The following is a 57671-nucleotide window of genomic DNA, read 5'->3' as shown; positions in this document are numbered from 1 at the left end:
AGGGAACATGGAACGAAGCGAGAACGTCGTTCGAGCGACGGTTTCGCACAAAGCCGCCGAAAGGACAAGATCATGGTTCAGGTCGCCGCCGCTCTCCTCTTCGCTCTCGCCGCCGGGCTTGGCCTGATGGTGATTGTCGCCATGGTCCGCAGCAATGGCGATGCGATCCTGTCGGCGCTCGCCGGCGACGGCGCTTTCCCGGTCGCGGCCGGGCCGAGCCCCTCGCCCGCGCCGCAAGTCGTCGTCAGCGTGCGGCGGTTGGCACCGCGTCCGGCCCGTGCCGTCAGCGCTCCGCGCCCGCCGCTAAGCCGCGCCGCCTGACCTTCGCATAGCTCGCGATGCCGAAGGGCAAGAGCGCGACATAGACGGCGCAAACGGCGAGCAAGCTATGCCACGGAGCGGTCACCAGCGCGGCGCCGAGCAGGCCCACTCCGGCGAGCGCGAACAGCCGCCACGAACGCCGCAAGCGGATCGACGACCAGCTGTAGGTCGGGATCGCCGAAATCATCAGCATGGCGATCGCCAGCGCCCATGGCATGACGACATACCATTCGCGGAACAGCGCATTGCCCGTCGTCAGCCACAGATAGACGGGAACGAAAGCGAGTCCCGCCCCGGCGGGTGCGGGGATGCCCGTCATGAAGCCCGCCGACTTGTGCGGCTGGACATCGGCATCGAGGCGCGAATTGAAGCGCGCGAGGCGCAGCGCGCAGCAGACGGCGAGCGCGAGCGCCGCGGTCCAGCCGAATTTGGGCGCATCGGCGAGCGACCAGAGGAAAAGGATCATCGCCGGCGCGACGCCGAAGGCGATGACGTCGGAAAGCGAATCGAGCTCGGCGCCGAACTTGCTCTGCGCGCGCAGCAGCCGCGCGATGCGCCCGTCCATCCCGTCGAGCACGCCCGCGAAGATGATCGCCGCGAGCGCCTTTTCCCACTCCGCCCCGATCGCGAAGCGCACCCCGGTCAGCCCGAAGCACAGCGCGAGCGCGGTGATCGCATTGGGAACGAAGGCGCGCAGCGGGATGCTGCCGAGGCGGCGCCCGGACTCGGGCGACGAAGGCTGGGCCGGCTCCGTCACCCTATTGCCCGACGCCGTCGAGCGCGCCGCCCTCGCCGATGCGCGCGACGATCGTCTCGCCGGCGAGCGTGCGCTGGCCGAGCAGCACCTGCGGCGTCGTGCCCGCAGGCAGATAGACGTCGACCCGGCTGCCGAAACGGATCAGCCCGACGCGCTGGCCGGTCTCGAGCGTGGTGCCCATGCTGACGAAAGGCAGGATGCGTCGCGCGACGAGCCCCGCGATCTGGGTGAAGCCGATGCGCAGCCCGTCGGCGCGCTCGACGACGAAATGCTGGCGCTCATTGTCCTCGCTCGCCTTGTCGAGATCGGCGTTGAGGAATTTGCCCGGAATATAGGCGAGCTTGCGCAGCGTCCCCGCCATCGGGGTGCGGTTGATGTGAACGTCGAACACGCTCATGAAGATCGACACGCGCAGCAGCGGCGCATCGCCGAGCCCGTCGGGTCCGGCGATCTCGGGCGGCGGCGGGACCTCGGCGATCTGCGTCACCAGCCCGTCGGCGGGCGCGACGATCAGGTCGGCGCCGACCGGCGTGATCCGCACCGGATCGCGAAAGAAGGCGCCGACCCAGATCGTCAGGCCGAGCATCAGCCACCCGGCGATTTCCCATCCGAGCAGCCAGAAGCACAAGGTGACCACCGCGGCGATGAGCAGGAATTTCCGGCCTTCGGGATGGACCGCGGGCCAGCGCCACTTGATGCCGCCGCCCGGACGGTTCGAAGAGATGGTTGTCGACATGCGGTTCTTCTACGGTGCGCCTCCGAGACTGACAATGGATAAGCGCGGTCGCGGTTCCGTCAGGGCAGTTGATCAATTCGGCCGCATTGCCTAAGGCGCGCTCAACTCAACTCCCCGCAGGAAAAGGCACGCACATGGGCAAGATCAAGGTAGCGAACCCCGTCGTCGAACTCGACGGCGACGAAATGACCCGGATCATCTGGCAATGGATCCGCGAGCGCCTGATCCTCCCCTATCTCGATATCGACCTGCATTATTACGACCTCGGCATCGAGGAACGCGACCGCACCGACGACAAGATCACCGTCGAAGCCGCCAATGCGATCAAGAAATATGGCGTCGGCGTCAAGTGCGCGACGATCACCCCCGACGAAGCGCGCGTCGAGGAATTCGGCCTGAAAAAGATGTGGAAATCGCCGAACGGCACGATCCGCAACATCCTGGGCGGCGTCGTCTTCCGCGAACCGATCGTGATCAAGAATGTTCCGCGCCTCGTCCCCGGCTGGACCGACCCGATCGTCGTCGGCCGCCACGCCTTCGGCGACCAGTATCGCGCGACCGACTATCGCGTTCCCGGCCCCGGCAAGCTGCGCCTGGTGTTCGAGGGCGAGGACGGCACGATCATCGACGAGGAGGTCTTCCAGTTCCCCTCGTCGGGCGTCGCGATGGCGATGTACAACCTCGACGATTCGATCCGCGACTTCGCGCGCGCCAGCATGAACTATGGCCTCGCGCGCGGCTGGCCGGTTTACCTGTCGACCAAGAATACGATCATGAAAGCCTATGACGGCCGCTTCAAGGATCTGTTCGAGGAAATCTATCTCGACGAGTTCAAGGCGAAGTTCGACGAAGCGGGTATCACCTATGAGCACCGCCTGATCGACGACATGGTCGCCTCGGCGCTCAAATGGTCGGGCAAATTCGTCTGGGCCTGCAAGAATTACGACGGCGACGTGCAGTCGGACACCGTCGCGCAGGGCTTCGGCTCGCTCGGCCTGATGACGAGCGTGCTGATGACCCCCGACGGCCAGACCGTCGAGTCCGAGGCGGCGCACGGCACCGTCACGCGCCACTATCGCATGCACCAGCAGGGCAAGGCGACCTCGACCAATCCGATCGCGTCGATCTTTGCCTGGACCGGCGGCCTCAAGCATCGCGGCAAGCTCGACGGCACGCCCGAGGTGACGAAGTTCGCCGAGGACCTCGAGCGCGTCTGCATCGAGACCGTCGAAAGCGGCAAGATGACCAAGGATCTCGCGCTGCTGATCGGCCCCGACCAGAACTGGCTGACCACCGAAGGCTTTTTCGAGGCGATCGTCGAGAATCTCGAAAAGAAGATGGGCGCCTGAGGGCGGGCGGCTTTAGGGTGGATAGGAGACGACCGCCTGAACCCCTCCTCTTCAGAGGAGGGGCAGCGAGACTTACGCGCTTTGCGCGTTAGTCGCAGCGGGGTGGTGGCCTCGGCCGAACGCCAAGCCGCTGCACCACCCCAAACCCCTCCTCTGAAGAGGAGGGGCTTACCATGGTCCCCGGCCCCACCCCCCTTCTCACCCAAACAAGTGATTTAGTTGACAAAGGTGGCTAGCCAAGCGCGGGCCGCCTTCGTAAGACCGTTTCATGGCGATTGAAGCGGAAACCTCGAGCCTCGGTAACGCCCTCGTCGTGTTGGGCGCGGCGGGGATCGTCATTCCGGCCTTCGCGCGCTTTCGCATCACCCCCGTGATCGGCTTCATCCTCGTCGGCCTGCTCGTCGGGCCGTCGGGGCTCGGCGCGCTCGCCGGCGATTATCCATGGCTGCGGCACGTCACGATCCGGTCGCCCGAGGATATCGCACTCTTCGGCGAATTCGGCATCATCCTGCTGCTCTTTTCGATCGGGCTCGAACTGTCGTTCCGGCGGCTGTGGCAGCTGCGCAAGCTCGTCTTCGGCGTCGGCGCGGCGGAGTTGCTCGTCAGCGGCGTGATCCTCGGCGGCGTGCTACTGATGATCGGGACGCTGACGCCGCCCGCGGCGTTCGGGCTCGGCATCGCGCTCGCGCTCTCCTCGACCGCGCTGGTGCTGCCGATCGCGGGCACGCGCTCGGCGGTCGGCCGCGCCTCCTTTTCGATGCTGTTGTTCGAGGATCTGGCGATCGTCCCGATCATCTTCATCCTCGGCGCCTTTGCGCCCAACGCCGCCGGCGACAACGCCCAGCTGCTGCTTACGACTTTGTGGCAGGGCGCGCTGGTCGTCGCGGTCCTCGCGGTCGCGGGCTGGTTCCTGCTGCCGCGCATCTTCGCGCAGGCCGCGCGCGCGAAGGACCCCGAACTGTTCCTCGCGGCGAGCCTGCTCGTCGTCATCGTCGCCGCGCTCGCGACCGCGACGGTGGGCCTTTCACCGATCGTCGGCGCGCTGCTCGCCGGGCTGATGATCGCCGAAACCGAATATCATGGCGAGGTCGAGGCGATCACCGCGCCATTCAAGGGGCTCGCGCTCGGCGTGTTCCTGATCAGCGTCGGCATGGGGCTCAACCTCGCGACCATCGCGCGAAACTGGTCGACACTCCTCCTCGCGGTGGTCGCGGTGGTGGTCGTAAAAGCGGTCGTCACCGCGCTGCTGCTGCGCTTTTCGGGCGCGCGGCGCGGGACGGCGGCAGAGGTCGGATTGCTGATGTCGAGCCCGTCCGAAACGACGCTGATCGTGCTCGCGACGGCCTATCAGGCGCAGTTGATCAGCCGCGCGACCGCCGAATTCTGGCAGCTGGTGACCGCGATCGGGCTCACCATCACCCCGCTGCTCGCGCGCGTCGGACACGATGTCGCGCGGCGCATCGAGATGAAGAGCGCCGACGGCGAGAGCGACGACGAAGCGCCGGTCGCGCGCACCGTCATCGTCGGCTTCGGACGCGTCGGGCACACCGTCGCCGAGCTGCTGCGCGAACATGGGCAGCCCTATGTCGCCGTCGACGCCGACATCGACACGGTGGCGGCGGCGCGGCGCGACGGCTTTGCCGTGCGCTTCGCCGATGTCGTGCGGCCGAACAGCCTCGACAAGCTGGGGCTCGAACATGCCAATGCGATCGTGCTGACGATGGACGATCCGGTGCAGCAGCTGCGCATGACGCGCAAGCTGCGCGAAAAATATCCCGACCTGCCGATCATCAGCCGCGCGCGCGACGCCGATCATGCGGGCGCACTCTACAGGGCCGGGGCGAGCGACGCGGTGCCCGAAACGCTCGAAAGCTCGCTGCAACTGGCCGAGGCGGTGCTGATCGACCTCGGCATGGCGATGGGCCCGGTGATCGCGTCGATCCACGACGTGCGCGCGAAGATGCGCCACGACATCATGACCAAGGGCGCGCTCGATCGCGAACCGCGCATCGAGCGGCTGCGCCCCAACCCCGCCGGCGAAGACGCCTGATAACATATCCCGAAGGCCGATCGTCTTTGGATGGAGCGCTCATGCAAGTTCGTGTGTCCCCGCGAAGGCGGGGACCCATCTCGGTACGGCTCAAGATAGGGCGGCCGGGAGATGGGCTCCCGCCTTCGCGGGAGCACACGGGCTTACTCAGTCAAACTCAGTCAAAGACGATCCGACGCTAACGCCCGCCCGCCACCGGGGCGGGAGCATTCAGCGCCGCCGCCCCGGCAAGCGTCATGCCCTGGGGCAGGATCGCCAGCGACCATTGCTTGTCGGGGGTCAGATACTCGCGCGCGAGCCGCTGGATATCGGCGGCAGTCACCGCCGAAATATCGTCCTCGATCGACAGCGCCGCGGCGGCGACGCGGGGGTCACGTGTCGCGCCTTCGAGCAGGAACATCCAATAGACGTTGCCGGTCGATGCGCGCGCAACCTGTTCGCGGATCGGCCCCGCGCTGCGCGCCAGCTCGTCGGCGCCGACCGGCCGCGCGACGAGATCGGCCGCGATTTCCTTTGCGATGGCATAGAAGCGATCGACATCCTTGGGCGCGAGCAGGCTGCCCGCGAGCAGATAGCCGCCGCTCCCCTCGAAGCCCGTCGGCCAGTGGCTGTCGACCGACGGGCCATAGCTCGCGCCATCCTCGGCGCGCAACCGGTCGAACAGGCGGTCGTTGAAGATCGCCGCGAGCACCTCGAGCGCGCGGGCATCGCGCGGCGCGGCGAGCCCGCCGCTCGTCGGCCAGGCGATCATCGCCGCCGCCTGTCCCTTCTCGCCCTTGTGATAGGCGAGCTGCGGGCTGGCATTATGTTCGGCGAAATGGACGCGCTGCCCGTCCGGCGGCGCAATCGCGCGGCGCGGCGGCAGCGCGCCGAGCGTTTCGGCCAGGATCTTGCGATAATCGACGCTCGCAAGATCGCCGAAGATCTGCACTTCGATCGGCCCGCTCGCGAGCCGGGGCGCCCAGAAGGCCTTGAAGGCGACCGGCGTCAGCGCCTCGATCGCAGCGCGGTCGGGCGGCGCCCAGCGCGAATCGCCATCGGCGAGCCAGCCCTGCAAATTGCGTTCGATGACGGCGTTGGGCGTGGCATCGTTGAGGTCATAGCCGGTCAGATAGCCGACGCGCAGCCGCTCGACCGGCGCCGTATCCCAGCGCGGAAAGGCGAGCTTGCCGGCGATCAGCTTCATCTGGTCGGCGAGGTCGGCGGGCCGGCTTTCGGCCGAAATTTCGAAGGCGTCGTCGTCGATGTCGAAATTCAGCTCGATCTGGCGGCCGTTGGTGAGCTGGTCGATCGCATTCTGGCCCCATGGTCCGATCCCGCTCGCCATCAGCGCATAGTCGCCGGTCCACAGCAGATTCGGCGCATCGGCGGCAACGCTGCGATTGCCGCTGCCGAAGCGGACGTTGACGCGGACCTTGCCGGGTTCGACCTGGTTGTTCGAGATGAGCGCCGTCACCCCATTGGCAAATTCGATGCGTTCGGCGCGCAGGCCCGGGATCGCGGTTTGCGACACGATGGTGCCCGGATCGCCGATCTTCGGAAGCTGATCGAAGTCGGCCTTGACCGCCGCGAGCCGGTCGTCCTTGATCGTCGCCGGGCGCGCGAGCGCGGCGAGCAAGGCCTTATCGCCGCCGGGCACCGGCTCGGGCGTGGTCAGCACGAGCCGCGTGACCGGTCCGGTGAAGATCGCGCGGCTGATGTCGAGCATCACCTGCGGCGTCGCCGACGCGCGGATCGCCTTGAACATGTCGACCTGCCCCTGTGGGCTGGTGACGGTTTCGCCGATATCGACCGCGCGCACGAGGTCGTCGGCGAGCCGCGCGCCGGGTTCGTTGCGCGCATTCTGCAGCTCCTTCTGCAAAAAGGCCTCGATCTCGTTCGCCTCGCGGTCGATGTCGGCCTGCGACGGCGGGGTTTCGAGCGCATCGGCGATCACCCCGCGGACGTCGGCGAGCGCCGCCTGCCAGTCGCCCAAAGGCACGATCTGCGCCATGGTGATGTCGGCGCTGCGGCTCAGATATTCCTGGTCGATCGTCGCGACCAGATAGCTGCCACCGCTGCGCGCACGATTTTCGAGCCGGCGGTTGACCAGCGAGATCGCGAGGAATTCGAGATAGAGCCGCCGCGTATTTTCGACCGTGTCGATGCGCTTTTTCCACGGGCGGATCGTCGCGAGGGTCAGCGAGAGCGGCTGGTTCGCCTCGACGATCTCTTTGGCAACCGGCGCGCTGGGGTCGGGTTTGCCGAAATCGGGTTGCTCGGGGTTCGATCCGTCGGCCTGCCAGTCGCCATAATATTTCTCGATCAGCCGCACGAATTCCGAAGGATCGCCGTCGCCGACCATCACGACCACCGCGCGATCCGGGCGATACCAGCGGTCGTGAAACGCCTGTACCGCGCCGGCGCGCGCTGCGGCGAGCGATTCGGGCGTGCCGATCGGCGAGCGCTCGCCGAGCAGCTGGCCCGCGAACAGATGCGCAGTCGTCGCGTCGGCGATGCGCTTTTGCGGCCCGTCATTCTCGCGCAGTTCGGACAGCACCACGCCGCGCTCGGCATCGACCGCGGCAGCGGAAATGCGCGGTTCGCGGACCATGCCGGCGAGCAATTTCATGCTCTCGTCGAGGCTCGTCGGCGTCACGCTCGGCAGGTCGAGCTGATAGACGGTCTGCGTCGGCGTCGTCTGGGCGTTGGAATCGCTGCCGAAGGTCACCCCGAAGCGCTGCCAGATGCGCTTCGCCTCGCCGTCGGGAATATGTTCCGACCCGCGAAAGGTCAGATGTTCGAGGAGATGCGCAAAGCCGCGCTCCTCGTCGGTCTCGAACATCGAGCCGACGTCCATCCGCACGCGGATCGACACCTGCCCCGGCGGCACCTGATTATTGCGCACCGCATAGCGCAGCCCGTTGGGCAGTTCGCCGAACCGCCATGCCGTGTCGCGTGGAATATCGCTGCCGGCATAGAGCCAGCTGTCGTTCTTCGCGCGCGCGGTGACCGACGCGTCCTGCGCCGGCGCAGGCGCCGACGGAACGAGCAGCAGTGCAGCGGCGGCACAGGCAGAGAGAATCGAACGGCCGAGGCGCAGGGGGCGCGGCAGGGGGGAATAGCGCATCGCGCGATCTTATCCTGTTCGAACCTTGCTGGCCACTGAACTATCCAGGGTCAGGCCCCAAAGCGCTTGCCCCGATCGCGGGACCGCCCTAGCCCGGGATCATGGCTGCACCCGCCCCGATCGCCGCACTCGTCCAGATGACGAGCAGCATCGACCCCGACGCCAATCTGGCGGCGATGGACGCCGCGCTTGCCGAGGCGGCGGCGGCGGGCGCCGCGATGGCCTTCTTTCCCGAAATGTCGGTGCTGCTCGACCGCGACCGCGCGCGCTCGGCACCGCATATCGTGCGCGAGGCCGACAGTGTCTGGCCGGGCCGTCTGCAAACAATGGCACAGCGCCACGGCCTGTGGCTGCACACGGGATCCATGCCGCTGTTGTCCGACGACGGCGAACGCCGCGTCAACCGCAGCCACGTCATCGCCGCCGACGGCAGCATCCGCGCGCGCTACGACAAGATTCACATGTTCGACGTGACGCTGCCCTCGGGCGAGAGCTGGCGCGAATCGGCCGCCTTTGCGGGCGGCGATGCGGTCGTCGTCACCGACACGCCGCTGGGCCGGCTGGGGCTCAGCATCTGCTATGACCTGCGCTTTCCCGAACTCTATCGGGCATTGGTCGACGCGGGAGCGACGCTGCTCGCCGTGCCCGCCGCCTTCACCGTCCCGACGGGGCGTGCGCACTGGCACATCCTGCTCCGCGCCCGCGCGATCGAAACCGGCTGCTTCCTGTTTGCCGCGGCGCAGGCCGGCGCACACGCCGACGGCCGGACGACCTATGGCCACAGCCTTGCGGTCGATCCGTGGGGCGACATCCTGTCCGACGGCGGCCCCGGAGTTGATGCGCCTGCGATGGAGGGGGATGCCGCGCCGTCCCGGGTGGCGCTGGTCTCGGTCGACGCATCGGCGGTCGAAACGGCCCGTCAGGCCATCCCGCTCGCCGAATCGCGCGCACTGCGCCGCCTCAAGATCTGATCGGCGTCGCGGGGAGGCCTGTTGCCGCAGATTGGGGATTCGCCAGGCGAACGCCCAAGCGGAGCCGCCGCGCGCAGGTCGGACGCAAAGAGAGCAGGTTGCTTGCACGAGAGAGGCAATCCGCTTTGGGGCGGCCAGTGGCCATCGCCCGTCTTTGGTAATCGCGCGCCGGGTCCCCCTCGTCGCTTCAAAGTTCAGCAAAGTTCAGCCTTGTGCAGCCGCCGATGGATCGCGTTCCGCGAACATGCCGCGCAGGCTCCCGTCCGCATCTGCAAACCGGTGTGCGGCCGCTTTTATCCACTTATCGAAAGAGCAGGGGCGAAGGCTGGCACAACCGAATGATGTAGGACAGCGGTTTTTTCGCGGCGGGTGTCCGACTTGGGGTGGGAAGCGGACGTTCGCCTGCTCTCTTTCGTCATCCCGGACTTGATCCGGGATCCACAGCAGCGCCGAAGTCGTGGACCCCGGATCAAGTCCGGGGTGACGATGATCAACAGGGCAGCAACCGGTCGCTTCCGGTCATTCGGCGCAGGATCGCCCGAATAGCCACGCCCGCCCTAAAAGCCGTCATCCTTGCCTGCCGGGCACGCAAAACAAAGGGCCCCGGATATAATCCGGAGCCCTTTGCTCTAACTCGGATCCGAGCGCGGCTTAGGCCGGGCTGGTCGGCGTGTCGCTGTCGTTGTCGGCAGCGATGATGATGCCGCCGATGATCGCGGCAGCAGCGAGAACGGCGATGATCCAGCTCGAACCTTCGAGGCTGTTCTGGCCCGAGGCGGTCGAGGTCGCACGCGCGCCATCAACGGCGGGAGCAGCGGAAGCCGCAACCGGCGCCGCAATCATCGAGGTCGCGGCGAGAGAGACCGCAGCTTTGGTGAGCAGATTCATCATTTTCTCCATCCACTGGAACTTTAGATATTCTCGAATCGCGCCGAAGGCTTTTGCCCCCCGACCCGCTTCAGCAATGCCGTTCTATGCATAGCAGCCAGTAATTGCAATGCCTTTTCGTCCGATAGCGACCAATTGCGACCAACGTCTTAACGTAAAAAGCGACCATATTGAAAGCATCCTACCCCCGCCGCACACGCTCGAAGGGTTCGCTCGTCACCGGATAGCCGAGGTGCGAGGGGATGCAGAGGTGCGTTTCGCCGCCCCGCGTTTCGATCCAGGGGGTAACCAGTTCGACCGGGTGTGCGGCAGCATGTACCGAAAAGGAAAGGAAATTATCCGCCTGCGCGAGCCGCTCCAGATTGCGCCGCGTCGGAAAGATGATCGACACCTCGCCGCGATCGGCCATCGCCAGCGTCTCGCGTGCGCTTGCCCAGAAAATATGGCTGTGCTCGGCGACTTCGACGGTCAGTTCGTGCCGGTGCGGCGGCGCCTCGACCGCGAAGAAGCGCGTGTCGAACGTCCGCGCTTCCTTGAAATTGGGGCACCAGCGCGCGAACGGAACGAGCGAATCGAGCGCCAGCCGGTCGCCGCGCCGCGCCAGAATGTCGGACAGCAGCGTTTCCGACAGCAGCGCGCGGCGCACCCTGTCGACCTCTTCCTCGGCCAGCGTCGGCCAGCCGACCGCGAGCCCTGTTTCCTCGAGCGTTTCGCGCAGCGCCGCGACGCGCGCCGCAGCCTCGGCATCGTCGGGCGCAAAGCCATGCTCGGCCGCGACCCGATAGTCGTCAGGGTCGATCCGGCCGCCCGGAAAGACAACCGCCCCCGCCGCAAAGGCCATCGTCCTGGAACGCTTCACCATCAGGATTTCGTCGGCGCCGCCGCTTTCGCAAGGTCGCATGATGACCAGCGTGGCGGCGGGAATGGCGCCGTCGGGCAAGGCCTGCGAACTGCCTGGCTGCACGTTGTTATCCGTCATGAGAAACAGCGATAGCCAGCGCCGCGGCGCTTGTCATCCACCATTGCGGGCGGAGCGATCGCGGTGCAGGGTGGCGCCGCGGCGCAATGGGCAGGAGCGGATCTTGTGGGCATCGTCGAGATATTGGGCGTGGCCGGCAGCCTGAGCCTGCTCGCCGGATGGCGGCTCTATCTGACGCTGCTCGCCGCCGGGGTCGCGATGCACTTTGGCTGGCTTCCGCTTCCCGAACATCTGAAAGCGCTGCAGGTGCTCGCCAATCCGTGGATCCTCGGTATCACGGCGATCGGCACCATCGCCGAATTTCTGGCCGACAAGGTCGCGTGGATCGACACCGCCTGGGATACCGTACACAGCGTGATCCGGCCGCTCGGCGGCGCGCTGCTCGCGCTCGCGCTGGTCGATTCCTCCGATCCGGTCTGGCAGGCCGGCGCATTTCTGCTCGGCGGCGGCGGCGCGCTGCTCAGCCATGGTGCGAAGGCGGCGACGCGCGCGGTCGTGAACATCAGTCCCGAACCCTATAGCAACGCCGCGGTATCGACCGGCGAGGATGTCGCAACAAGCAGCCTCCTTGCGCTGGCGATCGCCTTCCCGCCGCTCGCGATCGCCATCGCGATCCTGCTCGCGGTCGCGGCGGTCGTCGTCATCGTCGCGCTGCGCCGGCTGCTCCGCAACATAAAGGCGGGCCTGAAGCGCGCGCTCGGCGATGCGCCGCCCCCCGGTTCCAGCGGCTCGCCGTGACGGCGGCGCCCTTCAGATTTCGGCGAACGATCGCGAGGGTTCCGGCCGGGGCCGTATCGCCGCGCGCGCCGAATAGATGGTGTAGCCGCACAGCAGGCCGTAAAGCGCCAGCCCCTCGACCTGCCAAAAGGGCATCGTCGCCATGTTGAGCACAAAGAAGGAGACATGCGCGGCGAGCAGCAGCAGGCGTTCGCCCCGTGCCGATGCCGCGGCGGCGGCCATGACCGTCCACAGCATGACCATCGCCGCGACGCCGAACCAGCCGAGTTCGTAGAGCGTTCCGACCAGCGTGTTGTGCGGATAGACTTTGAACACCCCTTCCCAGCTTTCGGGGCCGAGGCCGAACAGATGCTGGAGCGGGGTCGCGTCGGCCCAGGCGTAGAGATAGCTGCTCCAGATCAGCGGACGCGCCGACATGATCTGCCGCTCGATCAGGTCGAACTCGCGCGGCGGCTTGATGAGGCTGCCCGGATGGGCGAGGAAGGCGGCAAGATCGGCGAAGCGGTCGCCGTACGACAGGACGGCGACCGACGCGAGCATCAGCCCCGCCACCGCCGCGACCGCCGCCATCGCGGCGCGCTGATCGCGCCGCACGGCCATCGTCAGTCCAATGAGGAAAATGGCGAGCGCCAGCGGCGCCAGCGCGAGGATCGTCGTGCGATAGCCCGCAAGGAAAATGCCGAGGGTCGCGGCCAGCAGAAAGGCGACGCGCGGCGCGCGCGGCGCCGAGCGCGCAAGGCACCCGACCAGAAAGCCGGTCAGCAACGCGACCGAAAAGGCCGCTTCGTGATTATAGCCGCCGATCCACACCAGCCCGCCGCCGTCCTCCGACCCCTTGGGCAGGTTGAGCGCCAGCGACAGCGCTTGAAAGACGAGAAGCGGAAGGAAGGACACCATCGCCCAGCTGAGGAAATGCGCATCCGGGTCGCAGCGCAGCGCCTGGAACACCGCGATCAGCATCACGATCATATAGGCATATTTGACCGCGGCATTGAGGCCGCCCGCCGCGTCGCCGTTCAGACCGGCGCTCAAGAGCGCCAACAGCACCAGCGCATAGACCGGCAGCAGCCATTTCAGCGCCAGATTGGGTGGGCGCACGACGAAAAGCAGCCCGAATCCGGTTACCGCGATCGAAAGCAGCGCATTGCCCGACAGGCCCGCCGCGAGCGGCTTGAACAGATAGAGATGATAGGCCCCGGCGATGCAGCGCAGCCAAAGCGCCACGATCACGAAGGCGCCGGCAAGGCTGCCCGCCCGCCGCGCGGCGATGACGAGCGGGACGACGAGCAGCGCCGTCACCGGCAGCAATATGGCCGGCCCGAAGGCCGGACCATAGGACAGCGCCTGCGCGGTCACCGCGCCGCCCCGTCAATCGGCATAATAGGGGCGATAGGCGCGCAGCGAGGTGCCGCCATGCGCATAGCCGCCGCGCTCCTCTTCGCGGACGTCGACGAGGGTCAGCACCGCGCCGAGCACCTCGGCGTGAACGTCGTACAGCCGCCGCAGCGCGACCGACGCCGCCTTGGCAGGTGTTCGGCGCCACCGGACGAGGAACACCACGCCGTCGGCCATGCTGGCGATCACGCGCGCGTCGTCGACGGGCAGCACCGGCGGCATGTCGAGAAGGACCAGGTCGTAGCGTTCGCGCACCTGCTCGATCAGCTCGGCGAAGCGGGGGTTTTCGGCAAGGCCGAGCCCCTTCGAATCGAGGCGCTGCGGCAACAGCCAGGCATCCGACAGGCCGTCCTTCACGATCGCCTGCTCCAGCGTCGCCGTGCCGCTCAGCACGTCGTCGAGGCCGAGGGCAGCGCCTTCGGCGAACTGCCGGCTCGACGCACGCCGGCGCGCATCGGCGTCGATCAGCAGCACCTTGCCGCCCGCCGCCGCGGCGGCGCGCGCCAGGCCCATCGCGGTCGTGGTCTTGCCTTCGCCGGGCACGGCCGAGGTGATCGCCACGACCCGCACCGGGCGCGCCGCCTCGGCGAACTGGATCGACGTGCGCAAGGTGCGGAACGCCTCGGCATAGGCGGATTGCGGCCGCTTGACCGGAAGTTCGGCCGGCGGTGCGGGCAGGCCCGCCTTGCGATAGCCCGGCATGGTCGCCGCGTCGGGGATCGCGGCGAGCGTGGGCAAACCCAGCGTCGCCTCGATCGCGTCGCTCGTCTCGAGCCCATGTTCGAGCAGCTGGAGCAGCACCACGAGCAGCACGCCCACGCCCAGCCCGCCGACCACGGCCATCGCCGCATAGATCAGCGCATTGGGTGAACTCGGCGCACCGGGCACGCGCGCGCGGCTGACGATATAGGAATCGCTCTGCTCGAGCCCCGACTGCGCGACAGTCTGGCGATAGCGGTCGAGAAAAGCCTGATAGAGCGTCCTTGCCGATTCGGCGTTGCGCTCCAATTCGCCCAGCCGCACCGACGCCTCATTGTCGCTGGCGAGCTTGCCTTGCGACTGCGCAACCGATCCTGCGAGCGAGGCAGCGCGTTGATTGGCGATGCGCGCCTGGATCGAGGCATTGGCGACGATGCGCTTCACCTCGGCGGCGATCTGCTCGTCGGCCGTGCGAAGCTGGTTCTGCGCGCGGATCAGCTCGGGATGGCGGGGGCCATAGCGTTTCTCGAGCGCCGCGACTTCGCGCGCCGCTTCGGCACGCTGGGCACGGAGCTGGCTGACCACCGGTGAATCGAGCGAATCGCCAAGCTCTTCGCCGCTGCGCCCGCGGCGGAGTTGCTCGCGGGCGGCCGACAGGCGCGCCTGTGCCGCGGCATTTTCCGCCCTGGCTTCGGCGAGCTGGGTCGAAAGGCCCGACAGTTCCTGCTGCGTGGCCGTGCTCGCGTCGGAGACGGCGAAAAGATTGTGCGCCGCGCGATAGTCGGCGACCTCGCGTTCGGCACTCAGCACCTGCGCGCGCAGCTGCGTCAGCCGCTTCTCGAGGAAATCGCGCGCGCGCCCGGTCGCCTGAGCCTTCGAACCCGCCTGGCCCGCGACATAATCCTCGACCAGCGTGTTCGCGACCTCGGCCGCCTGCACGGGCGTGCGGCCTTCGAACGACACGCTGATCGCATAGGAGAGGCCGTCGCGCTTGACCGTCAGGCCGCTCAACAGCGTGCTGATCGCGCGCTGGCGCCCGATCGGGTCGGGCTGTCGCGGCGCGGGGCCGTCCGCCGCCGCTTCGTTGAAAGCCGGATCGCGGTCGAGGTGCAGCCGGTCGACCACCCGCCCGATCAGTTCGGGCGAGCGTAAGGCCTCTACCTCGGTATCGACCGCCGCCGAATCCGGATCGACGGTCGGCACCACCGAATCGACGTTGATGACCTTTTCCGCGGTTCGTTCGAGCGCGACCTGCGCGGTGGCGAGATAGCGCGGCTCGGCGGCGAGATAGGCGGCCGCGGCGATCACCACCGCCGCGACCATCGCCGCGCACAGCACCATCCATCGCCGCCGCAAAATCGCGCCGACATGCCGCAGGTCGATCAGCGCGCCGCGATCGACCTGCGGGTCCGGATTCCGCCGGGGCGGCGGGCGCCGTGCCATCCTGTCCATGTTACGCGGCGGCCAGAAAGGCGCGCACCGCCGGCGCGATGTCCGGCCGCGCGAGCGCGAGCGCCAGCGTCGCGGTCACGAAGCCGCTCTTGTCGCCGCAATCATAGCGCTTGCCGGCGAAGGTGACGCCGTGGAACGGTTGCTGGCCGATCATCCGCGCCAGTGCGTCGGTGAGCTGAATCTCGCCGCCCGCGCCTTCCTCCTGACTGCTGAGCACGTCCATCACCTCGGGCTGAAGGATGTAGCGGCCGATGACCGCCAGCCGCGACGGCGCGGCGTCGGGCGCGGGTTTTTCGACCAGCCCCTTCACCTCGGTGATCGTTCCGGCGCGCGCGCCGGGCGTGACGATGCCATATTTGCGGGTGTCCTCCGCCGGCACTTCCTCGGTGCAGATCAGATTGCCGCCGAGTTCGGCATAGGCATCGACCATCTGCTTGAGGCAGCCGGGTTCGCCGACCATCAGATCGTCGGGGAGCAGCACCGCGAACGGTTCGTCGCCGACGATCCGCCGCGCGCACCACACCGCATGGCCAAGGCCGAGCGGTTCCTGCTGGCGCACGATGCTGATGTCGCCCGGCGACGTCCGCGTGCCGTCGAGCGTCGCGAGCGACTTGCCGCGCCGCGCCATCGTCTCCTCGAGCTCGAACGCATGATCGAAATGATCGTCGATCAGCGATTTGCCGCGGCTCGTCACAAAGATGAACTGGTCGATCCCCGCCTCGCGCGCCTCGTCGACGGCGTACTGGATCAGCGGCTTGTCGACGACGGGAAGCATCTCCTTGGGCATCGACTTGGTCGCCGGAAGAAACCGGGTTCCAAGACCGCCGATGGGGAATACGGCCTTGCGTATTTTTCGCATTTTCCACCCTTTCCTGGTTTGCTGGGTCCCCCCCAAAAAAACCAGCATCGGCAGCAGACGGATTGTTCACAGAGAGAGAGCCAACCGCCGACCAACGGTTCGTGCGCCTCTACGCTGCATCGCAGCAAGAGCCCGGCGTCGAAGCGTGTCCAAAGTGAGGCCGGGCTGGGTCCAGTCCTGTTCAGGCGGAATCGATTCTCACCGTAGCCCTGAGCTTGTCGAAGAGCCTTCTCGTCGATAGGCGGCCTTCGACAGGCTCGGGGCCACGGTTCAATCCAATCGGGACAGACTTGAAAGGCTGTAGATCAGAGCTTTGGCGGCTCGCCCGCGAAGGAGACGCCGCCGGGAACCGAACCGCCATTGCGCGAGCGAACGAGCGGCGTTCCCGGCGGCACCTGAATGTCGTGCGAGCCGATGATGATCTTTGCCGGCCCGTCGTGAACGTCGAAGATCGGCCAGCCCCGGTCGCTCTTCACGGTCAGATGTTCGATATAGATGACCAGCGGCTCGCCCCCCGCCTGTCTCGACATGATCGAGAAATGGTTGGTATCGCCGGTGCCGCCGATCTTGACCGGATCGAGGCTGATGAGCCGCGTCGCGCGGATGCTCGACCAGAGGCGGAAATTGCGCGCGTTGCGGCCGCTGATGCAGTCGTCGAGCAGCGATTCGGTCGATTTGAGGTCGAAGCCGCCGTCGCTATTGTCCCAGGCGGCGCATTGGCGGAACATGATCCGCGCATTGCCGCGCTCGGTCGAAAAGCCGTCGCCGTTCCAATATTTACCCTCGCCGCGGTCCCAGCGAAAGCCGCGCATCGAACAGCGCTCGACCCGGAAGTCGTGCGCGGTGTCGGCGAAGCCGATCCCGACGGGCAGATTGCCCGACCCCGTGGTGAGCATGCCGCTCGCGCTGACGTCCTCGATCACCCCGTCGTGGCTGTCGTAGCGGATGCGCGCGAAGCCGCGTTCGAGGCCGCTCGCCCTCGCCTGGCGCACGCGCAGCCCAACGCAATCGGCCCCCACCAGATCGGGCCCTGCCGTATTCTCTATGACGCGATAGCCGCCCGCAACCCGGACGTCGATAATCTGAACATCGTGGACCGGCTCGCGGAACACGAACAGACCGTTGCCGACGTTGCGCGCGCGCACCCCGCGATAGACGGCGCCCGAGCGGACGAAATAGACGGATTCGCCTTCCGCGTCGATCAAAACCGCGCCCCGGGCGAAGCTGGAAGACATGTCGGCCATGCCCGTGCGCTAGTGGAAGACGCCCGGCCGTGCGAGCTTGCTGCGGTGCAGCGTGGCCCCCGCGCGATCAGCGAAGCGCGGGCGCGGCCTCTCCCACTCCGTCGCCGGCTCGGCGCCCGGCCCGGCCCAAAAAGCCGAACAGCCGCGGCCGGCAGACGCGCCGGATTCGGCTGAACCGGCGGAAATCCGCTTCGCCGCGGCCGATGTCGCGCCCCGCGTCGAGCCCGGCCTTGGCCAGCGATGGAACCGCCCCGTCGATCGCGATCGCCGAGGACAGGCTCTGCTCCAGCACATGACGGCGCTCGGCCGCGTCGCGCCCGAAATAATAGATGGAAAGCGGCGGCGGACGGCGGCGGATCGCCGCGATCGCGTCCTCGATCCGCGCATAGTTGCGGATCGGCAGGATGGGGCCGCGAATATCTTCCTGCATCAGCAGCATGTCGTCGCTCGCATGGCGGACGATATGGAACGGCATCCCGCCGCGACGCGGCTCGGCGGTCCTCACCTCGCCCCCGCGCGCGCGCGCGTCGTCGAGCAGGCGGGTCAGGCGTCGCTGTTCGGTCCCGGACAGCAATGCCCTGTCCCCTCCTGCGCGCACTGCCGCGCGCCACAACCAGTCGGCGATCGCCTCTTCCTGATCGTCGGGGGCGAGCAGAAAGTCGGGGGCGAGCGGCGCTCGCCCGCCGTTCGCGCGCTTGTGCGCCACGATCGTGCCGGCGATCTTCGCAAAGTCGGCCGAGCGGCCGACGATCACCGGCGACTTGCCCGAGCGCGCGGCCATTGCTGCATGATCCTCCTGCGGCTCGTGCGTCAGCAACAGGTCGAAAGCAAGCTCCGCAAAGCCGCCGTCGGTCACGACCGCCAGTTCGAGCGGGTCGAAGAAATGCGGCGCCAACTCGCCAACCAGCTCCGCAAGCCGCGGCGAGGCGGCATCGAATTGCAGCATGACCCGATTGCCCGCCGCGAATATGCCCGCGAGAAGGCCCGCGATGCGGAACAGAGGGAGCGACGCAGGCAGGGCGACGCCGATCACCCCGATCGGCTGATATTCGACATGATCGCCGCGCGCGCGAGCGAGCAGCCCGCGCGCCTTTTCGGGCTGCATCCAGCGCTCGACGCCGTCCAGCGCCGCCTGCAGCGCCGCGAGCGCTGGTTCCACTTCGGCGGCCCGCGCCGACTCGGCATCCGGAGCCGTCCCGTCGGCGACGAGCGCGCGGCAAAGCGCCTCGGCATTCTGCCCGATCATCTGCATGGCGCGCTGCAACCGGTCGCGCCGGCTGGCCGGCGAGACCGGCAAGCCGGCGTAAAAAGCCGCGCGTTGCGCTTCCAGCATCCTTGCCCTCCCCACAGCTTATCGCTCCCAGCTTCTAGTCCGCCGTCGATCCGTGGCAAGTTCAAGTCGAATCGTTTCATCGCACGGGAGCCAATGGGCGTTTCCGCCGTTTAGGCGAAGGCGCGAGCCATCTTCAAATAAAAAACGAATTATTTCATCTTGTTAGCCAAATATCGGCTCGATCGGAAACCCATATCGCTTCGCCTTCGAATTGGCTCTGTTCAAAGCGGGCAAGTTGACGCCCCCGCTCCCGCAAGGCGATTGTTCGCAGGCGCACAATAAATCGCCTTCATAAAAGGGAGCAACGCGTCATGCGTATCGTTATGATCGGGTCCGGCTATGTCGGGCTGGTTTCGGGCGCCTGTTTTGCCGACTTCGGCCATCATGTGACCTGCGTCGACAAGGACGCGAACAAGATTGCACGCCTGCACGCCGGCGGCATCCCCATCTATGAGCCGGGTCTCGACGATCTGGTCGCGCGCAACGTCGCGGCGGGCAATCTGGCCTTCACCACCGAGCTTTCGGAGGCCGTCGCCGCCGCCGATGTCGTGTTCATCGCGGTCGGAACCCCCAGCCGCCGCGGCGACGGGCACGCCGACCTCTCCTACGTCCACGGCGCCGCGCGCGAGATCGCAGGGGCGCTGAGCGGCTTCACCGTGATCGTCACCAAATCGACCGTGCCCGTCGGCACCGGCGACGAGGTCGAGCGGATCATCCGCGAATGCAATCCCGCCGCCGACATCGCCGTGGCATCGAACCCCGAGTTCCTGCGTGAAGGCGCCGCGATCGAGGATTTCAAGCGCCCCGACCGCGTCGTGATCGGCATCGAGGACGAGCGTGCGCGCGCGCCGATGGAGGAAGTCTATCGTCCGCTCTCGCTGAACAAGGCGCCGATCGTCTTCACTCGCCGCCGCACGAGCGAACTGATCAAATATGCCGCGAACGCCTTCCTTGCGATGAAGATCACCTACATCAACGAGATGGCGGACCTGTGCGAGCATGTCGGCGCCGACGTTCAGGAAGTCGCGCGCGGTATCGGGCTCGACAACCGGATCGGCGCCAAATTTCTCCACGCCGGTCCCGGCTATGCCGGCCCCCCGCAACTTGCGACCGACGCAGGCAATGCGTTCGTACGGGCTGGCCCCGAAATCGATCCGTTGGCGCCGATTGCCGGCGACTGGTGGACGCTGCTCGGCGATCCGGTTCTCAATGAACTTGAGGCGCGTGCGCTGGCCGGCAATCCGGGCGTGGCCGCAGCGCGCGCTCGCATCGAACAGGCAAGGGCTGCCGTCCGCCAGGAGCGCGCCAACCGGCTACCCGCCGTGGCTGCGCAGGCGACTGCGGTCCAGGCGAATATCCCAGGGCTGGATATCGGCAGCGGCCCGCCCCCGGGATCGCCCGGCGCTCCTGCTGACGACGAAGAGCAGGACAGCGTCAGCGTCTACAACCTCGGGCTCAACGCAAACTGGGAGATCGATTTCGCTGGGGGGCAGGCACGGCGTGTCGAGGCCATTAACGCTCAGGCTGCGGCCTCGGTGGCGAACGCCGAGGATGCGAAAGTCCAGCTCGCCGCCGAGGTCGCGCGGGCGTATGTGGGCCTGCGAGAAGCGCAGGGGCGACTCGAGCTTGTCCAGCGAGAGCGCGACTTGCAGCAGCAAATTCTCGAACTGACCTATCAGCGCTATACACAGGGCGCTCTCGCACTGTTTCCGGTCGGTGACGCGAACGCCGAGCTCGAACTGCTCAAGTCGCAGATCGCCGAAGCTCAAGCGGACATCGATGTGTTCAAGGACACACTCGCGGTGCTGACGGGCGAAGCGCCCGGCGCACTCGACGGGCTCCTGGCGGCTCAGGCCGAAATTCCGCTTCCCCCCGAACGGGTCGCGGTGGGCGATCCCGCAGCGCTAATAGCGCGGCGGCCGGATGTTCGAGCCGCCGAACGCATGCTGGCCGCGGCGAATGCGCGCATTGGCGTGGCAGAGGCTGCTCGCTTCCCAAAGATTTCCTTCATGGGGATTCTCGGTTTGGGCGGATCGGAGCCCGACGACATCCTGGACCCGGGCAACTTATCGGCAATCGCTTTGCCGCGGCTGCAGTGGAACCTGCTTGATTTCGGCCGCACGGCAGCATCGATCGATCAGGCCGAGAGTGCGCGCGACGCGGCCGAAGCGCGCTATCTTGAAGTGGTCCTGGGCGCACTACGCGACGCCGAACAATCGCTTGCTCGGTTCGGGCAACAAAGAGCCAACGTAGCCGCGCTGGCGCAGATCAGTCGGCAGGCCGACACGGCTGCGGAGCTTAACGAGCAACGCCGCGCCGCGGGGGTAATCTCGCAAGGCGAACTCAACACTTCGATCCGCAAGCGCGCACAGGCCAGAGCAAATCTCGATCGGGCGATCGCCGCCATGACAAATGGCTGGATCGCGATCCAGAAGTCGCTTGGGTTGGGATGGGTCGAATTGTCTCGCGACAATCGCACGTCGGTTGAGCCAGCTCCGGTCGATCGAAAATCAGTTATGAAACCTGAACAGAGTTAGGATAAGTTTTCTCAGAAGTCTGCCCCGCAGCCCCTTCCAACTTTTCCTAACGCGTCAGCACCTCGTGCACTGTGACCCAATCTTGGATCATAGGGGTCAGCATGTTTCCGCCTTTCGCAGAGTGCGTTTGCCAGTATCACCATCGGATATCCCGATTGCAATATTCGGTGACTCTTCATTGTCGTATCTATGTAAGGCCTTAAGCTTTCCGCGAGCATCTCGTAGCGACATCAACGAGCGATCGTACAGGCAGTTCGAGTGCAGCTCGCATTTGGCCGGTTCGATGACCGCCTTGTCGGTAGGCTTACGAGGCGGTCATCGAGCATTACGCCGCTCTGGAAAAGCTATAAAGTCATGGGTCGAAATACGAACTAGCTGGCACTGTCCGTTCGGATCGTTGGGAGGACCACCGATCTCCCCGCCAACACGATCTGGACCTGTTAGAAACTGAACCCCAAAGCAACACCATATCTACGAGGATCCAAAGTGTAGATATTGGTAAAATTCCCCGAGGATGCGTCGGTCAAGTACAATCCTGTCACCGAGCTGCTGTCGAAAATGTTCTGAACAAATCCGCGCACGAACCAACGCTCATCCGCACTGTTCAACTGCACGATCGCGTTGGCTTGCACGAATGGCTCGATCCGGTTGACCCTGCCGTTAAAGATATTGCCGTATTGCTCACCAGTCAGCGCTACGTCCACGCGAGGAACCAGAGTCATGCCATTGTCGAAAGTGGCGGTGTACTGCACACCCATCGAAACCTTCATTTCGGGGGCCTGCGGCAACTTGTTCCCTTTTAAGTTGACCTCTACGCCAGGGCTTAATACCGCAAGGCCGCTGCCCGCCGGAACGGCTCCGGCCAAGACATCGCAAATGCTGAATGCGCCGCTTGACGCAAGATTGCCGTCATTAGGAAATTCTTCGGGACCACGAAGACCCAGAGCTGCGTTCACTCCGGCCACGAATGCGTCGGCCGCGCCGGGGGCTGGCCCGGTTACGGCACAATTAGCACCGTTGCTGATATCCTTGATGATGACGGCATCAGGATCGCCGCCACCCGGGTCGCGCGGATTGGAGAAGAACTGGTCGCCGGCAACTTCCGCGTTGAGATAACTGAACGTCAAGTTGACAAGCCAATCGGGATCGGGCCGGATAACGGACTCTAGTTCCACACCCCAGATATCGGCATCGATAGTATCATTAACTGAGGTACGGGCGACGATGCGGCTAAGCTGCAACCCGCTATACTTATAGTAGAATGCAGTAGCGTTTAATTGCAGTGCGCCATTCGCAAAGGTATTTTTCGATCCGATTTCAAATGCGTCGATGGTTTCTGATCCGAAGCTTTCAGCCACATCGAAAACGGGCGAAAGGGGCGGGTTGATACCCCCGGATTTATAGCCCCTGGCATAAGATGCGTAAATCGAATTGTCAGGCGTAACTTCGTAGTCGAGCACCGCACGCCCGGTTATTTCATCGAAACCTACTTCTCTAAATTGCGTCAGCTGCTCACCTGGCGTACCAGGATCGGCATCAAAAAGACCAGAGGGACCGGTTAAGGGAGTGATCGGGCTGTCGAACGGCTCCCCGTCATTCGCGTAAGGATTGAGGAAGCTAATCAAGGTCGTGCGCGCAGTCACGTCTTTCTTGTCGTCGTTATACCGCAAACCTCCGGTGAAGGTCAGACGCTCGGTCAGGTCGACGTAGATCTCTCCGAACACACCGAAGCTCTCAAGATTAGCCTCGAGAGAATTGTTGCGGTACATGGATGTTGCGAAGTAGGATGGCGGTGCACCGCCTGCCAAAGTACCAAACGATCCCAGAATGGCACTGGCGTAGTCAAGCGCGAATGAGTTTACATAGTAACTGTTGTCGGTAGTCTTGGACTTTGCATAGATCCCTCCGAGCAGGAAATTGAATGCTCCGTCGAAATCACTGGAAAGGAGGATTTCGCCGCTCCAGGATTCGCGTTGCTCTGAAGACCTGTCGAAGGATAGCGGCGTTTCGCCGCACAATACATTACCTTCGAACGCGCCCCTGTTCCCATCATCGTTATCGGAGGTGCACAATACGCCCCCTGGGCCATTGGGGATGAGAGCCTCCACAATCGGGGTAAAATACGCCGACGAACCTGGCACGAACGCCGGTGCAGGTGCGGGGAGGCCGGTAGGCAAACCGTTGGCCGCGAAGCCGGACAACACGTTCAAGGCCGTAGCAAAGCCGGTACGATCCTGAATGCCCAAAAAGTAGTCCTGCCGGGAATCGACTTCGGTGTCCTGATAAAGACCGGTTGCAGTCAGTGTCATAGCTCCGATGCGCTGCTCGAGACGGGCCTGTAGCTGCACTTCATCGGCAAAATAGAATGGAGTATACGCCGTGTTTACCGTGCGCACATCGTCGGGCTTATCGAATCCTGCAAATGCATCGGGGCCGTACAGGCTTCCCAATCCCAGTACTGAGGGAATTCCCTGAATAGCGAAGAACTCTTGCGAACTGAGCGTTGCGCCGACTGTGGAATTGGCATTGGTGATGTCAAAGTCGCGGCGATTGTTCAGACAACCCAGCACGCCGAGCGGGTCACGCTGGCAGGCCTGCTTTTGATTACGTAAACGGGTGTCATCTTCCCTGAAATAATATGCCATGAAGTCGAGAGTGGTATCGGCACCGGGTTCAAAACGAAGAGAACCACGAACAGCGTACATGTCTCGGTCGTCGACATCCGAATTGTCGAAAAGGTTTGTGGTGTAACCGTCGCGATTCAGAAAGAAACCGGCTACCCGAACGCCGATAGAATCGCCGATCGGGACATTGACCATCCCCTCGGCCTTGATGCTGTTGTAATTCCCATACTCGAACTCTCCGGCCGCGCCGAAAGAACCGAGGTCAGGCTTGGCTGTCACAAGGTTGACAACACCCGAGGTAGCGTTGCGGCCGAAGAGGGTGCCCTGCGGCCCCCGTAGGACCTCAATTCGCTCAAGGTCAAAATATTCTGTTTCGAACAGCCGGGTACCAAAAAGAGGGGAACCATTGATATGGATAGCCGTCGCTGCGTCACACGTCACACCAACACAAAGATCGCCGATACCACGGATGGTGAAGGACGACCCGGTGAAGTTGCCCTTCGAAAATGAGACGTTCGGGAGCGTCAATTGAAGGTCAGCAGCGTTTTCGATCTGCTGGCTTTCGAGAGCCGTAGCATCGAAGGCACTGACCGCGATCGGCACCTCTTGCAGACTTTGAGATTGGCGTTGGGCCGTCACGATGATTACGGATCCTTGGGGTTCCGCCTCATCAGTTGTGGAATCCTGCGCTAAAGCCATCTGCGGCCAAGCCAAGATGGCCGAAGTGGCGAGCACCATCGCTCTCAGTGTCATATAGCATCCCTTCCCATCTCTTCAGTGCGACGATAATTGGCTCCGCCGCTTACTGCAAAATGGGGCGACCTCGAGGGTCGCCCCTTAGTCTGTGGAGAGGAGAGGGAGAGAATTAGCCCAATCCCCGTCCATGGGCATATACATCCGCGTGATATTAGTAAAGCGCCTTATCTTTTGACCCCATGGGCCACGATCCAGATCGCACGCGGAGTGAACGTTTGCTAAAGATCAGCAATGGTTGGCGCGCTAAGCGAGTTGCTCCCGATAAAGCTTTTGCCCCAGCTGGCATCGAGACCAACGAAGCGTTCGCCGTGCCGACGGCGACAATGGTTCGGATATAGTACAAGATGAATATGGACGCCCTTTACCCCCATCTCGCTGGCCTCTGACCAGGAACCAGCCTCTTAGTATGGGGGATCTCAGAGGCTCCAAAAGGCCAGTACCGCCCGAAGCGCAGCGACGAACGCGAGCGGCTGATCCAGCATGAGATGATGGCGTGCATCGGGCACTGCAACAATTGGTATCTTTCCCCCTCCCAGTTCCCGGATATAGCGGGCGGAATCGCGATCAAAGAGCTGACTTTTCTCGCCGTACACAATCGCTTTGCGCCCGGGCGCATCGACCAGCCTCTGGCCTACTGTCAGCCATTCGTCGGGCTTGTTGCTGCGCCGGAACACTTCGGGAGAAAACTTCCATGTCCACTCCTCGCCATCGCGGCGGAGAGAGTGATAGGCCATGTAATCCATCAGGAACGGCTCACCAACTGCCTGCGGCGGCGACAGGATATACCTCTCGCGCGCCGCTTCGTAGGTGGGGTAGCGTCGCACCGGTTTGTCAGGATTACCCGACCCGGGGCTCGATCTGCCCATGGTCCAGTATTTCTCCAGCTTTTCGGGCCGCATCACCATGAGATCGCAGACAATAACGCCGGCGAAGGCATCCGGCGATTGGGAAACGGCGGTCAGCGCTGCACCCGAGCCGAAGCTATGGGCGATGATCGTCGGTCTGCTTCCATCCGCAAACAAATCGAGCGCTTCGCTGATCTCGACGAATTCCTTTCCCCGCGCAGCTATATCGGCCACGCCGCGCATCTCGCTATCGCCCATACCGGCCAGATCGAACGCCACCACGTCGTAGTCTTCGGCAAGGTACGGTGCGATGAAGGCAAAGCAGCGGGCATGGGCGAGAAAACCGTGAGTCATGAGCAATTTGGGCCGGTCACGCTTGCCCCAGCGAAGATAATGCACCCGCGCGCCACCAACCTCTACGAAGCCTTCCTCACGGGGCACGCTCAGCGCCCAGGCGAACCATTCGGGTATATCCGCCCCGTCGCCGGCCCATACGGGATCGATATCTGCTGACCCGTCGTGGATTGGTTTCATTTCATTCATTTCGGCGCAGTCTCCATACCGGATAGTGTATTCCTGATAAAACCACGATAATCGTGCCGTGCGACATCGTGGCATAGATCGGCGTAACCAGATACGCTGGGGAAATTGATCAGTTGTCGGGGTTTGCCGGGAATATTGGCGCCCATGTACCACGATTCAGCCTTGGGGAAGAGCGTCATCGACCCTACTTGGGCGACCATATCGGTCCAGCTTCGCTCGGCCAGCGCATCGGCTTCGAAAAGGCCGATCCTGTTATCGCGCAGCCAGATCAGGAAATCGCAGATCCAGTCACCCTGGATTTCGGCGCTTGTCGGACCGTTGGAAAAGCCTGAAGGGCTGAGCGGGCCGTAGGCGAACAGCATGTTCGGAAATTGGGCGACGGCCATGCCTAGATAGGCTTTGATCTCGCTCTTCCATGCTTCTGCCAGCCCCAGCCCACCGCGGCCGGTGATGTTCATGTCGATGAGCCCGCCACGACCGGCATCGAAGCCGGTCGCGAAGACAATGAGATCGCACGGGATCATGCCAGTGGCTGTTTCTATCCCGGCCTCGGTGACGCGAGTGATCGCGGTGTCGTTCAGATCGACCAGCGTCACATTGTCTTGTGCGAAGATCTCGTAATAATTCTGTTCGAGCGATGGTCGCTTGGTCCCGAAGGGATGTGGCGGCTCATCGGGAGCGAGCTTCTCGGCAATGGTCGGGTCGCAGATCCGCTCGCGCACCTTGTCACGCCAGAACTCGTAGGCGTGGCGATTGGCGTCCTCGTTCGTCAGTATGTCAGCGAAATTATGATACCAGAAGCGCAACCCTCCTCGCTGCCACAAATCCTCGAAATGCGTAGTCCGCTCTTCCTCGGTCACAGCCAGGGCCGAGATGTCCAGCGATTGGCATTCGAAACCGCCACTTGTCGTAAGCCTTTTCTGGAAGACAGCGGGATATTCGGATTTTTCGCGAAGCTGACGATCAGCGTCCAGTTTTTCCTGCCGCATGGGAAGGGCGAGAATCGGGGTTCGCTGAAAAAGCGTCAGCTGCTCCGCGCAGCTTGCCGCCTCCTGCGCCACCTGTACGCCGCTGGCACCCGTGCCGATCAGGGCGATCCGGCGGCCAGAAAGGTCGATGCCTTCCTGCGGCCAGCGGGCGGTATGGCACCAGTCGCCTTCGAAATCGCTAAGACCCGGGATATCGGGAATGTAGGGTTTCGAGGCGAACCCCAGGGCCGGCAAAAGGAAACGCGCGCTTACTTTCCCGCCTTCGTCGAGCTTCAATCGCCAGTAGGCGGTGTCTTCATCGAACTGCGCGCTTTCGACCCGTGTTTTCATTCGCATTGCCGGCCAGAGGTCGAGCGTATCGCAGACGTGGAGGAAATAGGCGCGCAGTTCCTCCCAGCCTGGAAATCGTTCGCTCCACGTCCAGCTTTTCCATACTTCCGCAATGGAAAATTCGTAAAGTGGAACCTGGGAATCGACCCGTGCTCCCGGGTAGCGGTTCCAGTACCAGATTCCCCCCGGCTGCTCCGCTGCGTCTACCAGCAGAACGTCGAACCCCGCCTGACGCAGCTTGTAAAGCAGGTATATTCCGCTGAACCCGGCCCCGACGATTACGACATCATAGTCAGGAGGGGGCAAATGGCTCACGAGGCCCCGGCACCCGCTTTCGCGATCTCTTTGGCCGTAGTATAATCCGCCTTGCCGTTTGACGCGCGCAAGGCGGTTTGCGTTGGGCAAATCGCCTTGGGTGTTTTGTAGCCTGCCAATTGTTCCCGCACGTGATCCTTGATCGCTTGCGCGTCGAAGTCCGCATCTTGGGTCAAATGCACCACAGCGGTCACCGCTTCGCCCCATTTTTCGTCAGGCACCCCGACGACAAGCGCGTCGGCAATGGCGGGATGGGTTTTGAGCACTTCCTCCACCTCCTCGGGGTAAACCTTTTCACCTGCGGTGTTGATGCAGACGCTGCCGCGGCCCAGCAAGGTCAGGCTTCCATCGGATTCCACCCGGCACCAGTCGCCCGGGATGGAGTAACGCACGCCATCGATCGTCCTGAAAGTCTTGGCCGACTTTTCCGGGTCCTTGTAGTATCCTGTGGGGATTGCGCCCTTGCGGGCAATAAAGCCGGGCACGCCGCTCCCCGCCTCGACCTTCCGGTCGTTCTCGTCGAATACGTCGCAAAATTCCCCGATCCCGAATTTCGCGGTGTTGGTGCCGCCCTGTGCGGTCGTCACCGACAAGCCGTAGCCCAGCCCTTCCGAAGCGCCAAAACTGTCCATGAGGATGACCTGGGGGATATGTTTGCACAGGCCCGCCTTTACCTGTTTACTCCACATGACGCCGGACGAGATGATCGAAATCAGGCTGCTCGTGTCCCAGCGCTTCGGGTGGGCGTCCAGCGCCTGCAGCATGGGTTTGGCAAAAGCGTCACCGACAATGGCGATGCTCTGCACCTTGTGCTGGTCCACCGCATCCCACAATTCTTCCGCGTCGAAGGATGGATCGGACAGCGTGACGATGGCCCCGCCCGACATGAGCGTGCCGATAGCAGTAATGAACCCGGTTCCATGCATCAGCGGGCACGCCGGCAAAGTGATGCGTGCAAGCTCGCCCTGCTTCACCAGGGCCACCATTTCCTCCATGGTCTGGGGAACCGGACCCAGCAGCTTTTGCGCGTCGAGCTGAGCCTTGCGCATATCATCGTGTCGCCACATCACGCCCTTGGGCATGCCGGTGGTACCGCCTGTATATATGAACAGCAGGTCATCGGGAGAACGCTCGATATCGAGAGGCGCGCCGTTACCTTCTACAAGTTTTTCGTAAGGAAGCGCGAAGGAAGCGATCTGCGAAGCATCGCCGATTTCTACAAATGTATGAACCTTGGTCAACCGTTCCTTCAGTTCAAGAATGCAGTCGCGGAACTCGGAACTGTAAACAATTACCTCGCTATCGGAATCGTCGAAGATGTAGAAAACCTCCTCGGGACGGTAACGATAATTGATGTTCACGTGCGTGAGGCGGCCCTTGAAGCATGCGGCCATCAATTCCCCGTATTCGGAACGGTTGCGCATGTAGAAGGCTATCTTCGCCCCGTCGCCTGCACCTTGCGCGCGCAGATTGCGCGCCAAATTGTTCGAACGCTTCGACATTTCGGGCCAGGTAATGATCCGGTCGCCGTTAATCAGCGCCGGAGCATCTTCCGGGACCGCAGGTTCGATTGCATCAAGGATGTCGCCAAGGTTCCAGTCGATCACGTATTAATTCCTCTCTCCTTGGTGGCCACGATTTTGTCGGTAGCGTGCGCCTAATTCATCGTCTCATGCGACCTGCGTCCACCCCTGCAAGGCCGCTGCTTCGGCCCGGACCGCTTCGGGACCTCCCAGAACCTGGCGGTCGAAACCGATTCGCTTGAACCAGAAATGCAGACCTAGGAGATCGGTAAAACCCATCCCCCCATGCACCTCGGTTGAGGTTCGGGCGACAAAACGGTGGACTTCGCCCGTATGTGATTTGGCATGGCATGCCACCAGCGAAGCCTCGTCGGGCGTCGCATCGAACGCATGGGCGGCATACCAGACCAGCGAACGGCATGGTTCATGGCGGGCAGCCATTTCCGCGCACATATGCTTGACCGCCTGGAAGCTGCCGATCACTCGTCCGAACTGTTCGCGCTGCCCGGCATAGTCGACCGCTTTTTCGATCATAGCCTGGCCCGCACCGAGGCTATCGGCGGCTAGGAGCACCCGGCCGGCGTCCCGCAGGCGCCTGACTGTGGCCCCACCATCGTCCGCGAGAGCCTCGCCCGCTACGCCAGAAAACCGCAGCTCCCCTACGCTCCGGGTCCGGTCGATCGTTTTGAGAGCAACCTTCTCCAGACCCGCAGCATCGCCAGCTACGAAGTGCATACGACCGGCGGTATCGGCTACCAGAAACGCGTCGGCTTCCAGGAAGTCGAGCGCGAACAAAGCCGTTCCGTCGAGCTTTGCGCCGTCGAAGTCCACGCCTGCCCGGTCCCGGATCTCCACCGTTTCCGCGATCGCGACGGCGATTTGCGCCTCGCCCTTCGCTATCCTCGGCAGCCAGTGCGCCTTCAACTCCTCGCTACCGCCCTGTGCCAGCGCAAGGGGTGCCAGTACATGGGCACCGATAAAAGGCACCGGCGCGACGGCATAGCCGAGCTGCTCGGCCACAGCGGCGGCATCGAGCATTGTCATCCCGAGCCCGTCATGTTGCTCGGGAACCATCATTCCCCAAATGCCGATTTCGCCCAGCGCCGAACGCACGTTGTCGCTGAAGGGAACCGAGCCCTCCGCGCATTCGCGCACATGATCGAGCGGACAAGTATCAGCAAGAGTGCGGCTGATCGCGTCGCAGAGCATCTCCTGGTCTTGCGAAAGTCCGAAATCCATCAGGCGGCTCCCTTATTCTGCCCGCTTGCAACGGCCGTCGCCTGTTCGGCCGCGGGAGGCGTTGCGAACTTGGGTTCGCGCGGCATTTCCAGCCCGCGTTCGGCGATGATGTTCTTCTGGATCTGGGCGGTGCCTCCACCGATGATCAGACCAAGCTGGAACATGTAGTTCCACTGCCAGGCACCGTCTTCGCGCTCGCGCTCGCTTCCGTGATAGAGTATGCCCATCTCGCCCATTGCGTCGATCGCGAGCGCGGAAATCTGATGGGCGAGCTCACAGCTCTGCAGCTTCACGACAAGTTTCGCCATGCCGCCGGCATCCCCCCTAAGGCTGTTCGACAGGATGCGCATGCCGTTGAATTTCATCGCCGCGACTTCGGCTTGCAATGCAACCAGCCGGTCACGCAGAACGGCGTTGTCCATTGCGCAACCCTGGCCGATGCGTTCTTTTTGCATCAGCCTGACCAGCGCCTGGAGCCGGTTTTCCAGTGCATCGGGGTCGCCCAGCATGCCACGTTCATGGCCCAGTGTGGCATTGGCCACGTACCACCCCTGCCCGCGCTGCCCGACGATCTGGTCCAGGGGAACCCGCACGTCGGTAAAGAACGTTTCATTGAACTCGGCGTGACCGGTCATGGTCTTGAGTGGTCGGACCTCGATCCCTGGTGTGTCCATCGAGAAGATCAAGTAGGAGATGCCGCCGTGCTTGGGCGCGTCCGGTTCGGTCCGAACAAGGCAAAAGATCATGTCCGCCTGCTTGGCCGTGCTGGTCCAGATCTTCTGTCCGTTGATGACAAAGTCGCCATTTTCGACGCGGGCGCTGGTCTTGAGCGCGGCGAGGTCCGATCCCGCTCCAGGTTCCGAATATCCCTGACACCAGATTATCTCGCCATTAAGGGTCGGCTCGATCCATTGCTGTTTCTGGGCTTCGGTTCCGAGTTCCAGCAGCGTGGGAACGAGCATGGAAATGCCCTGGTTCGCAAGGCCTGCGGGGATGCCAGCGCGCGAAAATTCCTCGGCAATGATCCGCGATTTCAGGATGTCCGGCTCGGCTCCGTATCCGCCGTATTCCTTGGGAATCGTACGCGCCGTGTAACCATGCAGGATCAACAGCTTTTGCCATTCGACGGCTTCGGGGGAAGGGCGCGCGGCACGGCCTTGGCCATCGGGTGCGCGGTGACCGTGGGTTTGCAGGAACTGGCGCACTTCCTCGCGAAACGCGTCATACTGGGGTCCGTAGTCGAGATCCATCTTGGTCTATCCTTCTGCGCGCGCGATCGCGACGGGTCGGAATACTGGCAGGCGAAAATCTTCGGAGATCGGCTCGAAATCCAGCGTGACCGGCAGATCGAGCTCAAGCTCGTCGAGCGCGCAATCGACCAGCCGGGTTGCCATGCGCACTCCCTCCTCCAGTTCCACCACCGCAGCGATGAAGGGAATCTCGCCGGCGAAGGCGGGATGCAGTGCCTGATGGGTCACCGTCCAGGAAAACAGCGTGCCATTGCCGGTGCTACGCTCCCACGACCATTCAGGAGAACCGCATCGGGCGCACATATAGCGCGGCAAATGCCGAAAACTGCCGCATCCTTCGCACTGCTGGAAGTAAAGGTTGCCGTCCTGACACCGGTTCCAGAATTCCTGCTCCACCGGATCCTGCGGGCGCGGCTTTGGCTTGGCTGGTGCGGCCTGCGCCGAGGGGCGCATCTTGGGCGGCAGATCTTTCTCGTCGCTCACGCAAACCTCCTCAAAATCGCTATACTGCCGTCACCCAGATCGCCCCAGCCGGTCACCAGGCCGGTCTGGGCGCCTTCGACCTGCCGCTCCCCACAATCGTGGCGCAACTGACGCACCGCCTCGACGACATGGTTCAGTCCCCAAATATGGGCCTCGCTCAGCAGGCCGCCATGGGTGTTGACGGGATAGCGCCCGCCCAGCTCGATCTGGCCATTCGCGACGAACTCTGCCTGTCCACCTGGTTCGCAATAGCCCAGGGCCTCCAGCTGCAGGAGAACCACGTAGGTGAAGCAGTCGTAGATCTGCAGAAAATCCATGTCTTCGCGATCGACCCCCGCCATTTCGAACGCGCGCGGCGCGGCGTAGCTCAGGCCGATCTTGAAGGGGTCGGGACGCGAAGGGATATCGTCGGCGGGGTAAGGATGCCCTTCAGCCGCACCGGCGATGCTCACGGGAACATGCGGCATGTCCCTGGCGCGGTCCATTCGCGAAACCACGACTGCGCATGCCCCGTCAGTCTCCAGACAGCAATCGTAGAGGCGAAAGGGTTCGGATATCCAGCGCGCGGAATGGTAGGTTTCGGCATCCAGTTCCCGGCCATGAGTGAAGGCCTGCGGATTCATCTGCGCATGGCGACGGCACGCCAGTGCAACGGCCGCCATCGCTTCCGGGCCGATATCGTAAATTCGGGAGTGCCGGGTGGCGAGCCAGGCATACATCTGCACCGGCAGGAACACGCCATACGGAATGTAATAGCCTTGGATCGTATTCGTCAGGGTGTTCATGTTCATCGGCCGCGTCGGCGGTGCGCCAGGCTTGGGCCGCAAGGCGGAATAACCGTTCCACCCGAGCGTCACCAGCACATGGTCGCATAAGCCGCTGGCAATTGCCATCGCGGCGTTCTGGAGTGCCGTGGTAGGGCTCGCCCCGCCCATGTGGACCGTAGAGGCATAGCGCAGAACTTCGATACCGAGGTTAGCCGCCATCTCTTCCGAGGTGGTGTAGATCGGCGGAGGAACCATGCCGTCGATATCCGACGGCTTCAGCCCTGCATCTGCTATGGCTTTGCGCGATGCTTCCAGCATCATGTCGACCGCGGTTTTCTCGGTGCCTTTCACGAAAGCGGTTTCGCCCACTCCGGTGATGGCCGATTTGTCGCTTAAGCTCATGCCTGCCTGACCGCCTGGTAATCGCGTTCGAGCTGTTCGGAAAGAGCGCGCACCCTCTGATAGGTCTCCGGCGGACGCAGTCGCAACTCGCGGCGGGCATCCTCCAACGGACGATCGAGATTTTCTTCCCAGTAGAAGGTGGTCAGATCGGCTGCAGCCCGGCCCCGGCGCCACGCTTCAAATGCAGCGCGCGCCACTGGCAACTTGGCAGCTTCCAGTTTCATCTTGGGAATGCCGACGCCCACGATGAAAGCGATCCCGTGATTATAGAATTGCGCGTTTCCGAAGGACAGCACGCACAATTCGCCCAGTGCGTCCCTGCCGTATCCGGTGACGACGTGAAACAGGTCATGCGAATCGCGAAGGCGCCGACGATAGAGGGAAACATCGGGGTCGCCGAAGTCCTCCAGACCTCCGGCCTCGCTGGCTTCCGCCAGACCTTCTGCTGTCAGACCCTCCCCGTAAACAAAATCGAGGTAGGCTCGGCCAAGCGTGCCAGACGCACAGGTCGCAAGGCGTTTGCGATCGCACAAGGTTTCAAGCAGGTCGGCCCGGTCGGAAGCGATGCGCCGCCCATCGCTCGACTTCATGAAGAGATTGAAATTCCGATAATAGGAATTGCCCGACAATGCCTTGACGATACGGAACACCTGCGCCGTATCCTCCTTGTCTGCAATCAGCTGCCTCATCGCCCCCAGCGCCTTCAGCGGCTCTACGGGGCGGCGCAATTCATGACCTTTGGCGTAAGCCATCTTCTTGCCTCCTGCGCTTCACTTGTAGGTACCGGCGGACGCCAACGCCTTCTCGGCTCCATCGACCAGGTCGCGCATCACTTCGGCGGCAGGTCGGATCGAATCGATCAGGCCGATGCCTTGCCCCGCGAAGCCGGGGATGACATCCTTGCGCTCTGCCTTGATCCCGGAGGCCATGACCGGGCCGGAGATCATCGACTGATAGGGCATCGGCAGAGGTTCCTTTCCGGCCTGCACCCAGGCGTCGGCCCATTTGTTACGGATCATGCGCGCCGGTTTGCCGGTAAGCGATCGACTAACGACCGTATCGGCATCGCCGCTTTCGGTGATCGCCTCTTTCTGGAAGCGCTCGATGCCCGCTTCCTCGGTCGCGAGAAATGCCGTGCCGACCCACGCGCCCTCTGCCCCCAGCATCATCGCAGCGGCAACACCCCGGCCATCCGAGATACCGCCGGCCCCAAGGACAGGAACACGATCGCCAACGGCGTCGACCACCTGGGGAATCAAGGAAATAGTCCCGATCGGCGAGTTGTGACCTCCGCCATCGTGCCCTTGCGCGACGATCATGTCGATGCCCGACCCGACGACCTGTTCGGCGTGCTTGACCTTGCCGATCACCGCCATGACCTTGGTGCCATTGGCATGGAGCCGATCCATCCACGGTTCAGGATTGCCAAGGCCGGCAGCATAAACCGGCACCTTTTCCTCGATCACCACTTCCATCTGCGCCTCAAAGAATTCCTTCGAGAACAACTGCGGGCCGCCCTTGCCCATTTCAGGCGCGCCCGCCGCCCGCATGGCGGCGGCAGCATCGACCTCCGGAAGCTCTTCACGATCCATGAAGTCGCGCGCGAACTGCTGATATTCACCCATCAGATCCATGGGATTTTGGGGTGCAGCACCGCTTTGAGGGGCAGAGCCGCGCCTGACCGACGCGGGGAGCAGCGTATCGACACCGAAAGGTTTGTCGGTCAATTCCCGGGTCTGGCGAATCCAGTCACGCAACTGATCGGGCGAACACGCCGCGGCACCCAGGACCCCGAGCCCGCCGGCATTCGAAACCGCAGCCGCCAGCGCCGGAACGCTCGCTCCGCCCATCCCGGCAAGCAGGATCGGGTACCGGATCCCCAGCATTTCGCATATTCGGCTCTTCAACGCCATTCTTCCTCTCCAGCCACTTGCCTAAACGCACACTCAAACTATTGAAAATTCTACAGCTGCCCCCATCGCACCCGCTGCGAGACCAGCTCGGGACTGCGCTCCGAAAGATAGACGGCAGAGCCGGCCACCAACCGGCTCATTGCTTGACGGGCCGCGGCGCTGTCGCCAGTCCGCACTGCCTCGAGCACCCGCACCAGAAACTTCATCTGCACCGCCCGTTCCTGTGCCGAATATCCCAGCGAATGGGAAAACTCGCGGGTCAACAGATGCATCGCAGAGGTCAGCAAACCGAACAGCGGATTGCCGCTCGCCCAACCCAACAAGTCGTGAAATCTGCGATTAAGTTCCTCGAATTGATCAGAGGCTTCATGATGCCTCAATTCCGCCAGACACCCTGCCAACGCGCTGAGATCAGCGGTAGTTGCACGCTGGGCTGCATACCCTGCGACATCGGGAGCAATTGCTTCGCGCAATTCAAGCAAACCACGCAAATCGGCTTCCATGAAATGCAGAATCAATGACAAACTGCTTGCAAAATCGCCGGTCTGCGGACGGGCTACGACGGGACCTCCACCACGGCCGAGCTGGAGATGGATGACCCCTTGCAATTCCAGGAACCGCAAAGCCTCCCGCAAAGTTGCGCGCGCAACCTCGTAACGCGCGAGCATTTCATCCTCGCGCGGAAGCCTGTCACCCGGGTTATGGCGACCCGCCTCGATGTCCCGCACGATGCTTTGCGCAAGAGAAAGGGCACGCTTGGCCTTCTTCACCGCTGGCATCCGCCACTCATCAGCACACCCGCACCTCTCGAATAAACAGTATAAGGATATTAGCCAACCTTCGCTGGATCGGCACACTATCCGATGGGATTGGTGTCTGCAAGGGACTAAAAGAGTATACGATTTATTGACTGCACGAGATTTCTCGCTTATGGAGGACTGAAGGCCGATCAGGCCTGAGATGTAGAAGGAATAGTTCTTATGGACAGCCAGATCGCCGAGCCGGATGCCGCGGCGAGGATCGCGTCAATTCCGATCGAGGAAATCGACGTGGCCCGGCCAAGCCTGTTTCAGAACGATACCATCGGTCTATTTTTTGACAGGTTGCGCGCCGAAGAACCTGTGCACTACTGCCGCGAGAGCTATGTCGGCCCTTACTGGTCCATTACCAAGTTCGACGACATCATGGCGGTGGACACCAATCATAAGGTCTTCTCTTCGGAAGCGAAGCTAGGCGGAATTGCAATCCAGGACATGCATTCGGTGGAAGGCGCGCTCGAACTTGAAATGTTCATAGCGATGGACCCGCCCAAGCACGATCAGCAGCGCAAGGCGGTGACTCCGGCAGTGGCTCCGTCCAACCTGCAACTGCTCGAGCCGATCATCCGCAAGCGCGCGGGAGAGATTCTCGATGAACTCCCGATTGGCGAAGATTTCGACTGGGTGGATAAGGTTGCGATCGAGTTGACGACGATGACGCTGGCAACCTTGTTTGATTTCCCTTGGGAGGAGCGGCGCAAGCTGACGCGCTGGTCCGATGTAGCAACTGCGGCACCTGAAACCGGGATCGTCGAATCCTACGAGGCGCGGCGCGAAGAACTCATCGGTTGCGCGATGTATTTCAAGACTCTGTGGGACGAACGGATAAACGAGGAGCCGAAGAACGACCTCATCTCGATGATGGCTCATTCTCCCGCCACGCGCGACATGCCGTTCCTCGAGTTTCTCGGCAATCTTATGCTGCTGATCGTCGGTGGAAACGACACAACACGCAATTCCATCAGCGGCGGCGTGCTCGCCTTGAACCAAAGCCCGGACGAGTACGCGAAACTCGACGCGGATCCTTCGCTCATTAGCAAAATGGTTCCGGAAATCATCCGTTGGCAGACCCCCCTCACTCATATGCGCCGCACCGCGCTGGAAGATTGGGAGATCGGCGGCAAACAGATCAAGAAGGGCGACAAGGTGGTGATGTGGTACCTGTCAGGCAACCGCGACGAGAGTGCTATCGAGCGCGCGGACCAGTTCATCATCGACCGCAAAAATCCGCGCCATCACCTCTCATTCGGCTATGGCATTCACCGCTGCATGGGAAACCGGCTCGCGGAACTGCAGCTGCGGATCATCTGGGAAGAAATTCACAAGCGCTTTTCCCGGGTCGAGGTTACAGGTGAACCAGAGCGTCTTTTTTCAAACCTCGTCCGCGGAATCACCAGGCTGCCGGTGCGGCTCCGCGCCCGCTGACTCTCGAGATCGAAATGCGGAGTTCAAGATGATCAAAATTACGTTCGTGGCTAGCGATGGTGAGCGACGGGAGGTCGAAATAGAAGAAGGCGAGACAGCCAGGGAAGCGGCGCTATACAATGACGTGCCGGGTATCGATGGCGATTGCGGAGGGGTATGTGCTTGCGCGACCTGTCATGTGCATGTCGATCCCGAATGGATCGACAAGGTGGGTCGGCTTATGCATGATGGAATGGAGGCCGACCTCTTGCAGTTCGCCGAAGGCACCACTGAATACAGTCGCCTTGCCTGCCAGATTCCGATGAAGCCGATGCTGGATGGATTGGTTCTTCACCTACCCGAACAACAATACTGACGGAGGGATTTTCGTCCCCGTAGCCTACATTCTTATCTGTCTTTCCTCGATTCTTTGAGAAAACGCCCATGGCCACACAAATTGAGCCCGCAACCCAGACCGACGAAAACGCCTTCCGCGCGGAAGTGCAGCAGTTTCTGGCGGACAATTTTCCCGCCGAACTCAAGGGCCAGTCCAACGCACTAGCCGGCGTGGACGGCCCCACCAACGAAACGCCGACGCAGACCAAGTGGCGCGAAGCCGTGGGCGCGCGCGGCTGGGGCACCCCCACCTGGCCGAAGGAATACGGCGGCGGCGGCCTCACCAAGGCGCAGGCGAAGATCATCGACCAAGAATTCGCCAAGGCGGGTGCCTACAACCCGATCGGCGGCATGGGCGTCATGATGTTCGGCCCGACGCTGCTCGAATACGGCAACGAGGCACAGAAGCAGGAGCATATTCCGCCGATCTGCCGCGGCGAAATCCGCTGGTGCCAGGGCTATTCGGAACCCAATGCCGGTTCCGACCTCGCCAACCTCCAGACCTTTGCCGAGGACAAGGGGGACCACTACCTCGTCAACGGCCAGAAGACCTGGACCAGCGGCGGCCAATGGGCCGACAAGTGCTTTGCAATTGTGCGAACCGACAAGAGCGACAAGCACAGGGGCATCAGCTTCATGCTGATCGACATGGACACGCCCGGTGTCGAGGTTCGCCCGATCACCATGATCAGCGGGACCAGCCCGTTCTGCGAAACCTTTTTCACCGACGTGAAGGTGCCCAAGGAAAACCTCGTCGGCGAGGAAGGCCAGGGCTGGACCATCGGCAAGCGCCTGCTGCAGCACGAGCGCACCAACATCTCGGGCGGCGGCAGCCTCGCCCGTCTGATGGGCCAGAGCCTTGGCGATATCGCCAAGAAGTACCAGCCGACGGGCGCCGACGGCGAACTCGCCGATGCGGTGCTGCGCGACAAGATCGCCGATTTCGAGATCCGCTGGAACAGCTTCCTGCTCACTGCGCGCCGCGCGATGGAGGAAAGCAAGGCGGCTGGCGGCGTCTCCGAAATCAGCTCGGTGCTCAAGAAGCTCGGCACCAAGCTGAGCCAGGAACGCAGCGAATTGCTGATCGAAATCCGCGGCCTGCAGGGCCTCGGCTGGGAAGGCGACGGCTTTTCGGACGGGGAGCTCGAGGCCGTGCGGGCGTGGCTCTTCGGCAAGGCGACCACGATCTACGGCGGCTCGACCGAAATCCAGAACAACATCATCGCCAAGCGCGTGCTCGGCATGCTCGACCACCAGTAAGAGAGGGGAGCAAGGACAATGGCCGTTCTCAACGAAGAACAGGAAATGCTGCGCGACATGGCGCGCGAATGGACCGTCAACGAAAGCCCGGTCACCGAATTCCGCAAGGTCCGCGCCAGCGGCGAGCCCGAAGCCTTCAACCGCGACGCCTATGCGACGATGGCGCAGATGGGCTGGGCCGGGGTCATCATCCCCGAAGAGCACGGCGGTTCGGACTTCGGCTTCCTGTCCGCGGGCCTCGTCGTCGAGGAGCTCGGCAAGACGCTCACCGCGAGCCCGCTGGTGATGAACACCGTCGCGGCGAGCGCGATCGTTCTGGGCGGCAGCGACGAGCAGAAGGCAAAGTGGCTGCCCAGGCTGGCGAGCGGCGAGGCCATCGCCACCCTCGCCATCGACGAAGGGCCGAGCCACGATCCTGCGAAGATCGAGACCAGTGTGTCCGACGGCAAGCTGAGCGGCACCAAGGCCTTCGTCCATGAAGCGCATGGCGCGGACCTGTTCGTCGTTGCGGCCAAGGACGGGCTCTACCTGGTCGAGAAAGGCGACGGCGTCGCGCTCACCACCCGCAAGCTGACCGACCAGCGCAGCCATGCCGACGTCACCTTCGACGGCGCGGCGGCGGAGAGGCTCGCCAATGGCGGTGACAGCCTGCTCGATGACGTGCTCGACCGCGCGCGCGTGCTCACGGCGGCCGAAATGCTCGGCATGGCGCAGCAAGTGTTCGACGACACGCTCGACTATCTGAAGCAGCGCGTGCAGTTCAACCAGGTGCTGGCGAGCTTCCAGGCGCTGCAGCACCGCATGGCGGACCTCTTTGCCGACCTCGCGCAGATGCGTTCGGCGGTCGAGGCGGGCCTCCAGGCCGTCGACGGCGGCTTCGGCGTCGCGCGTGCGGCGACCATTGCCAAGGCGGAGGCCAACCGCGTGATGCACAAGATGGCGAACGAAGGCATCCAGCTCCACGGCGGCATCGGCATGACCGACGAATACGACGTCGGCTTCTACCTCAAGCGCGCCCGCGTGCTCGAAGCGAGCTTCGGTTCGTCGAGCTGGTTAAAGGACCGTTTTTCCAAGCTTTCTGGCTACTAGAAACCTGCATGTAGTAACCTGCATGGCATTTTTGCCACATGCTTGTCGACAATGTGAAATAATCCGTCAATTCATCTACCAAGTCTTGAAATTAAACGCGCTTATCGGCATCGTTTCTAACATCGACTAGTGCCTAGGATGGGGCACATTCTTAGAGGAGAGGCACATGAAAAGATTTCCATCACGCCACCATTGCGCCCTTGGTGCATTGGCAGCGGCACTTGCCTTCACACCGACAGCCGCCTTCGCCCAGGATGTTGGCGAACCCGATGCGGATCTGGTTGAAGGGGCCGATGTCGAAGACCAAAACGTAATCATTGTTACCGCGCAAGGGCGATCGCAGGTCTTGGCGGATGTTCCAGTCGCCGTGTCAGCTGTTTCCGGAGAAACCCTCCAGAATTCGGGCGCCAGCGACATACGTGAGCTGAACCAGGTTGCACCGTCCCTGCTGGTGTCTTCCACCGGCAACGAAGCTAACGGTTCCGCGCGTATTCGCGGTATCGGCACGGTCGGCGACAACCCTGGTCTGGAAAGTTCGGTCGCGGTTTTCGTCGATGGAGTCTATCGCTCTCGTTCGGGAAGCGCCCTGAGTGAGCTCGGCCCTATCGACAGGGTCGAGATACTTCGCGGTCCCCAAGGTACTTTGGGCGGGCGGAACTCGTCGGCAGGCCTGATCAATATCTATACCGCACCGCCCGAGTTCGATTTCAGCGCATACGGGGCCTTCACTTATGGCAACTATGATGCGATCCGCGTCGAAGGCGGCATAAACGCTCCGCTTGGCGACAGAGTAGCTGCGCGCGTTGACGGCGTGTATTTTGAGCGCGACGGCTTCTACAACGATATTACCAATCGTGGGACGATCAACAATCGCGATCGTTATCTGGTCCGCGGTCAGCTCCTGTTCGAACCTAACGACGACCTGTCCATTCGCCTTGTCGGGGATTATTCCAAAAAGGACGAAGCGTGCTGTGCCGCGACGTTCGTCCAGCCCGAGTTTGCTCCGCTTGCACGGATCAGCGCTGGATTTGATCCCTTTACGAGGCCATCGGATGGGGCCGCCCTGACGAGTACCGCAAATCCGATCGTTCCCGTGTTGCTTGCGCTTGGGCAGGATCCGCGTGCCCTCACCCAAGACACATTCAACCGCGACCTGTACCCTACGCCAGGCAGAAGCTATGAAGGCGAAACCGAAGACTACGGTATTTCGGCTGAGATCAATTGGGATTTCGGGAACGTCACGTTGACGTCTATCACGGGCTACCGTGAATATGCCAACAGCCAGGGATCTGACACCGATTACACTACTGTCGATATTCTCTACCGCGCTCCGACCGAGAATGCTCTTGCTCGAGACTTTGAAACATTCACTCAGGAACTGCGCCTTACCGGTGAGGCCTTCGATGGCAAACTGGATTGGTTGATCGGCGCGTATTACGCCAATGAAGAACTGCAGGTGCGTGATAATCTGCGGTTCGGCACCCAGTACGGCAATTTCGTAGCGTGCCGCATCGCGATCGCGATCAATCCGGCTTTGGTCAATCCGGGGGCTTCCAATTGCCTGGGTGCCAACGTGGCGGCATTGGACGGTACGCTGACCGGAAGCCCGGCATTCGGCGCTGCAACCCCGGCGATCCTCGCAGGTATCAACAACCTTGCAAGCATCAGCGATTTGGGAACGGTCAGCGAGGTCTACAATCAGACGAGTGAGAACTTCGCGTTCTTCACGCATAATATCTTTGCGATCACGGATACGCTCGATTTGACGCTGGGGCTTCGTTATACGAACGAAACCAAGGACTTCGACGCAACTTTCCGCAACGACAACACGGTTTGTCCGACAAACCGCAATCTGCTCGGAGGCTTTCTGGGTGTTCCGACTTTGGCACCTCTGGCCGGTGGTATCATCAGCCTTTCCTGCCAAGGCAATTCGACATCGGAGCTCGATGGAGTTTCTCTCGAAGACTCGCGCGAAGAAGAGGAGTTTACCGGCACGGCTATCCTGAGCTGGAAGCCAACTCCCGATCTGCTAGTCTACGGTTCGTATTCACGCGGCTACAAGGCGGGCGGTTTCAACCTCGACAGGTCTGCACTGTCAAATCCGCTTGCGTTCGATCCGGCCAATATCTCGGCAGCCGCGCTGCAGTTCGATGAAGAAACAGTCGATGCATATGAGATCGGCCTCAAATACTCGACACGCGAGTTCGGGGTTAGCATTGCAGGCTTCCGGCAAGAGTTCAGTAACTTCCAGTTGAACACGTTCAATGGGGCGTTCTACATCGTGCAGACGGTCAATAGTTGCGATAGCGATCTCGGCGGGGCCGACAGGGACGCAAGCGCGACAACCGGAGCATGCTCTTCCGATGAAGTTGCACCAGGTGTGATCGCTCAAGGTGTCGAGATCGAAACCTATCTACGGCCCGCTCGTGATTTGGATATTACCCTTGGCGTCACCTATTCTGATACGAGCTTTGAAGACAATCTTATCGGGGACGATACCGGGGTACCGCTCGACCCCGCACTACGCTTGCTGCCAGGCGACAACCTGTCGAATGCACCAGAGATCGTGGCAACATCGTCGCTTACGTGGACGCCGCCAATCGGCGACAGTGGGCTCGAAGGCCTGGTCTTCGTGAACGCTCGTATGGCTGGTGATTACAACACCGGTTCCGACCTGATCTTCGGCAAGGAACAGGACAGCTTCGTCGTAGTGAACGGGCGTGTGGGTCTAACCAATATTGCGGATCGCTTCGCGATCGAGGGATGGGTCAATAATTTGTTTGACGTTGGGTATACGCAGGTGGCCTTCAACACGCCTTTCGTGGCTCCGCAACAAACGTTCTCCGCTTTTCTTGCGGAACCGCGGACTTACGGCATCACCGTGCGCGGCAAGTTTTGAACTTACTCGCTAATTGCAAGAGGGTTCGGCGCTTCGCTGTGTCGAGCCCTCTTTTTCGAACTTTTATTTGCTCACGACTAGGTGGCGTCCGAACAAAAGTTCCGTGTGCTCAATATCGTCGATGATGTGATAGGGAGAGGCCGGCAGCGGTGTTCGCTGCATGAATCCCTCTTTGCAGGGACTGACGTGACCCCCAGCTTTCGCCCAGCTGGGATTAGGGCCTAGTAGCGGCATTGTTGCGCATGAGCGCGGCTGAAGCAATGGGCTGGGTAGCGGTGCCCGTAGGGCGTAGCGAGGCAGGCCATTGGTTATTCAGTCGGGCGGCGAACGCCGCCGAGCTTGCGTAGCCGAGGGCTGAGTGTGGTCGCTCCCGAATGTAATCTTCAACCCCAACCCGAGATCTCGACGTGGCATGCGCGAGGCTGAGGAACAGCGTTTCGTTGAGCAGCTCGTCGCGCATGCGGCCGTTTGAGTAGCCCCTAGTTTTCTAGACGCCTTCGGCTTTCAAAATCTGCTGCCGTTCGAACTCGACGGGTGACAGCATCCCGTTCCTGACATGTTTGCGCACCGGGTTGTAGAACATCTCGATGTAATCGAACACGTCCTGCCGGGCTTCCTCGCGAGTTTTGTAGGTACGGCGCCGGATGCGCTCACGCTTGAGCGAGGAGAAGAAGCTCTCGGCCACGGCATTATCGTGGCAGTTGCCCCGTCGGCTCATCGAGTGCTCAAGATTGTGAGCCCGGATGAAGGCGGCCCAGTCTATGCTGGTGAACTGCGAGCCTTGGTCCGAGTGGATCAGCACCCGTTGCTTCGGTTTACGCCGCCATACCGCCATGTGCAGTGCCTGCAGCACCACATCGGTGGTCTGGCGGCTTTGGATCGACCAACCCACCACACGGCGGGAGTACAGGTCGATCACCACTGCCAGATAGGCAAAGCCTGCCAGGGTGCGGATGTAGGTGATGTCTGTTACCCAGACCCGGTCCGGCGCAGCCACGTCGAACTGGCGATCCAGAGTGTTGTCGACCACCAGGGACGGCTTGCCACCATGGCTGCCCGGCCTGCGCTTGTAGCCGATCTGTGCCTTGATGCCCGCCAGCCTGGTCAACCGGGCAACGCGGTTCGCGCAGCAGGTCTCGCCGTGATCAAGCAGGTCATCGTGCAGCTTGCGGTAGCCATAGACCTTGCCGCTGTCGTTCCACGCTTGCCGCAGCAGCTCCGTCTGCCGGGCATCTTCCCGGGCCCGCTGGCTCAGCGGGCTCTTCTGCCAAGCATAGTAGCCACTCGGCTGCACAGCGAGGCACCGGCACATTGCCCGCACGCCGAAACGATCGCGATGCTCGGCAATGAACGCGTACCTCACTTTGCATCTCGGGCGAAGTACGCGGTGGCTTTTTTAGGATGTCGCGCTCCTCCGTCACCCGGGCCAACTCGCGCTTCAACTGGCGGATCTCGGCATCCTTGCTCGCATCGCTAGACACTTGCCTGCCCAGCTGTCGCTTCCACGCATACAGCGAGTGCTGGCTGACACCGAGCCGCTGCGAAACCTCGGCTACCGGATATCCACGCTCGGTGATCTGGGCCACCGCATCGCGCTTGAACTCATCACTGAAGTTGGGCTTCCCCATCGTCGCCTCCTGTCCTCAAAATTAGGATAGAAGGCGTCCAGAAATCTAGGGGCTACTCATCCACCGCGGATTCGGCAGAGCCAGGACCGGTGCTGGCGCTCTGGTTCGCATAGCCCGCTTGCGGCCGCGTCGCCACCTGACTGCTAGTCTCTCTTACTGATATAGGCGCTGGGTCTTCTTCCGGTTGATCATGATCCCCTCCCGACGCAGCAGGAAATGCAGGCGGCGGCAGCCGAACCAGCGACGCTGGTTGGCCAGTTCGCGCAGCTTTTCGCGAAGCTCAGCGTCAACGTCCCGCGTGGAACGGTACCGCACACCCTTGCGATCGGTATCGATGACCCGGCACGCCCGCCGCTCGCTCATCCCATGGCAGTCCCGGAGATGAGCCACAGCTTCGCGCTTCGCGCCCGGCGGCAGAATTTTTTGCCAGGAGATCCTTCAGCGCCGCTTTGTCCAGCATTGCATCGGCCAGCAGACGCTTCAACCTCGCGTTGTCGCTTTCGAGTTCCTTCAGCCGCCGAGCCTCCGAAACCTCGAGCCCGCCATACTTCGACTTCCAGTTGTAGATCGTCGCTTCCGCTATACCATATCGACGGGCCAAATAGGCGGTCTTCGCTCCAGCTTCGGCCTCCTTAAGCAAGCCAATGATCTGCTTTTCGGTGAACCTCAGTCACTTCGTCTCGTCCGTCCTTCCAACAGGGCCGGTCTCTCGTCCAGATCGGAGGAAAATCAGGGGGCCACATCACACTCGGCCACAGCCTCACAGCTTCACTCAATGCAGGCGTTTCGTCCAACGTTTGCATTGCCTTACGATGGCACCCCTCATTTCGCGCGGACTACTGCGAAGCTTCAGATCGTTGTTTCAAACGCCAGCGAAATGGCAAGCCCTCGTAAGACATAGCCTGCCTTGACCGTATATTTCAGCTTGGAGGCGCTATCGAGATTAATGAGACGTCCATCATTCCTTGCTGCAATAGCTGAGTCGAGATGCGGCTCCTCCGCCCTCACCCGAGAGGCGATAATAGGGACGGAACTATTTTCACCTATCATAAATTTAGTGTCGCGCCCGGGGAGCTACCCTTCCGACTTCGGTCGGCGGCCACACAACTTTTCACGATCGCCACCACCTCGTCTAGGCACCCAAGTATCTCTCGGGGTACTGCACGGCAAAGTCCGACTGGGATTGCGCGAAATCATCTGCCAGGTCTGCCCCAAATGGGCGCGAAGATTAGCAACTGGTCCTTGTCCCGCGACTGCGGGCATATGTTCGTCAAAATCCCACCACAATTCTCGGTCGCTGATTTCGTGCGCCAGGCCAAGGGGCGCTCCTCGCGCAAAATCCAGCAGGAGTTCGAAAACATGCGCAAGCGCTACTCGGAACAGCGCTTTTGACAACGCGATTACCTCTCGACCACCTCCGGCAACTTCACCCAATGACATCTTCAAGCGCTATTTTGACCGGCGTACCCACAAAAATGGCTTCAGCCCCTCCGCTTGAAGCTACGGGCGTCAGCCGGTCAGTCATTCAGAGCGGACTACTGAGCGTGACCACGGTTGCCGGCCATTTCGATCCCCCAGCAACGACTGCTGAATCGCTGTCATCCCGAGGTAAGGAACATAATTTGAAATGCTTTATTATAATCAGTAAGATCTTCCCTGGGTTCGGATCGCGAAAGAACGTTTAGGCCAATTATCTGACCAAGAGCCATAGTAGCAATTCGACGTGCATCGACTTCGCTTTTTCCAAGTTCGATGTAGGCATCTGCAATTAACCGAATCCGTTCTTGATCGACACGTTGGGTTGTTTTTGATGCCGCTTCAGAAACCCGGGCCCATTCTTGCAGGGCCCGCTCAACCGGTCCACCAGGGACATCGTACCTTTGATTAAATGCTAAACTGAAAAAATATCTTAGACGATCAATAGGATCGCTGAAACTGCGATTGGCGGCACGACCAATTATCCTTGTTGCAGTTTCGTACCAATATGAGAGGGCATCATTCAAAAGTGCGTCTCTTCCTTTAAAATGCCAATAAAAACTACCCTTTGTAACATTTAAATCTTTAGCAAGGGATTCTATTTGAATATTAGCGACACCCACCTCGCCAATGGTTTTGAGGGTGTGTTTTAGCCATGCGTCCTTCGATAGTTGCTTAGAATCGCCACTCTTACCCTTATCGTTAAGCATATATGTCCCAATATCTAATCTCGTGCCCAGCCAAGGTTGCATGATATCCGCTGGTTCGATAGGTAAGATTACACCCAAAACGCGTTTTCGTGCAGGAGATAAACTTTAAAGCAACGCGTCGACTCACCCCACTTTGCGACGACTGCGACGAAGTCCGGTGCATTTCTAGTATTGCGCAGAATGAGCTAAGATTGCGTGAACAAGTGAATTGTTGAGGTCCGCCCGATTTGGGGCCCAGATCCCCTGTATGGTTGAGATGAGAGTAACCACTCGGCGAAGAGGGGGCACTTGCGCAATTTTTCCCATATGGTCCTTTCTGAGGCTCGAAGTTGCCGTTCTGCCTTTGTGTACCCAGTCTGTTTCAATATCCGACGGCTTTTGATCAGCTCACGAGGTCGCCTTGCCAGAGCTATGGGCAACATGGGGGCTGGCAACGGTTGGCCACTGATAGCCCGGTTGGTTTATTGGGTCCACGTGAGATAAATCAAGACGAAACGAGCTCGTTGGCGGCATACTATCGAATCGCAGGAGACTTGAAACGACTCCTGGAAACACCAACGCAATTTTTTGGAGGGATCACGCCCCGCCTTTTGTGATCATCTTTCATGAAGGTAGCTGACGAGACCCCCGGCTGTCCCCCAGTTGGGATTAGAGCCATTCGGTTGCTTATACTCCTACCGAACCTTGGACCACGCGGGCCTGGAGTTTTCCACCTGGCTCAGGTCCGGTGGGTTGGTCGCACCGGCTGAGTTTGGCAGCAAGATCGGAGGGATATTCCAGATCGCGCTGTGCGGTCGCTCTTCGTCGTAGTGTCTACGTTACGCCTCCAGCTTTTCGCAAGCACCTTGCACAGCCTTCGCTGGTTTCCGGCCTCGTCGTGGTTGAGGATGCGGTCGCCCCCGCTCAGGAGCCCAGGCTCGAACGGCTTATCGATGCGGCACCGCTCTCGCCCAGCAACAGGAAGCGGTGCGCGTTCAAGCATTCACCCGTTGCTTGCTGTTGAACGCTTCGATGAACACGTTATCTGCGGGCTTACCAGGGCGAAAGAAGTCCAAGGTAACACCGCGCTGGTAAGCCCTCCGATCCATGTCTCGCGAGATGAACTCGCTGCCATTGTCCACCCGTATCGTCTTTGGATAGTCGATCTTCTGGCAAGCCTTTTCAGGCGTTGCGACCACATCTTCCCCCGGTAGCTGAACCGCGGATCGATCACAGGTGACAGACGCGAAAACGTGTCGACTACCGTCAGGATGCGCAGTTTGCGACCAGTCGCAAGCTGGTTTTGAACAAAGAACATCGCCCACACATCGTTCGGCCGGATCGCCATCGATCGATCCTCCCGCAGCTTGGCCTTCACCCGACGCTTGGACCTCTCGTTCCTGAGCTGAAGACTTAACTCCTTGTAAAGGCGATAGGCCTTCTTCATGTTCACGCCCCAACCGTGGTGGCGAAGAATGTAGTACACGCGCCGATAGCCGTAGCGGACATGCGTCTCGCAGGTCTCCCTGATACGCTCCTTCAAAAAATGACGGATCGTTGCGGCGGAACCAGTAGTGATAGGTCGAAGGATCGAAGTGCAGTATGGCACATGCTCTGCGGATCGTCACCTGCAAGTCCTGCCGAACCTCGTCGTTGATCTCGCGCTCTCGATCCGGCCTCAGAGCTTACGCTTGATGACATCCTGATGCATCGCACGATAGAGCGTCAGGTCTGAGACGATCTGCTTCAGCTGCCGATTCTCGTCCTTGACCTCGCGCAGCCTCCGCACCTCCGACGGCAAAAGTCCGGCGTACTTCTTCTTCCAATTGAAGTACGTCGTCCGGCTTATTCCGCCTTGCGGCAGATCTCCGCCACCGGCGTCCCTTCCTCACCCTGCTTGATGACGAACGCCTTCTGCGCGTCCGTCAACTCCGATGCCTTCATGCCATAACTCCTCGGCCAGCCAAGGATATCTACGGCAGAAAAGTCTAACCGCGAATGGTCCAGGATTCAGGTGGCAGAGTAGCCCGTGCCTGGATCGAGCCGCTGCCTTGGGCGAGGACTACAATCGGGAGAGAACGCAACTGTTCTGGTGTACGCAAATCCGGCGGCGTTCGGCGCAGAACTGATAACGCAACAGCTATTCCCGCAACGCCCAACTGGCTCCGCTAAGGCGCCCAACACTTCAACCGAACACATGCGCAACGAAGCGGTTTGACTTTGATTTTTTCCCGAGCAAATTTTGGGAGCTACGTTAATCAGCATCCGGTGTATCAAATGCCGAGACAACCGTTGCGCGGCCAACCGCGTTATCGGACGGATTCAAACGAGCCAGGTTGAGTGCAGGTCAACGGGCCGACCGGCCCCGGGTATCCGGGGATCAGCCATTTCATGCTCGCCACCGGAATATGTCGCTTCGACCATTTCTTGGTTGAGGCTTTCGTTCACCTTCGCCCCATTCAACACCTTTGCGTTCAATTATAATTATCCCTAATACTTTGATATCAGTCATCGATTGGGAGAAAACGATGTAGCCATTCACAATAGTCGTCGTGAGTTTTCACTTTTTCTCACCTCTCAGAACCGATATGAGATTCTTCAGCGGCGTCTCAGAGTCAACCAGCGCCTCGACCGCGACTTCTGCCCTTGCCTCCACTAGCTTAAGGCCTTGGACGTAGTCTTTCATCGCATTTACACAGTCGAGTGCGATGACCTTACCCCGTTTTAGGTAGATCACCGAAAAGCTTCGTTTGAACGGATCACCGCGTAGAACGGTCTTGTCATGGCCTGCAGATAGGCCAGCCGTCTGTAGCCTCAAGTCGTATTGATTGGACCAAAACCAAGGGGTCGCTAAATAAGGAACTTGGCTTCCGCACAGGTTTTTCGCAACTGTATTTGCCATCCCACCGGCGTTTTGCACACTCTCAATCCGGATCATCTTACCATCGGCAAAACTGTTGGCTTGAAGGGCGACATCGCCGATGGCGTGGACATGCGGCAGACTTGTACGGCAATACTCGTCGACGGCCACGCCATTAGGCGTATCGGCGCCAGCTGCGGAAAGTTGCTCGACGACGGGAACAATGCCTATGCCGACGATGACCATGTCGCAGTGGATAACTTCACCATTATCCAACTTCACGCCGGTGGCTTTGGTACCATCCCCTTGAATGCAGTCGACCACTGTATTGAGTCGAACCTGCACACCGTGCACTCTGTGCTGTGCCTCGAAGAACCGGGAAATCGCTTCGCACGCGACGCGGGCCAATACGCGTTCCATTGCTTCGAGTAACACGACAGTGCAGCCAAGTTTGCGTAGCACGGCTGCCGCTTCTAGTCCGATATAGCCGCCGCCGATCACCACGACCCGCCTCGCTCCGTTACCGAGTTGGCCCGTGATTGCGTCAACATCCCCCTTGTCGCGCACGGAGTGGATGCCTTGGAGGTCAGCGCCTTCGCAAGTTAGCTTGCGTGGTGAGCCGCCCGCGGCCCACACCAACTCTCCATAACCAAACGTTCGGCCATCCTGCAACGCAACGGTGCGAGCATCGGCATCAACCGCGACGACTTCACTACCAAGCATCAGGCGCACCTGCTTGTCTTTCCAAAAGCTGACGGGGCGAATCAGGATGCGTTCGAACTCTTTCTCACGCGCGAGATATTCCTTAGATAGAGGTGGTCGTTCGTAGGGTGGTTCTTTGTCTCGCCCCAACATGGCTATGGTGCCTTCAAAGCCATTCTGGCGGAGCGCCAGCGCAGTCTGGGCGCCACCGTGCCCAGTACCAACAATCAGCACGTCGAAACGATCAATCAACGCCGGTCCTCCTCAATGATTGGGACGCTCGATCCCGTCTGATGCTCAAATTTCGGCATCTGGCAAAACAGCCGAGAAGTCTCGGTGCAATTGCCGGAGCTGTGGGGCTCGTCGTTTCGGTCATAGTTCATGGATGGGGCGCTTTCTGGTATTACCAGCCCCGCCTGGTCCGGACATGTAGCGCCCCTACAGCAATCACGGCAATGCGTGAGTAGACCGCCTACTCCAATGACGTGACCCCAATCGAGGTGATGCTGGAGAGTACAGCTTGACTTTAATTCAGCGTTCCCTCCAGCCGTCAGGTTAGAATCTTAATTCTACACTTGCACCTATTTCGCGTGGGCGCTCATAAATGATGTATGCCCCGAGCGGACCCGGTGAGATCTGTTGAGCCACCGCTTCATTCGTAAGGTTCTTGGAGTAAACCCGGAATGTCAGATCATCATCTGGGCTAATCCAGCCGATCTCGGCTGAAAGCAGTTCATATGAATCCTGACCGAAAATGTTGAGGTAGTCGTAATAAACCTCACTCGAATGAAACAGGTTGCCGCCGATAAATGCTTCACCCTGAAACGCATCGAAAGTGTAGCGACCACCCAGCGTCAAAGTGAATTCTGGCGTACGGACAAGTTGATTTCCTGATGCGTCAGCCGAGGCAACCATGTTTCCCCCACCGGGCTGAGGAATGAACACCTGCGCACTTTCAAATTCATCGTAGGTGGCATGCGTGTAAGCCAGGGCAGCTCTCAGATTGAGGCCTCGCGTGGGCTCTGCTGAAAGTTCAAGCTCACCGCCGTAGATTTCCGCGCTTGCAGCATTCTGAAGAACGAAGGAATTGTCCGCCGCCCGCGCGGTAACTTGCAGATTGTCATAGGTATAATAGAAGGTCGCAAGGTTTGCGCGTAGCCATGGGAATGGATCGGATTTGATGCCGAATTCCAGTGCTTCGATGGTTTCGGGTTCGACAGCAACGCTGGAAGCGCTGAACGTGTTAAACGTGCCGCTCTTAAAGCCTGTCCCATAGGTCGCATAAAGGTTCAGGTCAGGTGAAGCTTCATACTGGACAGCCACCCGATAGGTAAACTTATCGAAATCTTCTTCTGCATCGGAGAAGAGCTGATTCCCGTTAATCCGTTGAGAAAACTTTCGTGTTTCAGTGGTGAACCGCCCGCCCAGAGTTACCGAAAGCCTTGGTGCCAACTCATAGGTTCCTTCGGCGAATGCCGCTATCGAAGAGTTCTTGACTTCAGGTTCAATCGTGATCGGCGTAACAGGGGTCGCCGTATCCTGGCGATTTATTAATATGAGCGGCTGCTCGCCCTCAAGCTGGTAGTAATAAACGCCGGCAGTCCAACTTAACGGACTGGCATTGTCCGAAATCAGACGAAGTTCCTGCGTGAATGTGTCGGGCTTTACCCGCATGTTCGTTTCACCAAGGAGGATGTTGGTGGCATCGGAATCTGCGATCTGATGGACGCGCGTCTTCATATAAGAACTAGTCGATTCAAGCATAACTCCGCCCAGATCAATCTGCCCCTTCAGCGCAAGATCGAGACGGGTGAATTCCGACAAGCCCGGTGTTCCAAAGGCGAAGTTCGAGATTTCCCAAGGCTCGTCAGAGATGATCGCTCCGGCGAATTGTGCGCCACGGGTGTTGCCTTCAAAAGGCTGGGCGGTCGCCGCAGTTTCTTCGTGCGTATCGACGTAGGCAACCGTCAGAACGAACTCAGCATCGTCGCTAGGTTGAAACAACAGCTTGGATCTGATGGAAGCAATTTCGGTATCGCCGACTGTGCCGCCGCTGACCAAGTCAGTCGCGTATCCATCTTGATTTCGGTACAGTACCGCCAGATCGGCAGCGATCGAGTCTGTCAACCCGCCGGTTGCATAGGCGCGGATGTCGAAATTGTTCGAGTCTTCGCGCAGTCGGCCCCAGCTTCCCCTTACCCAGGCCCGTGGCGCGAACTGCGGATCCGGCGTCACGACGTTAACCAAACCGCCGGTCGCATTACGACCGAATACCGTACCTTGCGGTCCGCGCAATACCTCTACCCGCGAAACTTCGACGAGATCAATCTGTGTCGAATAAGGATCGCCTTGGTACACCCCATCGACATACACGGCGACGTTCGATTCATCACCCACTGAGGTGCCGCTGGATCCTACGCCACGGATACTGGGCTGCATCACGTTCTGATTGCGCCCGCCATTGAATCCGGGCACAAGCTGGTTGAGTGAACGGACCTGCTCGACGCCGGATGTCGTCAGCGCTTCGGTAGAAACTGCCGTCACCGCGACTGGCACTTCCTGCAGGCTTTCCTCACGGCGAGTGGCGGTAACGATAATCGTCCCATTGCCTTCCTCAGCCTGTGCCTCGGTCGCTCCTGCGAACTCGCCCGCTTGATCCTCAGATGCACCCTGCGCAAAAGCTGCGGCCGGGCAGAGCAAAACCGGCAGCGCAGCCACCGTTGTTAAAAAGTATACTTTCATAAAACCTCCCCAATTTGGCATAATAAAATTAGCAATCTATTCCTGTATTACTTTGCAGTAATTTTATTGCCTTGCTTCCTCAAAAAATCTCTAGCCAGTTTCTCGAGCCTCTTTTTGTCCGGCTTGCGTGCGGGCGTCTTTGGAAGCTCGTCAAGCAAGACGATTGCTCGCGGAATCTTGTAGTTGGTCAGGTGCTCGGCGCAGTGATTTAGGAGTGTCTTTTCAGTAATCCCGGCCCCCTGGTCGATTGCTACAAAAGCAAAGGGCACTTCACCCTTGCGATCGTCAGGCACTGAGATTACAGCCACATCCGTGACCTCCGGAACTTGGGAAATTACTTCCTCGATCTCGCTGGGATAGACATTAAATCCCGCAACAATGAGCATGTCTTTCTTGCGGTCGACGACTGTCAGAAAACCATCCGAAGTCAAACATCCGATGTCCCCGGTGGGGAGCCATCCGTCATCTGCACATGGTGGAAGGCCCATGTATTGCTCAATGACACGTTCTCCGCGGATCAAAATTTCACCGTTCTCATTCGGATCCAGCCGCTTGCCACTTCCATCGAGCGCAGCAATGGCCACCTCGATACCGGGCAATGGGAGGCCAGCAGTGCCGTACTTGTGCGAGCCGTCGAGTGGTTGCGCCGTCAGTGGGCCGCCTTCTGTCATGCCAAATGCCTCGAGTATCGGAAGGCCGGTCTTGGCCTCCCAACGCAGAAGGGTTTGCCGAGAGAATACCGAACCGCCGCCAGGGCACAGCCACAGCGCAGATAAGTCGGCATCAGGGGCTGCAAGGAGTCCCTGATAGATAGCCGCCGGACCACCGCTGAAGACGCTGACCCTGTGCTTTTCCATCAGACCTGCCGTGACGTCTGGCTGGAAGCGCGGAACGATTACGAGGGGAGCGCGCCCATAAACAGGATTGAAGCACCCCATGTGCAGGCCCCAGACATGGCTGACGGGGGCAACATTAAGCCAGACTTCTTCGTATAGGCGAGTAGGCCAAGCGGTTTGCATTGCCTTGATGCAGCTCATTTCCGAGCTTTGAGAGCGCCGGACACCCTTCGGTGCGCCCGTCGATCCACCCGTAAACATGATTATACAGGGGCTTTCGCCCGTTATTTCGAGTCCCGGCCGCTCTGGCGGCGTTTCCAGCAACTGCTCGATCGCAATGCCGCCCTCGCCCACGATCGCTAGTGGTTTACCAATGCTGCCGGCGGTGGCACCGGCGACCGTGGCGTTCTGTCCACCCGCCAGAACGAGATCGGGCTCCGCAATCCCGAACAACACTCCAAGTTCGCGCGGCGTATATTCGGCATTGACCATCGAAATCTCGGCACCAGCGCTCAATGCAGCGAAAATGGCGACGTTTGCCTCGATAGAATTCGGGATGGAAATCGCGACACGGCCTGATGGCGGGACAATCTCGCCAATGCGCGCAGCGAGACCTGCAACCGCAGAACCGTACTGCTCGTATGAGAGTTTTCGATCTCCCTCAATCAGTGCCAGCTTTTCAGGACAAGCTTCTACCGCGTCCCAGAACATGGTCACGACATCACTATATTCTTCGCGCAGGAAAGCTCGATCGCCTTCACTGAGACGACGAAGTATCTCGGTTCTGGTTTTCGACATCTGCATAAATACCATTTCGCCGGAAACTGTGTTAAGGATTTTGCGGCCAAGAAATACGGCTAGCGAGGATTTCAATTGCGACGGAGAAATGCGCGTATTTGGTCCAGAAACTGATGCTCACGCTCTAGCTGGACCCAGTGGCCGCATTGACCATAGACATGCATCTCGGAGCGCTTGAGGTGTTCGTGCATTCGCACTGCAACATGCAATGGAATCATCTTGTCTTCGCGGCCGTGCAGAATCAGCGTTGGCGCATCGATAGCTTTCAACTGCTCCAGCGGAATGCCCTTGACGATTCGTGGACCTTTCGATGCTTGATCAGCGCCAGGCTGCAGCTTGCGGATTGTCTCTTTCCCGCTGGCGATTTCCGCCACACGCAGGCGCGCGGCCACTGCCTCGTCGGTAACTATTGACGGATCGTATGGGAATGCCTTCATCATAGCGCGCATGGCGTCCATGCTGGGCTCGAAGGATCGGCTGTCCGCCAATCCCTGCGTCTGCTCAAACTCACCAGCCGGTGTGCCCATAAGAATAAGCGAGCGCACCTTGTCGGAATGAAAAGCCATCATTCCCAGCGCGAGGGCACCACCGAAGCTGTTGCCGACCAGCGTTACGCGGTCGAGGCCAAGGGCTTCTATAAAGCCCGCCAGATGCCGCGTCCACAGTTTGATGCCCGGCTTCTCTCCTTCAGGCAGTTGGCTAAAGCCGAAGCCCACGATGTCGGGGGCCAGAACCCTGTGCGTTTCCCCAAGTTTTGGCAGGATTCCTCGCCAGTTTTGCCAGGCGGTCACGCCCGGACCCGAACCGTGAAGGAGGATGACGGGGTCACCTTCTCCACAATCGTGATAATTTGTCTGGATACCGTCGACGTCTATCGACAACCCGATATCGGGAAGCTCCGTATTACCGGGCATACCTCTCTCCAAAGCAGCATTTCGCCAAATTCTTCTTCCTTGTCTGTTGCGAGGGACCTTGGAAGATGTCAATACGCTGGAGTATGGATGGTTGATCTGAAATAGACAAAAAACCAGAGGGTGAGAATTGATGGGAAAACTTTCGGGCCAAACAGCGTTAATCACTGGCGCGGCTTCAGGTATCGGCAAGGCAGTGGCGATACGTCTCGTCGAGGAAGGAGCGAATGTAGTTGCGTTGGATCGCAATGCCGACGCTCTCGCGGATTTGTCGGATCACTTGGGGGATCGGTGCTCTGTCCTCGCGGGAGATTGCACAGAGGCTGCGATCTGCGAAGCGGGCGTCGAACTTGCGCAGGAAAAATTCGGAAAACTGGACACCACGATAGCGAACGCCGGCGTTTACGACTGGTACAAGCGTATAGATCGCATGAAAATGGAAGACGTGGAGGCAGCGTTCGAGGAATTGTTCCGAATTAATGTGCTGTCGACTTTGCTCTTGGCGCGAGCTTCCGCAGATGCGTTGCGGAAATCCACGGGCTCTCTGATAGTGACCTGCTCCAATGCTAGTTTCAGAGCTGGCGGCGGTGGCACATTGTACACTGCCAGCAAGTTCGCACTGCGGGGCATAGTTTATCAACTTGCTTATGAATGGGCGCCGCAAATCCGCGTTAACGGCGTTGCTCCTGGCGGGACTGTCACGGGCCTTTCGGGATTGGACACACTGGAGAGCGCATCGCGTCGTCTCGATTCCGAACAGCGCACAGTTGAAATGGTGGCGAAGGCATCGCCACTGGCAAGGGCGGCAGAGGCGGAAGATCATGCCGGATGCTATGTGCTTCTCGCGTCACCTAGAGATGGAGTAAACCTAAATGGAACGATCCTGGTCAGCGATGGCGGATTGATCTCGCGAATGGGTTAGGCCGAGCACTTCAAGTCTTGTTACTTCGCTTCTCGCGAACCTCGTCCCCTGGCATTCGCAAAACATCGGAAACTGCCTCTGCCGCTTCAACGATGCGCGGAAAAAGCGTCAGCAAATCCTGTTCCGCTTTCTCGGGATCAACGTCGTTGCAGACCTCGGTGACTGACACCGCCGCCAACAGGCCGGTCCTGCCCCGTATCGGCACCGCGAGGCAGCGCAGCTCTGGATACATCTCCCCTCGATCTATCGCCCATCCCTGTCGGCGTACGCCGTTGATTTCTTGTCTCAGGTCATCGACATCGAATATTGTGTTGTCCGTAAGAGGAACGAAATCGCCCAAGGCAAGATAGTCTTCAAGCCTGTCCCGTTCCAGTTGAGCAAGCAGGGCCTTGCCAATCGCTGTGCAGTAAGCCTCGAGCTCGATCTCCTCCCGAGAAGGAGACCGTCGGCACCCGGATTCGGCCTTGACCAAATAGCGTACAAGATTGTCACGAAAGACGCCCAGATGCACCGTACGCCTGCAAGTCTTGGCGAGGTCTGCCATAATGGGCCGGGTTGCAGTGGTAATAATCGAATCGATATCCGCACGTACCGCTATTTCCACGCTGGCGATGCCGAGAGCGTATAATCCTCGACGTTGCCGGATTACAAATTTGCGCTCGACCAACGGCCTCAAGAGCCGGTGAGCTGTAGAAACGGGAATGCCGGTATGTTCGCAGATTTCCCTTAGAGTCTGATTCAAAATTATCGTTCATAATTTCATAGCCTTGCGATGCGGCGAGTGAAGAGTTGTATCGAGGCGACGAAGAGCCATGCGGTTGCCGATGCGATGGTCTGTTCGAAGT

At 61.1% G+C, this 57671-nt stretch carries 42 protein-coding genes and 3 pseudogenes; 14 read left to right on the top strand and 31 right to left on the bottom strand.

Annotated elements, in window-relative coordinates; translation table 11 throughout:
* Window positions 1-72: 72 nt before the first annotated feature.
* The gene (locus tag CHB69_RS00220; protein WP_089213988.1) at window positions 73-321 is read left to right on the top strand and encodes a hypothetical protein; all 249 of its coding nucleotides are present in this window, start codon (window positions 73-75) and stop codon (window positions 319-321) included.
* Here the strand turns inward: CHB69_RS00220 and CHB69_RS00215 are convergent.
* Window positions 284-1078: a CDP-alcohol phosphatidyltransferase family protein gene (locus CHB69_RS00215; protein ID WP_425442376.1), complete on the bottom strand. Its 795-nt coding sequence runs from the start codon at window positions 1076-1078 to the stop codon at window positions 284-286. The two genes, CHB69_RS00220 and CHB69_RS00215, sit on opposite strands and share 38 nt — an antisense overlap.
* Before the next feature lies 1 nt (window position 1079).
* A complete protein-coding gene (locus CHB69_RS00210; RefSeq protein ID WP_089213987.1) occupies window positions 1080-1814 on the bottom strand; it encodes a phosphatidylserine decarboxylase in 735 nt (244 codons plus the stop codon).
* Between the two features lie 134 nt (window positions 1815-1948).
* On the opposite strand from CHB69_RS00210, the gene CHB69_RS00205 reads away from it, so the two are divergent.
* Both CHB69_RS00205 and CHB69_RS00200 read left to right on the top strand, forming a co-directional pair.
* Window positions 1949-3163: an NADP-dependent isocitrate dehydrogenase gene (locus CHB69_RS00205; RefSeq protein ID WP_089213986.1), complete on the top strand. Its 1215-nt coding sequence runs from the start codon at window positions 1949-1951 to the stop codon at window positions 3161-3163.
* Between the two features lie 268 nt (window positions 3164-3431).
* On the top strand, window positions 3432-5213 hold the full coding sequence (locus CHB69_RS00200; RefSeq protein ID WP_089213985.1) for a cation:proton antiporter domain-containing protein: 1782 nt from the start codon (window positions 3432-3434) through the stop codon (window positions 5211-5213).
* A 178-nt stretch (window positions 5214-5391) separates the two neighbouring features.
* On the opposite strand, the gene CHB69_RS00195 is transcribed toward CHB69_RS00200, so the two are convergent.
* Entirely contained in the window at window positions 5392-8322 is a 2931-nt protein-coding gene (locus CHB69_RS00195; protein WP_089213984.1) for a M16 family metallopeptidase, read from the bottom strand.
* A gap of 101 nt (window positions 8323-8423) precedes the next feature.
* Between CHB69_RS00195 and CHB69_RS00190 the strand changes: the two genes are divergently transcribed.
* Window positions 8424-9293, top strand: coding sequence for a carbon-nitrogen hydrolase family protein (locus tag CHB69_RS00190; RefSeq protein WP_089213983.1), 870 nt, complete (start codon window positions 8424-8426; stop codon window positions 9291-9293).
* A gap of 651 nt (window positions 9294-9944) precedes the next feature.
* Here the strand turns inward: CHB69_RS00190 and CHB69_RS00185 are convergent.
* Both CHB69_RS00185 and CHB69_RS00180 read right to left on the bottom strand, forming a co-directional pair.
* Window positions 9945-10184, bottom strand: coding sequence for a hypothetical protein (locus CHB69_RS00185; protein WP_245836420.1), 240 nt, complete (start codon window positions 10182-10184; stop codon window positions 9945-9947).
* A 178-nt stretch (window positions 10185-10362) separates the two neighbouring features.
* Window positions 10363-11160 carry an NUDIX domain-containing protein gene (locus tag CHB69_RS00180; RefSeq protein WP_089213982.1) on the bottom strand — a complete coding sequence of 266 codons (798 nt, stop codon included), beginning with the start codon at window positions 11158-11160 and terminating at the stop codon, window positions 10363-10365.
* Window positions 11161-11265: 105 nt separating this feature from the next.
* Here CHB69_RS00180 and CHB69_RS00175 point away from each other — a divergent pair, with 105 nt between their 5' ends.
* Window positions 11266-11898, top strand: a complete 633-nt coding sequence (locus tag CHB69_RS00175) for a DUF4126 domain-containing protein (RefSeq protein ID WP_089214698.1) — start codon at window positions 11266-11268, stop codon at window positions 11896-11898.
* A gap of 12 nt (window positions 11899-11910) precedes the next feature.
* Here CHB69_RS00175 and CHB69_RS00170 read toward each other — a convergent pair whose 3' ends face one another.
* The 5 genes from CHB69_RS00170 to CHB69_RS00150 all read right to left on the bottom strand — a co-directional run bounded on the left by CHB69_RS00170 (window position 11911) and on the right by CHB69_RS00150 (window position 18880).
* Window positions 11911-13254 (bottom strand): O-antigen ligase family protein, encoded by a 1344-nt coding sequence (locus tag CHB69_RS00170; protein ID WP_089213981.1) that lies wholly within the window; start codon window positions 13252-13254, stop codon window positions 11911-11913.
* A gap of 12 nt (window positions 13255-13266) precedes the next feature.
* Window positions 13267-15444, bottom strand: coding sequence for a GumC family protein (locus tag CHB69_RS00165; protein ID WP_089213980.1), 2178 nt, complete (start codon window positions 15442-15444; stop codon window positions 13267-13269).
* A 1-nt stretch (window position 15445) separates the two neighbouring features.
* Window positions 15446-16303 (bottom strand): UTP--glucose-1-phosphate uridylyltransferase GalU, encoded by an 858-nt coding sequence (gene galU, locus CHB69_RS00160; protein WP_089213979.1) that lies wholly within the window; start codon window positions 16301-16303, stop codon window positions 15446-15448.
* Window positions 16304-16608: 305 nt separating this feature from the next.
* Entirely contained in the window at window positions 16609-17547 is a 939-nt protein-coding gene (locus tag CHB69_RS00155) for a hypothetical protein (RefSeq protein WP_089213978.1), read from the bottom strand.
* Window positions 17548-17614: 67 nt separating this feature from the next.
* Window positions 17615-18880 carry an aldehyde dehydrogenase family protein gene (locus CHB69_RS00150; RefSeq protein WP_089213977.1) on the bottom strand — a complete coding sequence of 422 codons (1266 nt, stop codon included), beginning with the start codon at window positions 18878-18880 and terminating at the stop codon, window positions 17615-17617.
* Window positions 18881-19191: 311 nt separating this feature from the next.
* Between CHB69_RS00150 and CHB69_RS20370 the strand changes: the two are divergent.
* Both CHB69_RS20370 and CHB69_RS20365 read left to right on the top strand, forming a co-directional pair.
* A pseudogene (locus CHB69_RS20370) lies at window positions 19192-19974 on the top strand (UDP-glucose dehydrogenase family protein); the annotation flags it as partial.
* Between the two features lie 63 nt (window positions 19975-20037).
* The gene (locus tag CHB69_RS20365; protein ID WP_212541884.1) at window positions 20038-21417 is read left to right on the top strand and encodes an efflux transporter outer membrane subunit; all 1380 of its coding nucleotides are present in this window, start codon (window positions 20038-20040) and stop codon (window positions 21415-21417) included.
* A gap of 440 nt (window positions 21418-21857) precedes the next feature.
* Here CHB69_RS20365 and CHB69_RS00140 read toward each other — a convergent pair whose 3' ends face one another.
* The 11 genes from CHB69_RS00140 to CHB69_RS00090 form a co-directional block, all read right to left on the bottom strand.
* The gene (locus tag CHB69_RS00140; RefSeq protein WP_089213975.1) at window positions 21858-24794 is read right to left on the bottom strand and encodes a TonB-dependent receptor; all 2937 of its coding nucleotides are present in this window, start codon (window positions 24792-24794) and stop codon (window positions 21858-21860) included.
* 419 nt (window positions 24795-25213) lie between these two features.
* On the bottom strand, window positions 25214-26185 hold the full coding sequence (locus CHB69_RS00135; protein ID WP_067182404.1) for an alpha/beta fold hydrolase: 972 nt from the start codon (window positions 26183-26185) through the stop codon (window positions 25214-25216).
* Window positions 26182-27819 carry a flavin-containing monooxygenase gene (locus CHB69_RS00130; RefSeq protein ID WP_067182402.1) on the bottom strand — a complete coding sequence of 546 codons (1638 nt, stop codon included), beginning with the start codon at window positions 27817-27819 and terminating at the stop codon, window positions 26182-26184. Before CHB69_RS00130 ends, CHB69_RS00135 begins: the two co-directional genes overlap by 4 nt.
* On the bottom strand, window positions 27816-29426 hold the full coding sequence (locus CHB69_RS00125; protein WP_067182399.1) for an acyl-CoA synthetase: 1611 nt from the start codon (window positions 29424-29426) through the stop codon (window positions 27816-27818). Before CHB69_RS00125 ends, CHB69_RS00130 begins: the two co-directional genes overlap by 4 nt.
* 63 nt (window positions 29427-29489) lie before the next feature.
* Window positions 29490-30581, bottom strand: a complete 1092-nt coding sequence (locus tag CHB69_RS00120) for an acyl-CoA dehydrogenase family protein (RefSeq protein ID WP_067182397.1) — start codon at window positions 30579-30581, stop codon at window positions 29490-29492.
* A complete protein-coding gene (locus CHB69_RS00115) occupies window positions 30581-31831 on the bottom strand; it encodes an acyl-CoA dehydrogenase family protein (RefSeq protein WP_067182395.1) in 1251 nt (416 codons plus the stop codon). Before CHB69_RS00115 ends, CHB69_RS00120 begins: the two co-directional genes overlap by 1 nt.
* A gap of 6 nt (window positions 31832-31837) precedes the next feature.
* Window positions 31838-32314: a Zn-ribbon domain-containing OB-fold protein gene (locus tag CHB69_RS00110; protein WP_006834185.1), complete on the bottom strand. Its 477-nt coding sequence runs from the start codon at window positions 32312-32314 to the stop codon at window positions 31838-31840.
* Window positions 32311-33483 carry a thiolase C-terminal domain-containing protein gene (locus CHB69_RS00105; RefSeq protein WP_067182393.1) on the bottom strand — a complete coding sequence of 391 codons (1173 nt, stop codon included), beginning with the start codon at window positions 33481-33483 and terminating at the stop codon, window positions 32311-32313. The genes CHB69_RS00110 and CHB69_RS00105 overlap by 4 nt, the downstream gene beginning before the upstream one ends.
* Window positions 33480-34235 carry a ubiquinone biosynthesis protein COQ4 gene (locus CHB69_RS00100; protein ID WP_237233938.1) on the bottom strand — a complete coding sequence of 252 codons (756 nt, stop codon included), beginning with the start codon at window positions 34233-34235 and terminating at the stop codon, window positions 33480-33482. The genes CHB69_RS00105 and CHB69_RS00100 overlap by 4 nt, the downstream gene beginning before the upstream one ends.
* An 18-nt stretch (window positions 34236-34253) precedes the next feature.
* Window positions 34254-35396 carry an NAD(P)H-dependent flavin oxidoreductase gene (locus CHB69_RS00095; protein WP_067182388.1) on the bottom strand — a complete coding sequence of 381 codons (1143 nt, stop codon included), beginning with the start codon at window positions 35394-35396 and terminating at the stop codon, window positions 34254-34256.
* A 50-nt stretch (window positions 35397-35446) separates the two neighbouring features.
* The gene (locus CHB69_RS00090) at window positions 35447-36175 is read right to left on the bottom strand and encodes a FadR/GntR family transcriptional regulator (RefSeq protein WP_011415894.1); all 729 of its coding nucleotides are present in this window, start codon (window positions 36173-36175) and stop codon (window positions 35447-35449) included.
* Between the two features lie 201 nt (window positions 36176-36376).
* Between CHB69_RS00090 and CHB69_RS00085 the strand changes: the two genes are divergently transcribed.
* The 5 genes from CHB69_RS00085 to CHB69_RS00065 all read left to right on the top strand — a co-directional run bounded on the left by CHB69_RS00085 (window position 36377) and on the right by CHB69_RS00065 (window position 43262).
* A complete protein-coding gene (locus tag CHB69_RS00085; RefSeq protein WP_006834190.1) occupies window positions 36377-37639 on the top strand; it encodes a cytochrome P450 in 1263 nt (420 codons plus the stop codon).
* 28 nt (window positions 37640-37667) lie between these two features.
* Window positions 37668-37994: a 2Fe-2S iron-sulfur cluster-binding protein gene (locus tag CHB69_RS00080; protein ID WP_006834191.1), complete on the top strand. Its 327-nt coding sequence runs from the start codon at window positions 37668-37670 to the stop codon at window positions 37992-37994.
* A gap of 68 nt (window positions 37995-38062) precedes the next feature.
* Entirely contained in the window at window positions 38063-39274 is a 1212-nt protein-coding gene (locus CHB69_RS00075; protein WP_067182385.1) for an acyl-CoA dehydrogenase family protein, read from the top strand.
* Between the two features lie 18 nt (window positions 39275-39292).
* A complete protein-coding gene (locus tag CHB69_RS00070) occupies window positions 39293-40363 on the top strand; it encodes an acyl-CoA dehydrogenase family protein (RefSeq protein WP_067182382.1) in 1071 nt (356 codons plus the stop codon).
* A 166-nt stretch (window positions 40364-40529) separates the two neighbouring features.
* Window positions 40530-43262 (top strand): TonB-dependent receptor, encoded by a 2733-nt coding sequence (locus CHB69_RS00065; RefSeq protein ID WP_067182380.1) that lies wholly within the window; start codon window positions 40530-40532, stop codon window positions 43260-43262.
* Between the two features lie 214 nt (window positions 43263-43476).
* Here the strand turns inward: CHB69_RS00065 and CHB69_RS00060 are convergent.
* The 3 genes and pseudogenes from CHB69_RS00060 to CHB69_RS00050 all read right to left on the bottom strand — a co-directional run.
* Window positions 43477-43731, bottom strand: a pseudogene (locus CHB69_RS00060) (integrase core domain-containing protein); the annotation flags it as partial.
* Between the two features lie 18 nt (window positions 43732-43749).
* Window positions 43750-44890 (bottom strand): IS3 family transposase gene (locus CHB69_RS00055; RefSeq protein ID WP_089213974.1). Its coding sequence is split into 2 segments (ribosomal slippage): window positions 43750-44650 and window positions 44649-44890, totalling 1143 coding nucleotides; the frame shifts between segments, so codons are not numbered across the junction.
* A 60-nt stretch (window positions 44891-44950) separates the two neighbouring features.
* Window positions 44951-45560: pseudogene (locus CHB69_RS00050) on the bottom strand (transposase); the annotation flags it as partial.
* Window positions 45561-46105: 545 nt separating this feature from the next.
* Here CHB69_RS00050 and CHB69_RS20440 point away from each other — a divergent pair.
* On the top strand, window positions 46106-46282 hold the full coding sequence (locus CHB69_RS20440; RefSeq protein WP_228766238.1) for a transposase: 177 nt from the start codon (window positions 46106-46108) through the stop codon (window positions 46280-46282).
* Between the two features lie 206 nt (window positions 46283-46488).
* Here the strand turns inward: CHB69_RS20440 and CHB69_RS00040 are convergent, their stop codons facing one another.
* The 6 genes from CHB69_RS00040 to CHB69_RS00015 all read right to left on the bottom strand — a co-directional run bounded on the left by CHB69_RS00040 (window position 46489) and on the right by CHB69_RS00015 (window position 55907).
* Window positions 46489-47118: a TetR/AcrR family transcriptional regulator gene (locus tag CHB69_RS00040; RefSeq protein WP_082737149.1), complete on the bottom strand. Its 630-nt coding sequence runs from the start codon at window positions 47116-47118 to the stop codon at window positions 46489-46491.
* A 932-nt stretch (window positions 47119-48050) separates the two neighbouring features.
* Window positions 48051-48380, bottom strand: a complete 330-nt coding sequence (locus CHB69_RS20845; RefSeq protein WP_474949025.1) for a DDE-type integrase/transposase/recombinase — start codon at window positions 48378-48380, stop codon at window positions 48051-48053.
* A gap of 1235 nt (window positions 48381-49615) precedes the next feature.
* Window positions 49616-50866, bottom strand: coding sequence for an NAD(P)/FAD-dependent oxidoreductase (locus CHB69_RS00030; RefSeq protein WP_067186978.1), 1251 nt, complete (start codon window positions 50864-50866; stop codon window positions 49616-49618).
* 306 nt (window positions 50867-51172) lie between these two features.
* Window positions 51173-53359: a TonB-dependent receptor gene (locus CHB69_RS00025; RefSeq protein WP_170935377.1), complete on the bottom strand. Its 2187-nt coding sequence runs from the start codon at window positions 53357-53359 to the stop codon at window positions 51173-51175.
* A 47-nt stretch (window positions 53360-53406) separates the two neighbouring features.
* Window positions 53407-55068, bottom strand: a complete 1662-nt coding sequence (locus tag CHB69_RS00020) for a class I adenylate-forming enzyme family protein (protein WP_170935376.1) — start codon at window positions 55066-55068, stop codon at window positions 53407-53409.
* Window positions 55065-55907: an alpha/beta fold hydrolase gene (locus CHB69_RS00015; RefSeq protein ID WP_067182368.1), complete on the bottom strand. Its 843-nt coding sequence runs from the start codon at window positions 55905-55907 to the stop codon at window positions 55065-55067. The genes CHB69_RS00020 and CHB69_RS00015 overlap by 4 nt, the downstream gene beginning before the upstream one ends.
* A 130-nt stretch (window positions 55908-56037) precedes the next feature.
* Here CHB69_RS00015 and CHB69_RS00010 point away from each other — a divergent pair, with 130 nt between their 5' ends.
* The gene (locus tag CHB69_RS00010; RefSeq protein ID WP_082737146.1) at window positions 56038-56826 is read left to right on the top strand and encodes an SDR family NAD(P)-dependent oxidoreductase; all 789 of its coding nucleotides are present in this window, start codon (window positions 56038-56040) and stop codon (window positions 56824-56826) included.
* A gap of 10 nt (window positions 56827-56836) precedes the next feature.
* Here the strand turns inward: CHB69_RS00010 and CHB69_RS00005 are convergent, their stop codons facing one another.
* Window positions 56837-57568, bottom strand: coding sequence for an IclR family transcriptional regulator (locus tag CHB69_RS00005; RefSeq protein WP_089213972.1), 732 nt, complete (start codon window positions 57566-57568; stop codon window positions 56837-56839).
* Between the last annotated feature and the right edge of the window lie 103 nt (window positions 57569-57671).

The organism is Sphingopyxis indica, from assembly GCF_900188185.1.
In the GTDB taxonomy this organism is placed as follows: domain Bacteria; phylum Pseudomonadota; class Alphaproteobacteria; order Sphingomonadales; family Sphingomonadaceae; genus Sphingopyxis; species Sphingopyxis indica.
Note: the sequence above shows the minus strand (reverse complement) of the source record. Positions and strands in the feature narration are given on the sequence as shown.

Excerpts from the sequence above, each read along its gene's own strand:
- CHB69_RS00105 (WP_067182393.1), bottom strand. The coding sequence starts at position 33,483 with ATGAGCTTAAGCGACAAATCGGCCATCACCGGAGTGGGCGAAACCGCT.
- CHB69_RS00100 (WP_237233938.1), bottom strand. The coding sequence starts at position 34,235 with ATGGCTTACGCCAAAGGTCATGAATTGCGCCGCCCCGTAGAGCCGCTG.
- CHB69_RS00180 (WP_089213982.1), bottom strand. The coding sequence starts at position 11,160 with ATGACGGATAACAACGTGCAGCCAGGCAGTTCGCAGGCCTTGCCCGAC.
- CHB69_RS00150 (WP_089213977.1), bottom strand. The coding sequence starts at position 18,880 with ATGCTGGAAGCGCAACGCGCGGCTTTTTACGCCGGCTTGCCGGTCTCG.
- CHB69_RS00190 (WP_089213983.1), top strand. The coding sequence starts at position 8,424 with ATGGCTGCACCCGCCCCGATCGCCGCACTCGTCCAGATGACGAGCAGC.
- CHB69_RS00155 (WP_089213978.1), bottom strand. The coding sequence starts at position 17,547 with ATGGCCGACATGTCTTCCAGCTTCGCCCGGGGCGCGGTTTTGATCGAC.
- CHB69_RS00185 (WP_245836420.1), bottom strand. The coding sequence starts at position 10,184 with ATGATGAATCTGCTCACCAAAGCTGCGGTCTCTCTCGCCGCGACCTCG.
- CHB69_RS00210 (WP_089213987.1), bottom strand. The coding sequence starts at position 1,814 with ATGTCGACAACCATCTCTTCGAACCGTCCGGGCGGCGGCATCAAGTGG.
- CHB69_RS00040 (WP_082737149.1), bottom strand. The coding sequence starts at position 47,118 with ATGCAACCTTGGCTGGGCACGAGATTAGATATTGGGACATATATGCTT.
- CHB69_RS00140 (WP_089213975.1), bottom strand. The coding sequence starts at position 24,794 with ATGACACTGAGAGCGATGGTGCTCGCCACTTCGGCCATCTTGGCTTGG.
- CHB69_RS00220 (WP_089213988.1), top strand. The coding sequence starts at position 73 with ATGGTTCAGGTCGCCGCCGCTCTCCTCTTCGCTCTCGCCGCCGGGCTT.
- CHB69_RS00135 (WP_067182404.1), bottom strand. The coding sequence starts at position 26,185 with ATGAATGAAATGAAACCAATCCACGACGGGTCAGCAGATATCGATCCC.
- CHB69_RS00015 (WP_067182368.1), bottom strand. The coding sequence starts at position 55,907 with ATGCCCGGTAATACGGAGCTTCCCGATATCGGGTTGTCGATAGACGTC.
- CHB69_RS00070 (WP_067182382.1), top strand. The coding sequence starts at position 39,293 with ATGGCCGTTCTCAACGAAGAACAGGAAATGCTGCGCGACATGGCGCGC.
- CHB69_RS20440 (WP_228766238.1), top strand. The coding sequence starts at position 46,106 with ATGGGCGCGAAGATTAGCAACTGGTCCTTGTCCCGCGACTGCGGGCAT.
- galU (WP_089213979.1), bottom strand. The coding sequence starts at position 16,303 with ATGCGAAAAATACGCAAGGCCGTATTCCCCATCGGCGGTCTTGGAACC.
- CHB69_RS00120 (WP_067182397.1), bottom strand. The coding sequence starts at position 30,581 with ATGGATTTCGGACTTTCGCAAGACCAGGAGATGCTCTGCGACGCGATC.
- CHB69_RS00065 (WP_067182380.1), top strand. The coding sequence starts at position 40,530 with ATGAAAAGATTTCCATCACGCCACCATTGCGCCCTTGGTGCATTGGCA.
- CHB69_RS00080 (WP_006834191.1), top strand. The coding sequence starts at position 37,668 with ATGATCAAAATTACGTTCGTGGCTAGCGATGGTGAGCGACGGGAGGTC.
- CHB69_RS00090 (WP_011415894.1), bottom strand. The coding sequence starts at position 36,175 with ATGCCAGCGGTGAAGAAGGCCAAGCGTGCCCTTTCTCTTGCGCAAAGC.
- CHB69_RS00165 (WP_089213980.1), bottom strand. The coding sequence starts at position 15,444 with ATGGACAGGATGGCACGGCGCCCGCCGCCCCGGCGGAATCCGGACCCG.
- CHB69_RS00200 (WP_089213985.1), top strand. The coding sequence starts at position 3,432 with ATGGCGATTGAAGCGGAAACCTCGAGCCTCGGTAACGCCCTCGTCGTG.
- CHB69_RS00085 (WP_006834190.1), top strand. The coding sequence starts at position 36,377 with ATGGACAGCCAGATCGCCGAGCCGGATGCCGCGGCGAGGATCGCGTCA.
- CHB69_RS00205 (WP_089213986.1), top strand. The coding sequence starts at position 1,949 with ATGGGCAAGATCAAGGTAGCGAACCCCGTCGTCGAACTCGACGGCGAC.
- CHB69_RS00010 (WP_082737146.1), top strand. The coding sequence starts at position 56,038 with ATGGGAAAACTTTCGGGCCAAACAGCGTTAATCACTGGCGCGGCTTCA.
- CHB69_RS00095 (WP_067182388.1), bottom strand. The coding sequence starts at position 35,396 with ATGGCGTTGAAGAGCCGAATATGCGAAATGCTGGGGATCCGGTACCCG.
- CHB69_RS00075 (WP_067182385.1), top strand. The coding sequence starts at position 38,063 with ATGGCCACACAAATTGAGCCCGCAACCCAGACCGACGAAAACGCCTTC.
- CHB69_RS00115 (WP_067182395.1), bottom strand. The coding sequence starts at position 31,831 with ATGGATCTCGACTACGGACCCCAGTATGACGCGTTTCGCGAGGAAGTG.
- CHB69_RS00025 (WP_170935377.1), bottom strand. The coding sequence starts at position 53,359 with ATGAAAGTATACTTTTTAACAACGGTGGCTGCGCTGCCGGTTTTGCTC.
- CHB69_RS00195 (WP_089213984.1), bottom strand. The coding sequence starts at position 8,322 with ATGCGCTATTCCCCCCTGCCGCGCCCCCTGCGCCTCGGCCGTTCGATT.